Source organism: Microcystis wesenbergii FACHB-1317 (assembly GCF_014696875.1).
GTDB classification, from domain to species: Bacteria; Cyanobacteriota; Cyanobacteriia; order Cyanobacteriales; family Microcystaceae; genus Microcystis; species Microcystis wesenbergii_A.
In genome coordinates this window covers 57,672-115,342 of the sequence record NZ_JACJQV010000111.1, presented here as the reverse complement: position 1 = coordinate 115,342, position 57,671 = coordinate 57,672, and the positions used below count along the sequence as shown (strand labels likewise).

General features: G+C 43.0%; 50 protein-coding genes, 1 tRNA gene and 4 pseudogenes (2 of these 55 cut by a window edge). 27 read left to right on the top strand and 28 right to left on the bottom strand.

The genetic code is table 11. The annotated features are described in order from the left end of the window. Together H6F92_RS08515 and H6F92_RS08510 are read right to left on the bottom strand one after the other, a co-directional pair. Positions 1-671: the 5' portion of an S-layer homology domain-containing protein gene (locus tag H6F92_RS08515; RefSeq protein ID WP_190357521.1), read on the bottom strand. 532 nt of this gene lie to the left of the window's left edge; 671 of the gene's 1,203 nt are visible here — the first part of the coding sequence; the start codon lies at positions 669-671; its stop codon lies beyond the left edge, outside the window. Between the two features lie 30 nt (positions 672-701). Continuing rightward, positions 702-1,925: an NAD(P)/FAD-dependent oxidoreductase gene (locus H6F92_RS08510; protein WP_190357520.1), complete on the bottom strand. Its 1,224-nt coding sequence runs from the start codon at positions 1,923-1,925 to the stop codon at positions 702-704. Between the two features lie 269 nt (positions 1,926-2,194). Between H6F92_RS08510 and H6F92_RS08505 the strand changes: the two genes are divergently transcribed. Both H6F92_RS08505 and H6F92_RS08500 read left to right on the top strand, forming a co-directional pair. Further along, positions 2,195-3,382: a glycosyltransferase gene (locus H6F92_RS08505; RefSeq protein WP_190357519.1), complete on the top strand. Its 1,188-nt coding sequence runs from the start codon at positions 2,195-2,197 to the stop codon at positions 3,380-3,382. Between the two features lie 353 nt (positions 3,383-3,735). Beyond that, positions 3,736-4,002, top strand: coding sequence for a hypothetical protein (locus H6F92_RS08500; RefSeq protein ID WP_190357518.1), 267 nt, complete (start codon positions 3,736-3,738; stop codon positions 4,000-4,002). A gap of 4 nt (positions 4,003-4,006) precedes the next feature. On the opposite strand, the gene H6F92_RS08495 is transcribed toward H6F92_RS08500, so the two are convergent. Continuing rightward, positions 4,007-4,435 carry a type II toxin-antitoxin system VapC family toxin gene (locus H6F92_RS08495; RefSeq protein ID WP_002788601.1) on the bottom strand — a complete coding sequence of 143 codons (429 nt, stop codon included), beginning with the start codon at positions 4,433-4,435 and terminating at the stop codon, positions 4,007-4,009. Between the two features lie 9 nt (positions 4,436-4,444). Beyond that, the gene (locus H6F92_RS08490; protein ID WP_002779916.1) at positions 4,445-4,684 is read right to left on the bottom strand and encodes an antitoxin; all 240 of its coding nucleotides are present in this window, start codon (positions 4,682-4,684) and stop codon (positions 4,445-4,447) included. A 180-nt stretch (positions 4,685-4,864) separates the two neighbouring features. On the opposite strand from H6F92_RS08490, the gene H6F92_RS08485 reads away from it, so the two are divergent. Continuing rightward, positions 4,865-5,029, top strand: a complete 165-nt coding sequence (locus tag H6F92_RS08485; RefSeq protein ID WP_190357517.1) for a hypothetical protein — start codon at positions 4,865-4,867, stop codon at positions 5,027-5,029. Positions 5,030-5,055: 26 nt separating this feature from the next. Here the strand turns inward: H6F92_RS08485 and H6F92_RS27030 are convergent. The 3 genes and pseudogenes from H6F92_RS27030 to H6F92_RS08475 form a co-directional block, all read right to left on the bottom strand. Beyond that, positions 5,056-5,160 (bottom strand): annotated as a pseudogene (locus tag H6F92_RS27030) (AbrB/MazE/SpoVT family DNA-binding domain-containing protein); the annotation flags it as partial. 288 nt (positions 5,161-5,448) lie between these two features. After that, positions 5,449-6,330: a tetratricopeptide repeat protein gene (locus H6F92_RS08480; protein ID WP_190357516.1), complete on the bottom strand. Its 882-nt coding sequence runs from the start codon at positions 6,328-6,330 to the stop codon at positions 5,449-5,451. A gap of 34 nt (positions 6,331-6,364) precedes the next feature. Next, a complete protein-coding gene (locus tag H6F92_RS08475) occupies positions 6,365-6,511 on the bottom strand; it encodes a hypothetical protein (protein WP_002740204.1) in 147 nt (48 codons plus the stop codon). On the opposite strand from H6F92_RS08475, the gene H6F92_RS08470 reads away from it, so the two are divergent. After that, complete coding sequence (locus tag H6F92_RS08470; RefSeq protein WP_190357515.1) at positions 6,453-7,937, top strand: efflux RND transporter periplasmic adaptor subunit; 1,485 nt, start codon at positions 6,453-6,455, stop codon at positions 7,935-7,937. The genes H6F92_RS08475 and H6F92_RS08470 overlap by 59 nt on opposite strands. 258 nt (positions 7,938-8,195) lie before the next feature. After that, on the top strand, positions 8,196-9,413 hold the full coding sequence (locus H6F92_RS08465) for an ABC transporter permease (protein WP_190357514.1): 1,218 nt from the start codon (positions 8,196-8,198) through the stop codon (positions 9,411-9,413). Between the two features lie 336 nt (positions 9,414-9,749). Here H6F92_RS08465 and H6F92_RS08460 read toward each other — a convergent pair whose 3' ends face one another. The 3 genes and pseudogenes from H6F92_RS08460 to H6F92_RS08455 form a co-directional block, all read right to left on the bottom strand. Continuing rightward, complete coding sequence (locus H6F92_RS08460) at positions 9,750-10,181, bottom strand: NUDIX domain-containing protein (RefSeq protein WP_190357513.1); 432 nt, start codon at positions 10,179-10,181, stop codon at positions 9,750-9,752. A 135-nt stretch (positions 10,182-10,316) separates the two neighbouring features. Beyond that, positions 10,317-10,475 (bottom strand): annotated as a pseudogene (locus H6F92_RS26750) (RNA-guided endonuclease TnpB family protein); the annotation flags it as partial. Positions 10,476-10,530: 55 nt separating this feature from the next. Next, positions 10,531-11,634 carry a glycosyltransferase family 4 protein gene (locus tag H6F92_RS08455; protein WP_190357539.1) on the bottom strand — a complete coding sequence of 368 codons (1,104 nt, stop codon included), beginning with the start codon at positions 11,632-11,634 and terminating at the stop codon, positions 10,531-10,533. Between the two features lie 471 nt (positions 11,635-12,105). Here H6F92_RS08455 and H6F92_RS08450 point away from each other — a divergent pair, with 471 nt between their 5' ends. Next, positions 12,106-13,713: an MFS transporter gene (locus H6F92_RS08450; RefSeq protein WP_190357512.1), complete on the top strand. Its 1,608-nt coding sequence runs from the start codon at positions 12,106-12,108 to the stop codon at positions 13,711-13,713. A gap of 94 nt (positions 13,714-13,807) precedes the next feature. On the opposite strand, the gene H6F92_RS08445 is transcribed toward H6F92_RS08450, so the two are convergent. After that, positions 13,808-14,194: a DUF4359 domain-containing protein gene (locus tag H6F92_RS08445; RefSeq protein WP_190357511.1), complete on the bottom strand. Its 387-nt coding sequence runs from the start codon at positions 14,192-14,194 to the stop codon at positions 13,808-13,810. Positions 14,195-14,297: 103 nt separating this feature from the next. Here H6F92_RS08445 and H6F92_RS08440 point away from each other — a divergent pair. Next, positions 14,298-14,370: transfer RNA gene (locus H6F92_RS08440), tRNA-His, on the top strand. Between the two features lie 158 nt (positions 14,371-14,528). After that, positions 14,529-14,795: a hypothetical protein gene (locus H6F92_RS08435; protein ID WP_190357510.1), complete on the top strand. Its 267-nt coding sequence runs from the start codon at positions 14,529-14,531 to the stop codon at positions 14,793-14,795. On the opposite strand, the gene H6F92_RS08430 is transcribed toward H6F92_RS08435, so the two are convergent. Next, a complete protein-coding gene (locus tag H6F92_RS08430; RefSeq protein ID WP_190357509.1) occupies positions 14,792-16,456 on the bottom strand; it encodes a transglutaminase domain-containing protein in 1,665 nt (554 codons plus the stop codon). The genes H6F92_RS08435 and H6F92_RS08430 overlap by 4 nt on opposite strands. A 112-nt stretch (positions 16,457-16,568) precedes the next feature. Between H6F92_RS08430 and cofG the strand changes: the two genes are divergently transcribed. After that, on the top strand, positions 16,569-17,456 hold the full coding sequence (gene cofG, locus H6F92_RS08425; RefSeq protein WP_190357508.1) for a 7,8-didemethyl-8-hydroxy-5-deazariboflavin synthase subunit CofG: 888 nt from the start codon (positions 16,569-16,571) through the stop codon (positions 17,454-17,456). A 252-nt stretch (positions 17,457-17,708) separates the two neighbouring features. Further along, positions 17,709-18,740: a UDP-3-O-(3-hydroxymyristoyl)glucosamine N-acyltransferase gene (gene lpxD / locus H6F92_RS08420; protein ID WP_190357507.1), complete on the top strand. Its 1,032-nt coding sequence runs from the start codon at positions 17,709-17,711 to the stop codon at positions 18,738-18,740. A gap of 566 nt (positions 18,741-19,306) precedes the next feature. Here lpxD and H6F92_RS08415 read toward each other — a convergent pair. Beyond that, positions 19,307-19,531 (bottom strand): addiction module antidote protein, encoded by a 225-nt coding sequence (locus H6F92_RS08415; protein WP_242030059.1) that lies wholly within the window; start codon positions 19,529-19,531, stop codon positions 19,307-19,309. A 201-nt stretch (positions 19,532-19,732) separates the two neighbouring features. On the opposite strand from H6F92_RS08415, the gene H6F92_RS08410 reads away from it, so the two are divergent. Next, on the top strand, positions 19,733-21,268 hold the full coding sequence (locus H6F92_RS08410) for a TolC family protein (protein WP_190357506.1): 1,536 nt from the start codon (positions 19,733-19,735) through the stop codon (positions 21,266-21,268). Between the two features lie 203 nt (positions 21,269-21,471). On the opposite strand, the gene H6F92_RS08405 is transcribed toward H6F92_RS08410, so the two are convergent. Continuing rightward, a complete protein-coding gene (locus tag H6F92_RS08405) occupies positions 21,472-22,224 on the bottom strand; it encodes an SAM-dependent methyltransferase (RefSeq protein ID WP_242030058.1) in 753 nt (250 codons plus the stop codon). Between the two features lie 54 nt (positions 22,225-22,278). Further along, positions 22,279-24,255: a glycine oxidase ThiO gene (gene thiO, locus H6F92_RS26535; RefSeq protein WP_190357504.1), complete on the bottom strand. Its 1,977-nt coding sequence runs from the start codon at positions 24,253-24,255 to the stop codon at positions 22,279-22,281. 147 nt (positions 24,256-24,402) lie between these two features. On the opposite strand from thiO, the gene H6F92_RS08395 reads away from it, so the two are divergent. The 3 genes and pseudogenes from H6F92_RS08395 to H6F92_RS08385 all read left to right on the top strand — a co-directional run bounded on the left by H6F92_RS08395 (position 24,403) and on the right by H6F92_RS08385 (position 25,509). Beyond that, on the top strand, positions 24,403-25,029 hold the full coding sequence (locus H6F92_RS08395; protein ID WP_002768525.1) for a DUF2301 domain-containing membrane protein: 627 nt from the start codon (positions 24,403-24,405) through the stop codon (positions 25,027-25,029). A 42-nt stretch (positions 25,030-25,071) separates the two neighbouring features. Beyond that, a pseudogene (locus H6F92_RS08390) lies at positions 25,072-25,269 on the top strand (DUF2301 domain-containing membrane protein); the annotation flags it as partial. A gap of 39 nt (positions 25,270-25,308) precedes the next feature. Further along, a complete protein-coding gene (locus H6F92_RS08385) occupies positions 25,309-25,509 on the top strand; it encodes a DUF2301 domain-containing membrane protein (protein ID WP_422392758.1) in 201 nt (66 codons plus the stop codon). Positions 25,510-25,611: 102 nt separating this feature from the next. Here H6F92_RS08385 and H6F92_RS08380 read toward each other — a convergent pair whose 3' ends face one another. From H6F92_RS08380 to H6F92_RS08365, 4 genes are all read right to left on the bottom strand, one after another. Then, a complete protein-coding gene (locus H6F92_RS08380; protein ID WP_190357503.1) occupies positions 25,612-26,610 on the bottom strand; it encodes a nitrate ABC transporter ATP-binding protein in 999 nt (332 codons plus the stop codon). 47 nt (positions 26,611-26,657) lie between these two features. Then, positions 26,658-28,664 (bottom strand): ABC transporter ATP-binding/substrate-binding protein, encoded by a 2,007-nt coding sequence (locus H6F92_RS08375; RefSeq protein ID WP_190357502.1) that lies wholly within the window; start codon positions 28,662-28,664, stop codon positions 26,658-26,660. A gap of 138 nt (positions 28,665-28,802) precedes the next feature. Beyond that, complete coding sequence (gene ntrB, locus H6F92_RS08370) at positions 28,803-29,630, bottom strand: nitrate ABC transporter permease (protein ID WP_190357501.1); 828 nt, start codon at positions 29,628-29,630, stop codon at positions 28,803-28,805. Positions 29,631-29,772: 142 nt separating this feature from the next. After that, positions 29,773-31,095: a CmpA/NrtA family ABC transporter substrate-binding protein gene (locus H6F92_RS08365; RefSeq protein ID WP_190357500.1), complete on the bottom strand. Its 1,323-nt coding sequence runs from the start codon at positions 31,093-31,095 to the stop codon at positions 29,773-29,775. Between the two features lie 688 nt (positions 31,096-31,783). Here H6F92_RS08365 and H6F92_RS26530 point away from each other — a divergent pair. From H6F92_RS26530 to H6F92_RS08345, 5 genes are all read left to right on the top strand, one after another. Then, complete coding sequence (locus tag H6F92_RS26530; protein ID WP_265795677.1) at positions 31,784-31,918, top strand: hypothetical protein; 135 nt, start codon at positions 31,784-31,786, stop codon at positions 31,916-31,918. A gap of 449 nt (positions 31,919-32,367) precedes the next feature. Further along, positions 32,368-34,110, top strand: a complete 1,743-nt coding sequence (locus H6F92_RS08360; protein ID WP_190357499.1) for an ABC transporter ATP-binding protein — start codon at positions 32,368-32,370, stop codon at positions 34,108-34,110. 214 nt (positions 34,111-34,324) lie between these two features. Next, on the top strand, positions 34,325-34,807 hold the full coding sequence (locus H6F92_RS08355) for a hypothetical protein (RefSeq protein ID WP_190357498.1): 483 nt from the start codon (positions 34,325-34,327) through the stop codon (positions 34,805-34,807). Positions 34,808-34,924: 117 nt separating this feature from the next. Next, positions 34,925-36,556 (top strand): purple acid phosphatase family protein, encoded by a 1,632-nt coding sequence (locus tag H6F92_RS08350; RefSeq protein ID WP_190357497.1) that lies wholly within the window; start codon positions 34,925-34,927, stop codon positions 36,554-36,556. 47 nt (positions 36,557-36,603) lie between these two features. Further along, entirely contained in the window at positions 36,604-37,164 is a 561-nt protein-coding gene (locus H6F92_RS08345; protein WP_242030057.1) for a hypothetical protein, read from the top strand. Here H6F92_RS08345 and H6F92_RS25855 read toward each other — a convergent pair. Next, positions 37,161-37,268: pseudogene (locus tag H6F92_RS25855) on the bottom strand (winged helix-turn-helix transcriptional regulator); the annotation flags it as partial. The gene H6F92_RS08345 and the pseudogene H6F92_RS25855 overlap by 4 nt on opposite strands. A gap of 305 nt (positions 37,269-37,573) precedes the next feature. On the opposite strand from H6F92_RS25855, the gene H6F92_RS08335 reads away from it, so the two are divergent. From H6F92_RS08335 to lpxC, 3 genes are all read left to right on the top strand, one after another. Beyond that, entirely contained in the window at positions 37,574-38,425 is an 852-nt protein-coding gene (locus H6F92_RS08335; protein ID WP_190357496.1) for an Hpt domain-containing protein, read from the top strand. 431 nt (positions 38,426-38,856) lie between these two features. Continuing rightward, entirely contained in the window at positions 38,857-40,812 is a 1,956-nt protein-coding gene (locus H6F92_RS08330; RefSeq protein ID WP_199308165.1) for a BamA/TamA family outer membrane protein, read from the top strand. Positions 40,813-40,904: 92 nt separating this feature from the next. Next, a complete protein-coding gene (gene lpxC, locus H6F92_RS08325; protein WP_190357494.1) occupies positions 40,905-41,717 on the top strand; it encodes a UDP-3-O-acyl-N-acetylglucosamine deacetylase in 813 nt (270 codons plus the stop codon). Here lpxC and H6F92_RS08320 read toward each other — a convergent pair. The 4 genes from H6F92_RS08320 to H6F92_RS08305 all read right to left on the bottom strand — a co-directional run bounded on the left by H6F92_RS08320 (position 41,714) and on the right by H6F92_RS08305 (position 46,056). Then, positions 41,714-42,589 carry an N-acetylmuramoyl-L-alanine amidase-like domain-containing protein gene (locus H6F92_RS08320; protein WP_190357493.1) on the bottom strand — a complete coding sequence of 292 codons (876 nt, stop codon included), beginning with the start codon at positions 42,587-42,589 and terminating at the stop codon, positions 41,714-41,716. The genes lpxC and H6F92_RS08320 overlap by 4 nt on opposite strands. Positions 42,590-42,746: 157 nt before the next feature. Further along, a complete protein-coding gene (locus tag H6F92_RS08315) occupies positions 42,747-44,243 on the bottom strand; it encodes a P-loop ATPase, Sll1717 family (protein ID WP_190357492.1) in 1,497 nt (498 codons plus the stop codon). Between the two features lie 6 nt (positions 44,244-44,249). Further along, the gene (locus H6F92_RS08310; RefSeq protein ID WP_190357491.1) at positions 44,250-45,617 is read right to left on the bottom strand and encodes a KGGVGR-motif variant AAA ATPase; all 1,368 of its coding nucleotides are present in this window, start codon (positions 45,615-45,617) and stop codon (positions 44,250-44,252) included. Between the two features lie 7 nt (positions 45,618-45,624). Beyond that, positions 45,625-46,056 (bottom strand): HEPN domain-containing protein, encoded by a 432-nt coding sequence (locus tag H6F92_RS08305; protein WP_190357490.1) that lies wholly within the window; start codon positions 46,054-46,056, stop codon positions 45,625-45,627. Positions 46,057-46,770: 714 nt separating this feature from the next. Here H6F92_RS08305 and H6F92_RS08300 point away from each other — a divergent pair. From H6F92_RS08300 to H6F92_RS08280, 5 genes are all read left to right on the top strand, one after another. After that, positions 46,771-50,757: a magnesium chelatase subunit H gene (locus H6F92_RS08300; RefSeq protein WP_190357489.1), complete on the top strand. Its 3,987-nt coding sequence runs from the start codon at positions 46,771-46,773 to the stop codon at positions 50,755-50,757. A gap of 60 nt (positions 50,758-50,817) precedes the next feature. Continuing rightward, entirely contained in the window at positions 50,818-51,414 is a 597-nt protein-coding gene (locus H6F92_RS08295) for a bZIP transcription factor (protein WP_190357488.1), read from the top strand. A gap of 8 nt (positions 51,415-51,422) precedes the next feature. Continuing rightward, positions 51,423-51,926 (top strand): hypothetical protein, encoded by a 504-nt coding sequence (locus H6F92_RS08290; RefSeq protein ID WP_190357487.1) that lies wholly within the window; start codon positions 51,423-51,425, stop codon positions 51,924-51,926. A gap of 8 nt (positions 51,927-51,934) precedes the next feature. After that, positions 51,935-52,123, top strand: coding sequence for a type II toxin-antitoxin system HicB family antitoxin (locus H6F92_RS08285; RefSeq protein WP_190357486.1), 189 nt, complete (start codon positions 51,935-51,937; stop codon positions 52,121-52,123). 173 nt (positions 52,124-52,296) lie between these two features. Next, a complete protein-coding gene (locus H6F92_RS08280) occupies positions 52,297-53,163 on the top strand; it encodes a 6-pyruvoyl trahydropterin synthase family protein (RefSeq protein ID WP_190357537.1) in 867 nt (288 codons plus the stop codon). A gap of 61 nt (positions 53,164-53,224) precedes the next feature. Here H6F92_RS08280 and H6F92_RS08275 read toward each other — a convergent pair whose 3' ends face one another. The 4 genes from H6F92_RS08275 to H6F92_RS08260 all read right to left on the bottom strand — a co-directional run. Beyond that, the gene (locus H6F92_RS08275; RefSeq protein ID WP_190357485.1) at positions 53,225-54,034 is read right to left on the bottom strand and encodes an SDR family NAD(P)-dependent oxidoreductase; all 810 of its coding nucleotides are present in this window, start codon (positions 54,032-54,034) and stop codon (positions 53,225-53,227) included. A 381-nt stretch (positions 54,035-54,415) separates the two neighbouring features. After that, on the bottom strand, positions 54,416-55,591 hold the full coding sequence (locus tag H6F92_RS08270; RefSeq protein ID WP_190357484.1) for a hybrid sensor histidine kinase/response regulator: 1,176 nt from the start codon (positions 55,589-55,591) through the stop codon (positions 54,416-54,418). Between the two features lie 227 nt (positions 55,592-55,818). Continuing rightward, complete coding sequence (locus H6F92_RS08265) at positions 55,819-56,265, bottom strand: response regulator (RefSeq protein ID WP_002758488.1); 447 nt, start codon at positions 56,263-56,265, stop codon at positions 55,819-55,821. Further along, on the bottom strand, positions 56,210-57,671 hold the 3' portion of the coding sequence (locus H6F92_RS08260; RefSeq protein ID WP_190357483.1) for a sensor histidine kinase. It continues 839 nt past the right edge of the window; only the last 1,462 of its 2,301 coding nucleotides appear in the window; the start codon falls outside the window, past its right edge; it ends in the stop codon at positions 56,210-56,212. The genes H6F92_RS08265 and H6F92_RS08260 overlap by 56 nt, the downstream gene beginning before the upstream one ends.

Here is a 57,671-nt window from a genome sequence, read left to right as displayed (position 1 = left end):
TGTAACAACCAGCGCGCAAATTCTCGGCGCGTTATTGTATCATTAGGGTTAAACTGATTGTTATTACCTGTTAATACCCCTAATCTAGCTAAGTCTTGAATGTGGCTCTTTAAGGGATTAGGTAAGGATTCGAGATCGTTAAAACTGGTGGGATTGAGATTGGGTAACGGGGAGGGACTAGGGGAGGGACTAGGGGAAGCAATCGGCGTTCCTGTTGGACGATAATCGAGGCTATATTCGGTATTGGGAGAAGTGGCAGTTATGGTGATAGTTAATTCTAAATTATCTCGACGGGCTGTCAAGGTGCTATTAACTCCTTCCCCAGAAAAGGGAGTGATAATTTCCCAATTATTATTAACTAATTCCTGTTGATAAAAAGCCTCGATCGCATTGCTGGGATCGTTGGATTGCCAACGGGTTTGCCCACCAGTATTATCAGGATTTGTCTGCACGGATAATAATTCTGATTGACTATATCGAGGAATTTCTGCGGGAAAATTTGCGGGTAATTGCTGGTTATTAGGAGAGTTTTCTGGTATGGGATTTGTTTGTAGATTAGGATCGGCAGCCAGACGATTTTCTAGGGCAGGATTGCCACTACAGGCTGCTAAAATGCCCAGCAGAGTGATAATTGTACTGTAGCGAATAAACTTACTCACGGTCTTTACCAATATTGTTTCCTTAGCTTTATCCTAGCCTATTTACTTAGGTTTTTGACTAGGAAAAATTTTGCGCCACCATTGACGTAATTTCCCCAGCAGAAATCCTCCTAACCCTTTTGTGTATTTTTCAAATTTGTAGTAAAATAAAATGTCGATTATATCCTGGGTGGCAAGATACTTGAGATAGGATACTCCTTGATCAATACGCGCATCACTATATTCTAAATAAACTTTGCGACTGAGGCGATCGGATAAATTCCATTTTGGTTGAAAATATTCCTGCATCCTCTGTTGATAAGGGGCAAAACTACTCGATTTTCCCTGTAAATATTCCTCCATGTATTGACAAGCAATTTCGGCTCCTTTCATAGCATAGCGAATACCTTCCCCTCCTAAAAAGTTAACCGTAGAAACAGCATCACCAATCGCTATAATATTCGGTTCTTGATAATAAATATCTTGCAGATTGAGCGAATATTCTAAAATAGAACCATGGCTGTCAATTATATCATATTTCGAGAGATTCATGTAGGTTTGCATAATTTGTGTAATATAACTTTTTAAAGGCTTAACTTCAGAAATATAAGGATGTTCTCCCTCTAACCAAGCGGCTCCTATTTTTAATTGCTGATTATCCATAGGAAAAATCCAGCCATAACCTTTAGGACTCCATTTATGACCTAGAAAAAACACTAAATTATCTTGATATTTTTGATAATCTAGTTCTGGCACAGCAATTAAATATTCAATACCGACTGCTTTTAAAAAATTAGGTTTTTCTCGTCTATGTTTATACATAACTGCTCTAGCGTATCCCGTGGCATCAACCAATAAACGAGTAGTAACTGTCTCGATTTCCTCGCCTTTTGATTTCAAGAAAACAGTTAGCTGATCCTCCATCTGTTGATATTTCAGATAACGACAACCTAAACGAACTTCTCCCCCCCAACGCAGCACTTCTGCGGCTAAAAACTCTCGCAATTTGGCAAAATCAAAAACTACCCCTAAAGGTTGCGGTGATGACCAAAAATGATGTATGCTGGTGGAGATGATTTCGATATTTTTCCAAAACCTAGCCACTACGGTTTCGGGGAGATTGAATTGTTCTAAAATTTCTAGGGGAGAAGCGGCACTAGAAAAATTATTATCTTGCCAACTAGAATGTTGTTCCACCAAAAGAACACGATAACCTTTTTCACTTAATAATCTGCCACAGTGACCTCCCGCCGGTCCCCCCCCAATAATTACGACATCATAATCCATGATTTACTGCCTCGTCTAATCTTGCTAACTTGCTTCTATTTTACCCTAAATTGCCCCCTGTTAAACCCCAAACTTATGAAGCTGTTGTCCATCTAAATTTGATAAGTAGCTGATTATAATTAAATTAAAAATGGATTTTAGGTTCGATCCCCCTTGCCCCCCTTAATAAGGGGGGTGCCGATAGGCGGGGGGATCTGAAAGTTTTCAACACCTACCTACTTACTCTTTTTAACCTGTTCCCTATTCTCTCATCGAAAGGCCACCAGCTTATGACATTTTTCTTATTATTAGTTACTTCCCTATCGCTGATAATTTGGTTATATTTAATCTTAGCCAGGGGACAATTTTGGCTATCTAACCAAAAAATTAATCCTGTCACTTCTCCTTTAACAAATTATCCAAAAGTCTCGGCAATTATCCCAGCGAGAAACGAAGCCGACGTTTTACCTATCAGTTTAACCTCCCTCTTTAACCAAGATTATCAAGGCGAATTTTCGATTATTTTAATTGACGATCAAAGCAGTGATGGTACGGAAAAAATTGCTCAAGAAATTGCAGAACAATCTCATAAATCTGACCAGATAACTATTATTTCTGGACAAGCTTTAGAGATAGGATGGACGGGTAAATTATGGGCAATGAAACAGGGAATAACAGAGGCTACCGAGAAATTCGCCCCCGATTATTTTCTGTTTACCGATGCCGATATTGCCCACGCACCAGATAATTTAACGCAATTAGTTACTAAAGCAGTACAAGAAAAACAAGCTTTAGTTTCCCTGATGGTGTTGCTACGCTGTGACAGTTTTTGGGAAAAATTTCTCATTCCTGCCTTTGTTTTTTTCTTCGAGAAACTCTATCCTTTCCCCCTAGTTAATAACCCTAATTCCCCGATAGCTGCCGCCGCTGGGGGCTGCATTTTAATTCGCCGAGATATTCTAGAAAAAATTGGCAGTATTGATATTCTTAAACAAGCTTTAATTGATGATTGTTCTTTGGCGATTGCGGTTAAAAAATATCTGCAAAATCACCCCGAAAATACCGAAAAATCTATCTGGTTAGGATTAACAGAAACCACCTATAGTCTCCGTCCCTATCCCGATTTAGCCAGCATTTGGAATATGGTAGCCCGGACCGCCTTTACGCAACTAAATTACTCAACACTTTGGTTAATCGGGACAATTTTCGGGATGTTTTTAACCTATTTAGCCGCCCCCTTGGGCTTAATCTGGGGATTGGTATTAAAACAAACATCAATTATTATAATTAGTACCGTCACCTTATTACTAATGGCCCTCTCCTATAGCCCGACTTTAAGACTATATAAATTATCCCCCCTGCGGGCTTCAACTTTACCCCTAATTGCCCTCTTTTATAGTTTAATGACTGTGGATTCTGCCCTGGGTTATTGGCGCGGCCAAGGGGGAAGTTGGAAAGGGCGAGTTTATCCTAATTAGGATCTGCTGAATAATGGTAAAACCCTTTTAAAATAAGGCTTTTGACCTGTTAAAATCTGATGTTAGTGAAAGAAAATAGTAACTGAAAAAGTCCAGTAGGGTGCGCCCTTCGATAGCGTAACGCACCAAATAAATTAATGATAGGTGTGGTGCGTTAAGACGGATTGTTAGATGATTAAGTAGGAGCGAAGCATTCGGACAATAACCTATTACTGAAACCCTCGATTTCCTATCCGAATGCTTCGCCCGTACCCCGAATTTTTCTCTAGCAAACTCAATTGGGGATGGGGGGTGAGTGCGATCATGGATTTTAAGCTATAATCAAAGATGTTGATTTATCCCCTGAAATTATAATGTTATCGATTAATCTAGATCGAGAAACCGAGAACTATCTAGCAGACATCATTTCCGAAGAGAATATTAGCTCAGAAGAACTTCTGAAAAAACTCATTTACGAACATTGGCAAAGCTTAAAACCGCGTAAAACTTTATTACAACGCCGGGGAGGTCATCCTCAGCATCTTTTAGAAAATGCTCCACCTGATTTGTCATTGCGAGAAAACCGCAAAAAAGTAGTTGCAGAATATATCCAAAACCATTATCAGCAACATCATTTATGACAAATTATCCCCCAAAAATTATTACAGAATCAATCAACCAATTCTCTAACTTCAAAGCAGGCACACGCTCAAATTCACGAGTATTTGCGGTAACAAGAGTCAGATCAAGCGCTAGAGAATGAGCAGCAATCAGTAAATCATTTGGACCGATTGGGGTTCCTGCTTGCTCCAAATGTTTACGAATTAGGGCATAGTGCTTATCTACAGTTGATTCTAATGGCAAAACTGTCAAGAACTCCAGGATGCGTTCTAGTTGCTGCACCAGACGGGAGGAACCACTTTTAACCACTCCAAATCTTAATTCACACGCCACAATGATGCTCGTACAAACGCTTTCTTCGCCGACATCCACAATATGCTGGAAAACCTGACCTTGGGGATACCTGATCAAATGTGATAGGATGTTAGTATCAAGCAGATATTGATAGGTCATTGGGTGGTACTAAAATGTAATGTCATCAAGGGGAAGCAACCCTTCATCTATATCAGGAAAATTGTCTGTAATGTCTGGCAAAGTAGTCAGCAAAGAAAGTAGAGAACCAGAAGAAATCGGCTCAATGATTAAGCGATGACCTTCTTTGCGTAACAAAACCTCTGTACTTGATAGGGCCAGTTCAGGAGGAATAGTTAATACTTGCTCTTGTCCACTTGTTAGTAAAGAAACCTGACGTAAATTTTGCATCTGTTGACCCCTTTGTTAATGATCGCCTTACTATTTTAACTTATTTATCTAGTTATCTCGTTCCCAGGTAGAACCTGGGAACCCTTGATTCAGGTTCTACCTGATAACTGTTGACTGATAACTGTTTACTGAAATTCCAGTTCTTCCTAAATACTACTTTAAGGCAGAGCCTTAGATATTATGTTCCAAGGCAGAGCCTTGGAACAAGGGATAGGTGTGGTGCGTTACGACGGATTGTTAGATTTAAGTTTAAGCAGAGATTGTCGCCGTCTAACGCACCCTACGTTTTACTTTGATGTTTATCGCCGTTATCGAAAAGAACCTTTTGAACGAATCTATTTATAACAATAAAATTTCAGGGCTATTTCATTCTAAAATGTGATGTCATCAAGGGGAAGCAACCCTTCATCTATATCAGGAAAATTGTCTGTAATGTCTGGCAAAGTAGTCAGCAAAGAAAGTAGAGAAATGGAAGACAGAGTCTTAGATATGCAGACATTCAGGACACTTATTATCATGTTCTGTCACCGCGATCGCCCTTGATTGCTTTGCCATCATCCTAGGCCTTTCAAACCCTTAACTGTAATAATTGTACTGTATTTGGGGTTTGCGGCAAAAAGTTTGTTGTTTTGCTAATAAAGTCCCAAAACCATTTTTTAGCAAAGCTGCTACCGATATTCAGCCAGTCCTAATTAGTTAGAGCAAGCCTCAAGAATTCCTAGCAAATTAACTAAGGGGTTATCCTAATGCTTGCTGCTATCAGCTTAATTTTCTTCGTCCGCTTCTGGGGTTGGTTGTGGTAAACGAGCGATAAAATCTTTCATTTGGGGATGATTAAACATTTTCTCCGTGTCTTGCAGAAGACTTTTACCCCAGAGATTTTCCCCTAAAAATTTCAGACTGGCATAACGACTATCGCTAGTGAGAGCGGCCTGAGCTAATTTGATCCCCTCCTCAGTTTTTCCTTGACTATAAATAGCCACCGCAATAGCTAACTGAGGTTCCGGCTGTTTAGGATCGATTTTCAAAGCGGCCCGCCAATCTTTAAGAGCGGCTTCCTTATCACCCTGTTCGTATTTAACTAAACCAATATTATTAATAGCCGGCCAAAAATCTTTATCTTGACTAACAGCTTTTTCGTAAGCTGCAATCGCATCAGGATATTGTGCTAACTTGAGATAGGAATTACCGAGATCAAAAAGAGCGGGGGAGATATCGGGTTTAATTTGCAAACCCGCTTCAATCTGGGCAATAGCAGACTGGTAATCCTGATTCTGAAAATAGGCACTACCGAGGGAAAATTTAATATTAGCTTGGGCCTCGGCGGGAGCAAGGGACAAAGATTGATTTAATGCCTCGATACCGGGTTGTACCTGATCGTCTTGCAGATATAAACTACCGAGAATAAACCAAGTTTGATAGAGATGGGGGGCTAACTGCACCGCTAACCTAGCTCGGGAAAGGGCGGCATCGGTACGGCGAAAACGAGCTAATTGGATGGCATCTTCGGCCATTTCAATTCCCGCTTGTTCCATCTGTTCTAACCCTGGTTCGATGGCGTAGGGGAGTAGTGCTTGGGAAAAAGCTGGCGGGCTGCCAGCGACGAAAAAAATGAGCAAAGAAATGATTAATCGAAGTTTTGGCACAGTTTACCCCCGCGATAGGCCTTTTTTAATCAGTCTATCTCGCTTGGGAGTTGTTGGCTAAAGAAACAACAAAGGCAACTCTAGAGACGTTAGTATATAACCAATTAACTTTTGGCTGATCGATGGCAATAACCGTGTTGGGAAAATCAAATCGCCCCCTATTTTGGATATTCGGACTCATGGCTAGTGGTTTTCTGGCGGTGGGAGTGGTTTCTTATCGCTTACTGCAAACACCTCCTCCTGCCCTAGAATTGGCGAAAATGACCGTTCCTGCTCAACGGGAAACCCTCGCTGTGGAAATTAAAGCTAGTGGTAGGGTGGAACCAATCCAAAGTGTCAACATTAGCCCGAAAAACCCTGGCCGATTAGTGCGATTATTGGTGGATCAGGGCATGATTGTTAAAAGGGGACAAACCCTCGCTGTCATGGATAATTTAGAGGTGTATGCCCGGGGAATGCAGTCAGAAGCGCATCTACGGGAAGCTCTAGCCAATCTGGAACAGGCTAAACGCAGTATTCCCGAAGATATCCGGCAATTACAAGCCCGATTTTATCAGGCCCAGGCCAGTTATAAGCAATTAGAAGCCCGTTTAGCTCAGGCCAAAGAAAGAATTCCCAAAGATTTAGACCAGCTGCAAGCTCAGGTACAAGCAGCCCAATCCCGTTTTCGACTAGCAGAAAATCGGGTTAAACGCAATGAAAATTTAGTCCGGGAAGGAGCGATCGCCCAAGACCAATTTGATGCCGTCCTCAATGAATATCTCAACGCTAAAGCCAATTTAGACGAATCGATCCGCCGTTTGGAACAAGCAGATAAAACTGCTTCCCCAGAAGTGGCCGGAATTGAGCAGGAAATGATCCGAGCGGCAGCAGCGATCGCAGAAGCGAAATTTGCCCTCGAACAACGCCAAAAAACCCAAGAAACCGAGCTGGCTCGACTAGAATCAGCAGTAGCGGCCGCCAGGGCCGATTTAGAGCAAATCAAGATTCAATACCGCGATACGGTCATTACTGCTCCCTTTGATGGCATCGTCACCCAAAAATACGCCACCGAGGGTTCTTTTGTCACTCCCACCACTTCGGCCTCTAGTACCGCTTCCGCCACTTCCACCTCGATTATCGCCCTGGCATCGGGATTGGAAGTGATTGCGAAAGTGCCGGAAGTAGATGTGGGTTTATTGCAGCGCGGCCAACCCGTGCGCATTGTCGCCGATGCTTTTCCTGAAGAAGTCTTTGAAGGTCGAGTTATTCTCGTGGCTCCTGAAGCAATTATCGAGGATAATGTTACTTCTTTTGAAGTGAGAATCGGTTTGGTGACGGGACGCGACAAACTCAAATCAAAAATGAATGTGGATGTAACTTTTGTCGGCCAGCAGTTAGATAATGCCCTCGTCGTGCCGACTGTAGCCATTGTCACCCGGGAAGGCAAGTCAGGGGTTTTAGTTCCCGATGCCGAAAATAAACCCAGTTTTAAACCCGTTTCGATCGGTTTGGTCTTAGACGATAAAACTCAAATTTTATCAGGTTTGGAAGCCGGAGAAAAGGTCTTTATCGATCTCCCCCAAGGGGCTGAAGATACCTCGAAAACTAAAATCAGTAATCAGTAATCAGTAATCAGTGACCAGTGAAAGATACTAAATTTATTGAAAATTGAAAACTTAAACCTAATAACTTAAAAATTAAACCTGATGACTGATAACTGATAACTGATAACTGATAACTGATAACTGATAACTTAAAAATTAAACCTGATAACTGATAACTGATAACTGATAACTGATAACTGATGACTGATAACTGATAACTGATAACTGATAACTGATAACTGATAACTGATAACTGATAACTGATAACTGATAACTGATATGTTTATCATCGAAAGTTTAAAAATGGCCGTCGCCACCCTAGGGGCCAATAAAGTGCGTAGCGGCCTGACCATGTTAGGAATTATCATCGGTAACGCTTCGGTGGTGGCCATGATCGGTATTGGCCAAGGGGCGCAAACCTTAGCCAATGACCAGTTTGCTAACTTGGGACCCAATACCCTTTTTGTGGTGCCGGGGTCGCGACAAGCACGCAATACCACCGTTAATTTACCGAAAACCCTAGTTTTAGCTGATGCTCAGGCGATCGCCGAACAGGTTCCCACCGTCGCCGAAGTCGCCCCAGAAATAAACGCTCGTTTCTTGATTTCCTATCGTAATCGCAACATGACGGCTCTAGTGACGGGAAGCACCCCAGAATACGCTTCTGTTCGCAATTTTACCCTAGAAAAAGGTCGTTTTATCAATAATATCGATCTAGCCCGCAACAAACGAGTAACGGTAATCGGCCGTGAAGTGGTAGCGCAACTTTTCCCCACCCAAAATCCCCTCGGTCAACAGCTGCGGATCAAAAATCTCAGTTTTGAGGTGATCGGGATTTTAGAGGCGAAAGGCTCCTTTTTTGGCAATAATCAGGATGAAATGCTGATTATTCCCCTTAGCACCATGAACTCGCAACTGGTGGGCAAAACCTCTGCCTACGGTGTCGAGTTGAGTTGGATTAGTCTCACCGCGCGATCGGGGGAGGAAATCCGCGCCGCTAAGTTCCAAATCCAGAATCTCCTGCGTTTACGCCATAAAATCGTCGCTGAGGATGATTTTCGCGTCGAAACTGCTAAACAGATGATCGAAATCTTCGGCACGATTACCCAGGGTCTCACCCTACTTTTGGCTCTAATCGCCGGTATTTCCCTAATTGTCGGTGGTATCGGGGTGATGAATATTATGCTCGTTTCGGTTTCGGAAAGAACTGGGGAAATCGGACTAAGAAAAGCGATCGGAGCCAGAGAACAGGATATTCTCTTACAATTCCTGATTGAATCAACTCTCGTTTCCATCGCCGGCGGTGCGTTTGGTATTCTCTTCGGTGCAGGAGCGATCGTTCTCGTCTCCAGTTTCTCTCCCCTGGCTGCCACTGTTTCCGCCAGCGCCGTCGCCCTGTCTTTGAGCGTTTCCACGGGTATTGGTCTCTTTTTTGGCGTTTTTCCCGCCTATCGTGCCTCTAAATTAGAACCGATTGTCGCCCTCAGAAGTGTCTAAGCTGCCCGCGCATTAGTAAAGGGATTGGGGGAGATTCAGCTAATCTCAGGATAGGCGGTTAAAATGCGCCTTAGCTTAATTTTTTAACGTTTCCTTAAATCTGTAAATAGACCATTTAATTGATGATTATTTATTCTTAATTCTCCTGACTACTGATACCATTTTTCATAAGTAATGGCAGAGATGGTTAATCGCCCTAACCCCCCACCCCCCCAACCCCCCCGACGTCGGGGGGGCAAGGGGGGGTAAGATACCTGCCAAGAATAAAGAAAAATGGTATGACTACTGGCTACTGACTCCTAACCCTAACAACAATTTTTGATTTTTACAAGAGATCTAATGTGTGGGACGGATTTGATAATCCCGATAACGACGATAATCATTGAGAATGCGATCGTGATCAAAGCATAAAGGTTGGGGGAATTCCCAGAGATGAAAAATCCCCACTTTTTTGGCATCATCGGCAGCGATCGGTTTGCCTTTTGCCGTGGCGATAAAAACGATACTAATGGTGTGTTGACGCGGATCGCGGTTAGGATCGGAATAGACGTGAAATTGCTCGATTAACTGCACCTGCAAACTGATTTCCTCGTAAGCTTCCCGAATGGCCGCCGTTTCCACCGATTCACCGTAGTCCACGAATCCCCCCGGAATTGCCCAACCAAAGGGCGGATTTTTTCTCTCAATCAGTACGATCGGACGGTGGGGCGAGTCGATCAGTTCGATGATAATATCAACAGTGGGAGCAGGATTGCGATAGGTTGTCATCTTTGGCGTTGCTGATTTGATCTCTGAATCTTCTTCTGTGGGATTTTTAAACCCTAAACCCAAACTGACTTTTGGATACGATGTACAGTGGGCATTCATACCTTCTATTTAAACTTAAGTATTTATACTCAGGAAGAAAGTGGGATGCCCCCACTTTCTTTTATCTGTTTTAGGGGTTTCTAGAAGTTGATTAGTCATACCCTTATTCAACTCAGTTAGTCGCTCAAATTCTTGTGCTTGGCACTGGTTTAACCGATAAAAAGGAAGTTTAAGTGTGAGAGTTAAAGTTGCCACGCCGTTTATCTTAACAGACATCTTGCCCGGTTGTGTAAAATTAGGATACGCTTGCTTACAACCAATCGAGTAATTTTGCCCGTAAAGTCTTTTTGCCGAATTTAGTTACAGTTTGTTGACGCAACCATTGCGGGTGACAACGTTGATCCTGACCGGGCAAAATTTCTAGACAAGCTTTAGCCACCTTTTCGGCATCTCGATAGGGAACACGCCACCCCACTAAACCATCCTGCAGCGGCTCTGCTGAACCGTCCTCATCTCCAGAAATCACGGGAATACCACAGGCCATCGCTTCTAGGTAAACAATCCCGAATCCTTCCCGGGAGGGCATAACGTAAGCATTGGCTAAACGATAATGGTCGGCTAATTCCTCCGTGGGGACAAAACCGGCGAAAATTACCTGTTTATCCACTCCTAACTGCTTGGTTAAAGCTTCTAACCTGGGGCGATCATCCCCCCGTCCAATGACTAGATATTTTACTTCGGGATAAGTCTCTAGAATTGTCGGCAGGGCCCGAATGGTCACATCTACCCCTTTATAGATATCCCCCGACCACAACCGGGCCACTGTTAATAAAACTTTGGCATTTTCTAGATCATATTTCTTGATTAATGTCAAGGACTTTTCACCTAAATTAAACTTTTCCTCATCCACCACACAGGGGAGAATTGCTACTTTTTTGGGATCAATAGCGTTAGCCTCACACATAAGATCGCGACTGTAACGGCTAATTGTCCAGATCGATTCGGCCGCTTGCAGGGCCTGTTTTTGGGAATTTGCTAAAGGTTCCCAGACTTCTTTGCCGTAGGTGAGGACGGTGTAGGGTATGCCTAAAGCTTGACAGTAAAGACGGGTGAGGGGGGCTAAATTTATATGACCACAAAAAACCCGTTGGGGACGTTTCCGGAGGAGAGAAACCAGAAATTTAAGGGCTAATTGGATGCGTCCGAGAGTTGCTGAGTTATTTTTCAGGTAATGAAAGGTAATACCTTGATTTTTGAAAGGATTAGGACAATCAGGGGCATCCCGCAGCAAAAAAACCTCGGCCGCCTCGGAACCGGGCAAAGTGAGATAAGCTTGTAGAACATCCTTGATATACGATTGAATACCGCCTTCTTGGGCAAAAATCTCTAAAAATAGGAAGATATGAGACATGATAGAACGTCAGCGTCAAAAAGGTTTAGGTTGGGCGAAAAAATTTTCCCTGATCTCTTATCTGTACTATCGCACTTTCTTGATCTATCTCGATCGTCCCCCAAGTAATACATCCTCACCGCTAACAGTCCGAAAAAGAACAATCTGGTCGCTGTTCTTGAGTTTAACTGCCAGAATCAGGATAATTCCGATGCTGATAGCTAAAATAACTGATATTACTCAGTTTAGCTGATAATGCTGGCCAAGGAGATAGATAAAAAGTGAAGGACGGGGAAATAGTCAGAATTTTCTGGGATGCCACAGATAAAGCTATTTCTTTGTCCCCAGTGTCATCGAGGAATCTTCCCTTTTTAACGCTGGATATTTTCAGGAATTACTGGAGACAAAAAAAATTAAACTTCCTCAACTGCTCTGGCAAAGGTTACAAATGCCCCGAGAACGGTTAAGCTTATTTTAATCTCTGTAATTGCTTTTATGGCTCATTTAACTTCTGAAAGACTCAATTTAACCACAAAGATCGCCTATGGTGCGGGGGATTTTGGACCGGCTATAACTGCTAATATCTCGGTATTTTACCTGCTATTTTTCCTCACTGATGTGGCAGGATTATCGGCAGGATTAGCTGGTAGTGTGCTGATGGTGGTGAGAATTTTCGACGCTATTAACGATCCGATTATTGGCATGTGGAGCGATCGAACTCGTACTATTTGGGGTCGTCGCTTACCCTGGATGTTATTGGGGTCAATTCCCTTCGGAATTAGCTATTTTTTACTGTGGTTAATCCCGACTAATAACCAATTATGGTTATTTTTATATTATATTTTTATCGGCATTATCTTTAATTTAACCTATACAGTAGTCAATCTTCCCTACCAGGCACTCACCCCTGAATTAACCCATGATTATAATGAGAGAACCCGCTTAAATAGTTTTCGTTTTGCCTTTTCTATCGGGGGCAGCATTCTCTCATTAATTCTCTATATTCTCGTCTCATCGTCCTATCGCAACGATCTCCATCAAGCTTTTTTATTGTTAGGTGTAGTTTGTGCTTTAATATCGATTATAGCAGTTATTTGGTGCGCTTTAGTTTTGCAAGAACGAGGAGCAAAAGCGATTCTCAATTCTCCCCAGAAAAAAGTTTTGGCAATTGCTTTTATAGTTATCGGTGGGCTTTCCTCGGTCTATGGACTAGGAAAAATTGGGGTAAATCCCAGAGACTTTATCGCTATTTCCACAATTTTATTAGGAATAGAAGGGATAGTTTCGGGGTTAACCCTTTACTATGGCAAAACTGAAAATCATCTCAGGGATAGCGCAGCAATTAAACAGAGGGAAGCTGCTAATAATACCGAAACTATTCCCCTGAAAGAACAATTAAAAATAGTTTTTGGTAATCGTCCCTTTTTATACGTTATTGGCATCTATCTTTGTGCCTGGTTAGGAGTACAATTAACCGCCTCGATTTTGGTTTACTACGTCGTCAGCTACATGAGACTATCGGAAGCACAATCGGGTTTAGTCGCTTTAGCAGTACAGGGAACAGCTTTAGTGATGTTATTTTTCTGGCAAGCAGTTAGTCAGAAATTGGACAAAAAGATAGTCTATTTTTTAGGGATGACAGTCTGGATTATTGCCCAAATCGGTTTATTTTTGCTCCAACCAGGAGAAATAACTTTAATGTATACTTTGGCAGTTTTAGCGGGATTTGGCGTATCTGTGGCCTATTTAATTCCTTGGTCAATGGTTCCTGATGTGATTGAATTAGACGAATTAGAAACAGGAAAACGTCGAGAAGGTATTTTTTATGCTTTCATGGTACTTTTGCAAAAAATTGGTTTAGCTTTGGGGTTATTTCTTGTCGGTATTGCCCTGGAAACATCGGGTTTTAAACCGAGAATCCCAGGAGAAGCAATTCCCGTGCAGCCAGATAGTGCTTTAATAGCAATTCGCCTAGCAATTGCCCCTTTACCAGCATTTTTCCTGATCATTAGCTTAATTCTTGCCTATTTTTATCCAATTACTCGCCAAGTTCACGCCGAAATTTTAGACCGATTAGCAGCAAGAAGACAAGAAGAAAAGTAGTCCTTGCTGAATCAAGCTATGAATGCCAATTGTGCATCGTATCCAAAAGTTAGTTTGGGTCTAGGTTTTAAAAATCCCCATACCCATGGCCTGATTACAGTTCTAAAGCTTCGTAGATGTATAATTTGTTCAAAAAACCGACGCTGCTGAAGTGATAACTAGGTAAAGGGGGAGGGAACCATAATTCCGTTTGATAAACGCTGAAAATGAGAAAATTCTTTCTAGTGGTCTTACTGGCGATCGCTTCTTGTAAAAAAGGTTGACCCGTATCCACCAACATTTTACAGTAACCCCGCAAGAGAGCTTGCACATCGAGGGAAGCTTGCGCCCGAGCGCAGACATTATCCCTAAGATAGCTAGTTAACCTCTGGGAAGCGTATTGTTCGTAATCTTGACGATTGGGGTTAGTTGTCAGCAATATCCCCGCAATTCCCCCTAAAACCACTCCTACCACCACTCCCCCTAACCGTGCCAATTTCATAAGCTCTCAAATCATCACTCACTTACCCTAACCATAGCCCGAATTGAGGATAAAAAACCTGTTGCCAACCATTCGTTTTGTGCTATACTAGGGAAGGTGTGCGGCGAGCGTAGCCAAGTGGTTAAGGCAGTGGATTGTGGTTCCACCATTCGGGGGTTCAAGTCCCCTCGTTCGCCCTCTTATGAACTACTCCCATCCCCTAGGTAGTCTCCTGTCTCCGATCTCAAAAATGGAAATTAATTTGGCACGACTACTTAACAAATTATTGCGATCGCTTGCCATTAACTGATTTTCAGCGATAATCTAAAGTCAGAGTCCATCGGGAGATAAGATCATGAACTTTCGTCTAGTTCTATTTTCAGGCCTAGTAACGGCTTTAGTTGGTGCTGGTATCGGTTATGGCATTAGCCGCATTGAACGCAATCCCAGCCAAGTCAACTATAAAAATCCCTATCACTATCAAATCATCTATGGACGTTATTTTGCTGGTGCCGGGGCAGCCCTGGGCTTCTGTGTGGGTGCGGGTTTACAAATGGTCAAAGAACTCAAAGAAGAAAGAGATAGAGAAATGGGCATCCTAGATGATGGCTCAGAATTCTAGTCTTGTGGGGCTAATTCCTCAAGAATGATGAATTGAACGTGATTAATCGCTAAATCGCCGATGGGAACTTGGGTTTTTAACACCGGTTGTCCTTCACTGAGCATTCGTTCAAAGGGGATATCTTTGGCAATTTCCGTGTGATACCAAGCTAAACCCATAAAGAAACGATTGGGATAGGGACCACCTTCAAAAATATCATCGGGATTGGACTCCATGGGAACCCAACCGATAGAGGGCAGATAAAATTCCATCCAGACGTGATTGTAATCCGGTTCAAGGGGTAAATTACGTTCGAGGGGATGGGGTGGGCATTTATAGCGTCCTACCGTGCGACAGGCAATACCATTGAGACGACACAAAGCCAATAATAAACCCACATATTCCCCACAGGAACCGACTCCGCGCCGCAGGGCAATATCAGGGGTGTCGATGTTGGGTTTGATCCCGTAGGAAAGCTGATCATAGACGTAATTACGAATACTATAAACTTTTCGGAGGAGATTGGTTTCCCGACCGATCGCTTCTTCGGCAGCATTGAGGATAATTTCTGTATTCATAGCCAGATCATCATTATCGATCAAATAGCGATCGGGAAAATCGGCGGGTAAGGGGGGTAAATCTTCGCAGTCTTGGGGAGTAATTTGGTATTTAATACCCCATACTTCTAATACTACTTTCCACCCAAAAATATGACGTTGTTTGCTGGTTATTTGCTCGAACTTAAATACTGCCACCCGCTGCCCGTCCTGAATTTCTTCAATAAAAGGCAATCCCACCGCTTCGACGCTGCGAATTTTTTGCCGCGGTGTTTCTAAGGGTAAAGCGATGCGCCATTCCACATCTTTTAGTTCGATATTATAGAGAGGTTCCAATTCCTCGACGTAGGATAATTCAATCAGATAACCGTTAGAAAGGGCGTATTTTTTAGCGGGATCGTAGTGAAAATATAGAGGATGGACAAAAGTACGCGGACGATAACTAAGTTCGTGAACCTGTTCGGAATTGGGATTATCGCGGATACAGGGTTCCTGGAAAGCATAGGCCACATATAATATATCCTTGCCACTGTTAGCATCGCAATAAAATGCCAATCCCGTCGGTGATTCAAAAGGAGTTATCATGCTAAAAAGCTGTTCTCCCGTGGCGCGATCGAGACAGTAAACCGTTTGTTCTAGGGTATCCGTTAGCCAAAGTTCTTCCCCGCGAATGGTGATATTTTCGATGCCGATACCCGGCGCGTACAAACGAGTAATTTCCTGTCCCGATTGGCGCTCAAATATAAAGATTTGTCCAGAACGTTGACAAGTGACATAAATTGTGTTACCAGTTACGGCGACTCCGTTAGCGGTGTAGGGAAGACGGGTAAAAAATTTCGGGGTAAAATCTTCGAGAGTGCAGCAGTAGAGATTTTCGCGAGTAGTAAACCAGAGGTTATTTTGATCATCGATTGCCAATCCCGTCGTCCCGACGAATTCTTGCCAGCGATGGGAATTAAGTACGCTTGTATGACCAGTATCGAGGGCAATTTGGTATAAATAGCCGTTTTTTGCGTCGATAGCGATTAATTTGTTATCTTGAAATACAATTCCGTGCAGAGCCGTGGCGCTAATCGGACGAATCGTTTGACGATGGGAGGGAAGACTGGCAGGATCGAAAATCATAGGAGGAAACGAAAAGGGAGAGCGTTTTTAGGTGAATAAAACAGCAATTCTCCCCACGATAGCAAATTTTCTCGCCCTTGAATGCTCGTAATGAACTGCAATCCCGAAAAAAATGTCAAGAATTGTCACCTATAGTCCCTCTCATACCCTTGTACCTACCTACGAGTGTTTCAATCGTTGCAGTTATTGTAATTTTCGCAGGGATTTAGGCACTGATGGCTGGTTAAGTCTAGAAAAAGCCAAAGAGATTTTAACTGTTTTGCAGGGTTCAGAAATTACGGAAATTTTAATTCTTAGCGGCGAAGTTCATCCTTTAGCAGCCAATCGAGAGTTATGGTTTCGGCATATTTATAATTTGGGAGAATTGGCTTTAAATATGGGTTTTTATCCCCATACCAATGCGGGGATTTTAACTTTTGCTGAGATGGAAAACCTGAAAAATGTCAATCTATCTATGGGCATAATGTTAGAACAAATGACGGTGACTTTATTAAATACTGTCCATCGTCAGGCTCCCAGTAAAGTGCCATCCCTGCGCTTAGAACAGTTACAATGGGCGGGAGAATTAGCAATTCCTTTTACCACGGGGTTATTATTAGGAATTGGTGAAACGGAATGCGATCGCTTAGTGACCTTAGAAACTATTGCCGCTCTTCATCAACGTTGGGGACATATTCAAGAAGTGATCCTACAACCCTACAATCCGGGCAAAAGAGAACAGTGGCAAAATAATCCTTTTGATCTGCAAAAATTACCCGATCTGGTTAGGCAAGCCAGGGAAATTTTGCCCCCAGATATTGTCATTCAAATTCCCCCGAATCTAGTACCTGATCCTCTTTTTCTCTTGGATTGTTTGGCGGCAGGAGCGCGGGATTTAGGCGGTATTGGCCTTATCGATGAAGTTAATCCCGATTACCTCCATTTACACCCTGATAAATTAAAGGAATTTTTAGCAATTTATGGCTGGAAATTAAAGCCGCGCTTACCAGTTTATAAGTAAGAGGAATTGTGAAAGTATCGCTATAATCTAGTTTAAAATCATCATCGTTAGCAAAAACAGCTTGATATTAAATATAAATTTCAAGACAAAACTTGCTCAAAAACCTTATTTATCCCAGCATAATATCCCGATCAAACTCAAGAATAATTTCCGAAAAAACCAGCAACTTTTTTGACTATAATAACGACAAGATTATCAGTATAGCCTTAGACTATCCTATGATCAGCCCTATCTTGATCGCCATATATATTTATGAAATTTAGTGAAATTGCCCAAAAATTAAGCCCTTTAGTGCAATCCCAGAGTTTGACCGCCTATCCCGACAGAAATCCCCAAATTAAAGCCATAACTCCCATCGAAACCGCCCTAGTCGATACCATTAGCTATATCGAAGGGGGAAAATTTGCTGCCTTTGTCGCCAAAACTGAGGCTACTGCCCTAATTCTGCCCCTGGATAGCAATTTACAACAACAGGCCGACGAACGCGGCATCGCTTGGTTAGCTAGTGCCAATCCCCGACTTTTATTCGCCCACGCCATCAAATTATTCTATCAACCCTTTCAGCCCCAACCCTACATTCACGCCACCGCCGTGGTCCATCCATCGGCTAAAATCGGCCATAAAGTCGCCATCGGGGCCCATGCCGTGGTAGAAGCCAATGTTACCCTCGGTGATGGGGTGTGCATTCATCCTAACGCCGTTGTTTACCCCGGGGTGCATATTGGTGATCGCACAATTCTCCACGCTAACTGTACCATCCATGAACGGGTACAAATCGGCAATGATTGCGTTATCCACAGTGGTGCTGTTATTGGTGCCGAGGGCTTCGGTTTTGTGCCGGTTCCCGAAGGCTGGTTTAAGATGGAACAATCGGGTATCGTGGTCTTAGAAGATGGCGTAGAAATTGGCTGTAATAGTGCCGTGGATCGTCCGGCAGTGGGAGAAACCCGCATCGGTAGCCAGACTAAGATCGATAATCTCGTCCATATTGCCCATAATTGCCAAATTGGCCAAGCTTGCGCCCTAGCAGGACAGGTGGGCATGGCAGGAGGCGTAAAATTGGGCAATCGCGTTATTTTAGCAGGACAGGTGGGCATTGCCAATCAAGCAGTGATCGGGGACGGTGCGATCGCAACAGCCCAAACTGGCATTCACAACGATATTGGGGCAGGAGAAGTGGTTTCCGGCGCTCCCGCTATGCCGCATAAACTATTTCTCAAGGTAGCAGCCGCTTACAAGCGTTTACCCGAAATCTATCAAGCGGTTAAACAGTTGAAAAAATAGCCCTATTCAGGAGGCGGTCGGCAGGGGGTAGGAGGCAGTCGGCAGGAGGCAGTATTCAGGAGATAGGAGATAGGAGATGGCTTTTATTTATTCTCCCCACACCCTACACCCTACACCCTACACCCTACACCCCACACCCTACACCCCACACCCCACACCCTCTTTCCAGTCAGTAGGATTAGTGATATTAAATCCGTTGAGTAACGCACAGAAAACGGGTTTCTCCGAGAAACCCGTTTTCTGCTCATGCAAGAGGCAAAAGGGGTCATAAATAATCAGTTTTTAATAATGGGACTTAGGCGTTTTCGGTCAGCAAAAAAGGCTCAAACCATTACGGGACAAAGGGTTAACCTCGATTTATGATTTTCCTTGATATATCTGGGTTTCAGCGATTGTGGGCTTCTCGAAGTAAATCCCAAGCGGGGATTGGAGTTGAGGCTTTTATCGATTTGTTTTTTGTCTAAGTCCCAATAACTGGATTTAGTATGATGGGGGATTTTTAGATAATGGGTACAACTTGCAGGCGTAACCCAAGTGCTTGCAAAACCTTAAGAACTGTAGCAAACTCACCGATTCCCCTGATTCGACAAAGATTTATAAAGACTCTCCCGTCCCAAACCCGTCTCGCGAGCAATATGAGTCATCCCTTGAGAACGGGCAATATCGCCTAATGCTGCCACTACTAAGCTAGGATCGCCCTCTTCGAGGGCAGCTTCCAGATAAGCAGCGATATCTTCTTTTGTTTTCAAATGATCTGCTGCATCCCAAGGATAAGTCTGAATTGTAGCCATAGAGAACCTCCTATCAGTATTGGGCTAAATCTAATGCTGTTTTGATGTCTCGTTCCCAATCAATCGAATCTCATTTTAGCTGGTGCTTAAAAGACGGTGGCTTTCATGCTCCCGTGTTACTATCGGTAATTAGTAATCGGCCAACATAGTGGTGTGAGCTTATTTACTTTTTATCGTTTACTGTTTACTTTCGAGATACTCATGTTGCTCTTGCGTTATGGTATTACCGTGAGTGCGGTGCTTGGGTTGATTTTCTTGGCTGAATCCTCGGTTAAGGCACAAACTCAGTCCGCTGCCGATTTATTGAAAAAACCCCAACCTACTGCCAATGCAGTTTCTCAATTATCCAGTCCCTCGGCGGCACCGGCAACCACGGAAGCGGATCCCAAAGCCCCCAATTATCTTAATCCTAGTGGCAATCCCCTAATTTTTCCCACCAAACCGGATGAGGTGAATATTAGGGTAGTACAACCGCTCACCTTAAATCAAGCGATCGAATTAGCTTTAAAAAATAATCAGACCTTACAGACAGCCCGGGTCGATTTAGAAATCGCTCGCGCCCAATTAAAGGAACAACAGGCGGCTTTATTACCCTCAGCCCAAGCGGAAACCAGTCTCACTCAAGATCAATCGGCAGCCGCCCAAAGACAGAATAATTTGGCCCGTCAACAGGGAATCCCAGCAGTGACACCCGAAGATAGTACCAACTTTCAGGGTAGTGTTCGCATCGTCTATGGGGTTTATACAGGGGGTGAACGGGCAGCCCAGATCAAAAGAGCCGAAAAAGTGATCCGGCAACGGGAATTAGAGGTGGAACGAGTCTCGGAACAAACTCGTTTTGATGCCACCGATGCCTATTATGAATTACAGAGGGGTGATGCCCAAGTAGCGATCTCCCAAGCTGCGATCGAAGATGCTAGTCAAAGTTTACGGGATGCACAATTATTGGAGCAAGCGGGACTAGGAACCCGATTTGCTGTCCTACAGGCGGAAGTTGACCTCGCTAACGCTAACCAAGACTTAACCCGGGCGATTTCTACCCAGCGTATTTCCCGACGGCGACTGGCACAGATATTGAGTGTCGGTCAGCACATCGAGTTAACCGCTGCCGATGAGATTCGCGAGGCGGGAACTTGGGGCTTAAGTCTTGATGATAGTATCGTTTTGGCCTATAAAAATCGCGCGGAATTAGAACAACAACTCTTACAACGGGAAATTAGCGCAGAAGACCGCTCGATCGCCATTTCGGCGGTGATTCCCCAAGTGGACCTTTTGGGCGAGTATAATGTTCTTAACGATCTCAGTGATGATGCCGGTTTTGGCGATGGTTTTAGCGTCGGCGGCCGGATTCGTTGGACTTTCTTTGATGGTGGTCGTGCTTTTGCTCGCGCCCGTCAAGCGGAAAGAAACATCGATCGCGCCGATACGGAATTCTCCCTCCGTCGCAATGAAATTCGCCTTCAGGTGGAGGAATCCTACTATAATTTGATTTCTAACCAAGAAAACATTAAAACTTCGCAAAAAAGCATTGAATCCGCCACGGAAAGTCTGCGATTAGCCCGTTTACGCTTTCAGGCCGGTGTGGGAACCCAAACGGACGTGATCAACTCCCAACGGGATTTAACCGATGCCAGAAGTCGTTATCTACAGGCGATCGTTGATTACAATAAATCCTTAAATAGTCTCCAGCGAGCGATTAGTAATTTACCAGACAATCGTTTGTTTGAAGTGCGTTAATTGTGGGATTTATCGAGGTGTGGTGTGGGGGGAGATGGCCAAATCTCCCCTATTTTAACGAGTTTCGATGATTCTAATCTGTTGTTCCCGCAATTGCTGCAGGGTGGGAGTTTCCTGTAGTTTTTGCACCTGCGGACGCAGATGATTAAAACAATAGGAATTACTGCGAAACAAAGCTGATCATAAATTGGACGGCTTTTTTTCTAGGCCGCTTGCAGAACATAGAAGGTATAACCATAGAAGTTGCTGAATTTCTCAAAAAGTTTCATCTCTTCTTCAGTTTCACGAATAACCGATGGGCTACTGGGGCTGATTTCCAGCTGCCCGATTCGCTCACGGAGAGGTTGATAATAATTGAGCCACCAAACCTGACTGGGCAGCCTCTGGGTAGAAAGTACCTTAAAACCAGACCTATTAGCCCGAACGATATTCTCAAACTCATTACCCATTGTATGATAGGCGTTTTGCCAATAGGCCACAGCCGGCTCTGGTAGCTCATCAGTAAACCAACTCATCTCCGAGATGACGGCGATCCCGTTGTTAGAAACAAGCGGTCGCCAGATTTTAAGAGCTTGCTCAAACCCAAGATTATAAGCAGCCCCCTCAGACCAAAGTAGATCAACTGAACCCACTGACCAATCAAGTTTAGCCATGTCACCATGAATTGGAATGATTAAATGCTCAAGACCAAGCTGTTTTGCTCGGGTTTTGAGTTCGTCGATAAAAACCGACGAGGAATCCACTGCCATGACAGGGCTTTGGTAGTATTGTGCCAGCAGTAAAGCACTGGCACCACTTCCACATCCTAGATCGGCAATTCGTGGCTTGAGGGGCAAAATAGAGAGATTACTCAAAATTTTTAGGGAGAAGTCAGAGTCGCCAGGCCCTTTATGGTCAAGTCCACGGTGTAAATCAGTTAAAGCGGCAACATACTCAGTTTGATTGTCTGTAGTCATAGAGATTTTTGCTGGCTCTAATAGCTGAAAACAGCCCATTCCTAGCTTAATCGGTTAGGCGATCGTTCCCGTCAGGGGGGAACTAGGACTAGCATAGGACTTAATCGGCATTCTTCCCGCTAAATAGGCTAAACGTCCCGCTTTTGCCGCCATTGCCATGGCCTGGGCCATCATAGCCGGATTGGCCGCCATAGCGATCGCACTGTTAATTAATAAAGCATCGGCCCCCATTTCCATGGCCCGGGCTGCTTCTGAGGGTGTACCGATCCCGGCATCTACCACCACGGGAATTTGGGACGATTCGATGATAATCGCGATATTTGCCTCATTTTTCAGCCCCTGTCCCGACCCAATCGGCGATCCTAGGGGCATAACCGTGGCGCAGCCGGCCTCCTCTAAACGTTTGGCTAAGAGAGGATCGGCGTTAATATAGGGCAGTACGGCAAAACCTTCTTTAACTAATTGTTCCGCCGCTTGCAAAGTTCCGATCGGATCGGGTAATAAATATTTAGGATCGGGAATAACTTCGAGTTTAATAAAGTTATTGTCTTCCTGTCCCAATAATTTGGCCATTTCTCGCCCTAAACGGGCCACCCGAACCGCTTCTTCGGCCGTTTGACAACCGGCAGTGTTGGGTAACATCCAAATTTTAGACCAATCGATCGCCTCTGCTAATCCCTCATGACCGGGTGCGTTCGTTTGTACTCGTCTAACGGCAACGGTGACAATCTGACATTCACTGGCACTAATACTTTCCTGCATAGTCGTCAGATTGGCATATTTGCCAGTCCCAGTCATCAAGCGGGAGTGAAAGGTTTTCCCAGCAATGGTGAGGCGATCATTTTGGGGCGATAAAAGCGCTTGGGGTTTATTCTCAATAATAGTTAAGGACATAGGTGGAATAGTAACGGGTGATGGTTGATTAAAGCGATCGCAGCTAAAATGGGTCAAAATGGGATTAACTTTGTCATTAATCACCAGGTCAGCAATCAAGGAAGCAGTAACAGGAGCGAGTAAAATGCCATTACGATAGTGACCGGTGGCTAAAATCAGGTTATCACAGCTACTGCGGCCTAAAATAGGTAATTCATCCGCTGTACCCGGACGGAATCCCCACCACATCTCCTCGATTTCCCAGTCAGCTAAAGGGGGATAGAGACGGGTAGCACGCGCAAAAAGGGTTTGTAGTCCTTGGGGTGTATTGCCCGTTTGCCAGGCGACTTTTTCGGAAGTGGCCCCGATAATTAAACGACCATTGCGACGGGGAACCAGATAGGTTTGCGGACCGAATAAAACCCTCGCTAAGGTCTGGTTAGGGGGCATTTTTACCGCTGCCATTTGGCCTTTGACGGGATGGATAGGGAGGGGTAAAAGTTGACTGGCCCAGGATCCCGCCGCTAAAATATAAATTTTTGCTTCTAATTCCCCAATTGAGGTATAAATACTCTTGACTTTTCCCTGCTTTTGTTGTAAGGCATGGACTTCGATGCCTTGGCGAATTTCTACCCCTAAATTTTCGGCCGCTTGTTGCAGCGCAGTCACTAGCTGCCGATTGTCCACTTGTCCATCGTCGGGATACCACCAACCACCGATCACATCTTTACCTAGTCCGGGTTGGTAGAGGTGAACTGCATTGCTGTCTAACCAAATTTTATTAGCTGTATTGGCAGCAATAGGCTGATCTAGCTCGTAAATGGGAGCAAGAATACCACAGGGATAGTAACCGCTGTTTATCCCCGTTAAATCCTCGATTTTGCGGCTCCATTCTGGATATAGCCAGCGCGATTGTAAACAAAGATCGAGAAAGGGACCCGGGGGAATCCCCTCCGCATGGGGGGCCAACATTCCCGCAGCCGCACGACTAGCGGCCTGAGCTATATCTCGAACTAGGAGGGTAACTTTTGCCCCGCGCAATTGCAAATCGACGGCGATCGCTAATCCGATGATACCACCGCCCACGATCAAAATTTCGCTAGTTGAGTTCTTGACCCTCCCATGGCTAAAAGCGAGGGATTCTTGGTTCAACGACATGGCTTAAAAATCTAAAGGAAATGTAACCTTGATCCTAACTCGCAATTAGTCAGCCGAGAGGAGGGAGAAGTGAGGCTACTGGCATAATTTAAGATTAAGATGATTTTTAGTCAATCTTTTCTAAGCTTCCCTTTTTCTTTAGAGCTTATGACTTCCCCTGCTGTCGATCGAGTTTATCAAGGTCAATTCGGAGAGTTTACGATTACGGATAGCGATCGCCTAGGCGTGCGTCTCTACCGTTTGGGGTTAAATTTAGCGGCTTTTAGTTTCGCTGTCGCTACAATTATAGTCCTCACCCGACCGCAATTACTGCCCCTGACCAACCTTTTATACATTGGTTTTTGTCTGGGGTTAGGCATCAGTTTATTGACTATCCATATATATTTAATTCCCCTCCATCGTCTCCTGCAAGTTTTTTGGCTAATCGGGGCGATTACTTCCCTAATTTTCAGCCTTTATTATCAACTTTCTCCCCTAGAATTTGTCTATAACCACCCGGTGAGTTTATTCGGTGTCGGCTTTATTTTTGCTAGTCTCACGGGGATTTATTTCAAAGAAGCTTTTTGTTTTAATCGTCTAGAAACCAAGTTTTTAACCCCTCTAGTTCCCACCCTTTTACTCGGTCATCTTTTGGGGATATTGCCCTTAAATTGGGAAAAGGGGCTATTAATTCTCTGGGCGACTTTATTCGTTATCTTTGCTCTGAGAAAATTAAGCCAACCTCTCCCCAACGATATCGGTGATAAATCGGTCTTTGAACATCTTAATCATTGACGAACTGATAACTGATAACTGATAACTGATAACTGATAACTGATAGAAACCAAGTTTTTAACCCCTCTAGTTCCCACCCTTTTACTCGGTCATCTTTTGGGGATATTGCCCTTAAATTGGGAGAAGGGGCTATTAATTCTCTGGGCGACTTTATTCGTTATCTTTGCTCTGAGAAAATTAAGCCAACCTCTCCCCAACGATATCGGTGATAAATCGGTCTTTGAACATCTTAATCATTGACGAACTGATAACTGATAACTGATAACTGATAACTGATAACTGATAGAAACCAAGTTTTTAACCCCTCTAGTTCCCACCCTTTTACTCGGTCATCTTTTGGGGATATTGCCCTTAAATTGGGAGAAGGGGCTATTAATTCTCTGGGCGACTTTATTCGTTATCTTTGCTCTGAGAAAATTAAGCCAACCTCTCCCCAACGATATCGGTGATAAATCGGTCTTTGAACATCTTAATCATTGATAAACTGGTCAGTAATCAGTGATAACTGATAACTGATAACTGATAACTGATAACTGATAACTGATAACTGATAACTGATAACTGATAACTGATAACTGTTACTTATCTGGAGTCCTCGATGGTAGCCGGATTAGCAGTATTGGCAGTCTTGCTAGTGAACATTTGTATCAGACTAAAACCGACAAAAGCGAGTAAAGCTATGCCACCAATAGCAGTAACAATTTTACCCACGAGATTTTCTGTGCGGGGTTCTTCGGAGGCATCCTCGTTGGGATCCTCCGAATGGGCAAAACGATTGTAGAGGAAATCGAGGGCTTCATTGCGGAGTTCGTAGTAACGGGGATCCTCGGTGATTTGGGAACGAACCCGGGGACGAGCAAAAGGCATCTTTAACACCTCACCGATTTTAGCGCTCGGGCCGTTGGTCATCATCACCAAGCGATCGCACAAGAACAAAGCCTCATCAATATCGTGGGTAATCATCAACACGGTTAACTGGTGTTCTTGCCAGATTTTCAGCAATTCTTCCTGTAATTCTTCTTTAGTAATCGCATCCAGGGCCCCAAACGGTTCATCGAGGATGAGGACTTGGGGACGAATGGCCAGGGCGCGGGCGATCGCTACCCGTTGTTTCATACCTCCCGATAATTGGGGGGGTTTTTTCTGGGCTGCTTCTGTCAATCCCACTAAGGATAGATTTTCTTCCACGATCTTCACCTTCTCAGCCTGAGATTTTTCGGGATAAACGGAATTAACCCCGATATAAACGTTCTCAAAGGCAGTTTTCCAGGGCAAAAGCGAATAATTTTGGAATACCATCATCCGGTCCGGTCCCGGTTCCTTAACCTCTTTATCCTGTAGCAGCACTTGCCCACGACTAGGAGAAGAAAACCCCGCCACCATATTTAAAAGGGTCGATTTACCGCAGCCGGAGTGACCGATAATGCAGACAAATTCCCCCTCATTGACTTGCAGCTCCACACCGTCTAAAACGGTGTAAACCCCTTCGGGGGAGGGGTATTCTTTGGCAACATTACTAACTAATAAAAAAGGCTGGGTGGTGGTGCTGGAATTCACGGTCTTATCGGTAAAAGTTTGCATAATTCTTCCTAGATTTATTTTAAGGTGGGCAAAGCCCACCACAACCATTAATTAGCGACGGGATCATCGAGGAGAACTTCCGAGACGCGATAATCGCGACGGATCGAGAAACGTTCCAGATAGCCGATCGGATCGTCGGGATTGAAAATAAGACGGTCAAAGAGGGCAAAACTGTGGCGATTGGGTTCCAAATCGGGAAGGCCCAGGGACCGGCAAGCTTCACCAAACAGATCGGGACGACGGACGCGTTCAATCACTTCCACCCAGTTGCGGGGGAAAGGCGCGTAACCCCAACGAGCAAGCTGAGTTAGGGTCCATAGGGCCTCACTGCGGCCCGGACAGTTAGCTTGATCGACGTAAAACTGATTAAATCGGAATAGGGGTTCGGGGGCAGTTCCTAAACCGCGATCGTAACCATCGAGGAACCCGGGCCGAATAATCGCGCTATCCACGCCCACATACTGGGGCTGACTGAGAATATTAACGATTTCTTCTCGATTACGCCGATCATCGCAGTATTCACAGGCTTTAATTAAAGCTTTCACCATGGCGATATGGGTTTCGGGATGTTTCGCCGCCCAAGTTTCCCTGACCCCGAGAACTTTTTCCTGGTGTCCGGGCCAAATATCAAGATCGGTGGCGATAACGTAGCCTAATTTTTCGTGAACGGCGTAGGAGTTCCAGGGTTCCCCCACACAATAACCGTCGATATTACCCGCTTTTAGCAGGGAAACCATCTGAGGCGGCGGAATTACGGCTAAATTCACATCACTATCGGGATCGATGCCGCCACTAGCTAACCAGTAGCGTAACAGTAGATTGTGCATGGAGGCGGGGTGAACCATGCCGAAAGTGGCGATTTTATCGGGACTTTGCAGGAGGGCATCCTTCAAGTCCTCCAGTTTTTCTACCCCCAATTCCCTGTATTTATTGCTGAGGGTGATGGCGTTACCGTTGCGACTGAGTACCAAAGCGCTAATCACGGGGACAGAGGGCTTATTGCCGGCCCCAATGGTCATGCTGAGGGGCATTCCCGCCACCATCTGGGCCGCATCGAGACGACCGGTAGCTACCCCTTGGGCGATCGCTTTCCAGTTGGGTTCCCTTTGCAGGACAACATCCTCTAATCCTTCCTCGGCGAAGAAACCTTTCTCTTGGGCGATAATAATCGGGGCGCAATCGGTGAGGGGGATAAAACCGATGGTAGGATTGGTTTTCAATCTGGTAGCTTGACCGATCACTGTTACTGGTTCGGTGGGTTGGCCGACTTTCTTCGATCGCTTCTGTTGGTTGAGGAAATAAACGATCTCGTTACGGAGGGCGTAGTAACTAGGGTGGTTAACTACTTCTAAACGATGCCGGGGCCGGGGAATGGGAACATCGAGAATCTGACCGATATGGGCCTCCGGACCGGTGGTTAACATCACCACTCGATCGGATAGTAATAGGGCCTCATCCACATCGTGCGTGACCATGATACAGGTAACGTGGCTTTCTTCGACGATTTCCATCAAACGTTCCTGTAAATTGCCTCTGGTTAACGCATCCAGCGCCCCAAAGGGTTCATCGAGTAGCAGGACTTTTGGCCGTAGGGCTAAGGCGCGGGCGATCGCTACCCGTTGTTTCATGCCTCCCGATAATTCTCCCGGTCGTTTGTTGGCGGCATGGCGCAGGTGTACCATATCGATACTATGTTCGATGACACTTTTGCGTTCAGCAGCCGGTAGATGACGCAGCACGCGGTTGACTCCTAGGGCGATATTTTCCCGGACGGTTAACCAGGGCAGCAGCGAATAATTCTGGAACACCACCATGCGATCGGGACCGGGACCTTTAATTTCTCTTCCCTCTAAAATTACCCCTCCCACCGTCGGGCGATCGAGTCCGGCGACCATATTTAAGAGGGTGGATTTCCCGCAACCGGAGTGACCGATTAAAGAGATAAATTCCCCTTGAGTGACGCTGAGATCGATATTTTTCAGGGCGATATATTGACGGCCATCGGGGAGAGGGAAAACCTTATCAATGTGATCGACTTCAATAAATGCAGACATTTTCAGTTATCAGTTATCAGTTATCAGTTATCAGTAATCGGTTATCAGTTATCAGATGTGAGTTTTTAGTTTACTGTTTACTTAAAAAGCTCCCCACACCCCGCACCCTGCCACCAGGAAAAACTTTTTTAACAAACCCTATTTATTTTCTTCGGGTACAACTAATTTAGCGATGTAGGCCATGAGGCGATCGAGTAGGAAACCAACAATACCCACATAAATCAGAGCGAGGATAATTTCACTGATCATGGAACTATTCCAAGCATCCCAGATAAAGAAGCCAATTCCCACGCCACCGATCAGCATTTCTGCCGCTACAATCGCCAACCAAGATAAACCGATACCGATTCTTAATCCGGTGAAAACGTAGGGAACAGTAGCGGGAAAAAGAATGTTGAAAAAATATTCAACTTTGGATAATTTTAGCACTCTAGAGACGTTTTTATAGTCTTGGGGAACCTGTTGCACTCCCACGGCTGTGTTAATAATAATTGGCCAAATTGCTGTAATAAAAATTACAAATATGGCACTAGGTTCGTTATTACGAAAAGCCGCTAGGGAGATGGGTAGCCAAGCTAGGGGGGGAACGGTACGCAGGATTTGGAAAATCGGATCGATCGCATCATAAATTAGGGCGTTACTACCGATTAAAATACCCGCAGCGATGCCAACAATAGCGGCAAGGGTAAAACCGACGGCCACCCGTTGTAAACTAGCAAAAATTTGCCAGAATAACCCCACATCTGTGCCACCATTATTGAAGAAGGGATTAATAATTAATTCCCAGGTCTCGCTAACAACTTTGGTGGGACTAGGAAGGGGGGCATCGGGACTAAAACAGAGTATTTGCCAGATGGCAAGGAAAATTAATAAAGCAATCGCCGAAGTTGCTAGTTTGGGTAATTTTTTTTGCAGGTCTTTTACCCATTTCGGACTTTGAGAACGACGAGAAATAGAAACAGCCATAATCAGTTATCAGTTATCAGTTATCAGTGGTTCAGTGGTTGAGTTATCAGTGATTCAGTGGTTGAGTGGTTCAGTTATCAGTTATTAATTACCAGTTATCAGAAAATCATCTTTAACTGGTTACTGATTACTGATCACTGATTTAAACCTTTTTAATCTTGAGAGATTTCAGGTAAGCGGTGGGATTTTCGGGATCAAATTTCACGCCATCAAAGAAAGTTTCCACACCGCGAGAAGGGGTAGCGGGAATTTGATCAGCCGGAACATTGAGGGCTGTGGCGGCTTCTCTCCAGATATCTTCCCGGTTAACTTTATCAACTAAAGCTTTGATGTCCGTATCGGCGGGAATATAGCCCCAACGGATGTCTTCAGTCACAAACCAAGTATCATGACTCTTGTAGGGATAGGAAGCGTTATCAGCCCAGAATTTCATGGCTACGGGGCTATTTTCGATTTTGCGACCATCACCGAAATCGATATTACCCTGCATTCTGCCCAAGATATCGGCGGGGTCAATTTTCAGCCATTCCCGTCCTGAAATAATCTCGCACATTTCCTTAACATTAGCGGGATCATTGCACCATTGTTGCGCTTCCAGAACAGCCATGGTTAAAGCTTTTGCCGCTTTGGGATTTTTATCTACCCAATCGGCGCGTAAAGCGAAGGCTTTTTCGGGGTGATCCTTCCACAGTTCCCCAGTAATCAAGGCCGAATAACCGAGTTTTTTGTTAACTAATTGGGCGTTCCAAGGTTCCCCCACACAGAAAGCTTGCATAGTGCCGACTTTCATGTTAGCCACCATTTGTGGTGGAGGAACAACAATTAGGGATAGATCTTTATTCGGATCGATGCCGCCGGCGGCTAACCAGTAGCGCATCCAGAGATCGTGAGTACCACCGGGGAAAGTGACGGCGGCTTTAACTTCTTTGCCCGCAGATTTAGCTTTAGCGAAGGATTCTTTCAGTACACCGCTATCGAGGGCAACTTTTAGATCCATGTATTCGTTAGATATGGAAATCGCTTGACCGTTGGTATTCAAACGCGCCAGAATATACATTGGTACGGGCTGTTTGGTGATTTTGCCCAAGGTCATTAGGTAGGGTATGGGGGATAAAATATGCGCTCCATCGATACCGTTACCCGCCGAACCTAATTCGAGGTTATCCCGGGTTGCAGCCCAAGAGGCTTGTTTCATCACTTGCACATCGGGCATCCCGTGTTTAGCGAATAAACCTTTTTCTTTGGCGATAATTAAGGGGGCAGCGTCGGTGAGGGCAATAAAACCTAGTTTAGCGGTGGTGACTTCGGGGGTTTCTCCACTGGCAACGGGGGAAGCGGCAGGACTGCCGGCCGGGGAGGGACTGGTCGCGGTATTATTGGGAGTGGCGCAACCGTGGAGAATTGCTGTTCCTACGGCAGTTGCCCCGGCAGTGAAGATAAATCTACGTCTGGAAAGTTTACTCATGGACTAAAAAATCGTGATTAGAAACTAAACAAAGGTGATGAAACGGTGAAAAATTCTCATTACTTCCCCTAACTGACTGCGGTGATAACCGAGAAAATTTGTTCAAAGTAACTGTTGATTCAGTAAGGAGGCTTTAACTATTTTTATCTCTTGGTCGCTTTTGCTTCTCCATCTAGACAGATTTAGCAATAGTTTTTGTTTAAGAGATTTTTCCCAGAAGCATAACAGTTTTGAGGAGTCGATAGATAGGGGCGGTTTTTAGTCATCTGAGCTAGAAAGATCACTTTATTTCAGGGTTATTACCGAAGCAATTAACTTAAATTTACAGTCTTCAACGGGAAAGATAGTATAGATTGTTACAAAATATTGCCAGTCATGTAATAAAAGCATAAAAATTTGTCGGAAACGCATGGTAGGGGGATGGGGATTTTTAGCTATCTTGAATCAGTTATCAGATTTGAGTTTGCAGTTCACTGATTACTGGTGGGTGCATCTCATATTTGTAAATCTCTCCTACTTAACAGCAGCAGAAGTTATTACGTCGCGGGCGTTGGGTTTCATGCTTCAACCCAACCTACGTTCTTGCAACAGTAAAGGGATTGGGGGAGATTCGGCTAATCTAAGAATAAGCGGTTTAAATACGTCTTAGCTGATTGAATTTTGGCAGCATCAAACAGAGGTAACTTAAATGTCCGAAAAACAAGAACGACGGGTTCAGAAAAACGACGGCTATCAAGCTAAAATTGATAAACCCCCCGGTAAACCGCCCCAGGGTGGTTCTAATGTTAAACCGCCACCAAATCAGGACAAGGAGAAAAAATAAAAGTTCTTGGGTGGCTATTCCCCCTGTTCCCTGTTCTAACTGATAACTGATAACTGATAAGTAGATAGGTGTTAAAAGTTTTCAGATCCCCCCGCCTATCGGCACCCCCCTTATTAAGGGGGGCAGGGGGATCGAACCTAAAATCCATTTTTAGTTTAATTATAACCAGCTACTTAACTGATAACTGATAACTGATAACTGATAACTGATAACTGATAACTGCTCACTGATAACTGCTCACTGATAACTGATAACTGATAACTGATAACTGATAACTGATAACTGATAACTGATAACTGATAACTGATAACTGCTCACTGCTCACTGCTCACTGATAACTGCTCACTGATAACTGATAACTGCTCACTGATAACTGATAACTGCTCACTGATAACTGATAACTGCTCACTGATAACTGATAACTGATAACTGATAACTGATAACTGAATATGGCTTATTCTCGCATTAAAAAACTAGCAAATTATCTACGACCCTATTGGCAAATAGTCACTGGGGGGGTAGTTACTCTGCTGATTGTTAATCTTTTGGGTGTTTATATACCGCTTTTAATCCGGGATAGCATCGATGATTTGAGTAAATCCTTTGACTTCCAAAAAATCCTTGATTATCTGATTTTAATTGTCGCTTTAGCCTCGATTATGTGGTTTATCCGCATGATTTCCAGAGTGTTATTATTCGGGATCGGTCGTCAGGTAGAGTTCGATCTTAAACAAAAAATCTTTGAGCATTTATTAACCCTTGAACCTGCCTATTTTTCTCGGCAAACTTCAGGAGATTTAATCAACCGTGCCACTAGCGATGTAGATAATGTGCGTCGTCTGGTGGGTTTTGCTTTGCTCAGTTTGGCCAATACTTTTTTTGCATATGGGTTAACTTTGCCCGTGATGTTAGCGATTCATATTCCCCTTTCAATCGCCGCTATTTCTGTCTATCCTTTGATGTTAATTGCTGTGCAGTTATTTAGTGGTCGTCTGCAGCGGCAACAGAAAACAGTACAAGAAAAACTCTCGCATCTGAGCGATTTAATTCAAGAGGATATGAGTGGTATTACTCTGATTAAAATCTATGCCCAAGAAGCTAACGAGCGCCTAGCATTTAAACAAAGAAATCGCAAATTATTACAGGCTAATTTAGATTTAGTCCAGACTCGTAATTTTCTTTTTCCCCTGATTGAAGCTTTATCCTATGTGAGTTTATTGGCGTTGCTTGCCCTCAGTACTAGACAAATTATATCGGGTAATATCACCATTGGGGACTTTATTGCTCTGTTAATTTTGGCGGAAAGATTAGTTTTTCCCACTGCTTTATTAGGTTTCACTATTACGGCCTACCAACAGGGAGAAGTGAGTATTGATCGCCTAGAAACTATCCTATTAGCTGAGGCTAAAATTAAAGATAATGCCGATTGTATTCACTTAAAAAATATTCAAGGAAAAATTACCGCCAAAGCCTTGACTTTTTTCTATCCTGATGCTAAGGAACCAGCCTTAAAATCTCTTTCTTTTACCATTAATCCGGGGGAAACGGTAGCGGTCGTCGGTGCGATCGGATCAGGAAAATCTACCCTTGCTAACGCTATTCCCCGTCTTTTGGATATTGCCGAGGGACAGTTATTTATTGATGATCAAGATGTCACTCAAATTGCCCTTGAAGACCTGCGAAAAGCGATCGCTTATGTTCCCCAAGAAAGTTTTTTATTTAGTACCAGCATCGAAGATAATATTCGTTACGGCGATCCGCTGCTGAGTTTTCCGGCAGTGGCATCGGCGGCCAAACAAGCGAGAATTGAGGAGGAAATCGAGAATTTCCCGCAAAAATACGGAACTTTAGTGGGAGAACGTGGGATTACTCTTTCCGGGGGTCAACGTCAACGGGCTTCTTTAGCGCGCGCTTTAGCCATCCAAGCACCGATTTTAATCCTCGATGATGCCCTATCTAGCGTCGATAATCAAACAGCCACAGCTATTTTGGAAAACCTCGCCCAAGAGAGCCAAAAAACCGTGATTTTTATTTCTCATCAATTATCGGCCGCTGCCACTGCTGATCGCATTTTTGTCATGGATCGCGGAGAAATTGTCCAGATAGGAACCCACGAGGAGTTAATTGCAGTCCCCGGAGTCTATCAAAATCTCTGGCAACAGCAGCAGTTAGAGTCTAAGGTTTTACATTAGCCGATCAAATAGCGAATCTGCTAGTTATTGCCAGTTAGTAGGAGAATTTAAGAAGAATTTTCTGGCTATTTTGTCGATTTAATGGCAGTAAAAGCCAAGAATCTCACTCAACACTTTATAAAAATTTCTAGCCAATTTTTGTGTTATCTTGATTTCTCGTGGCACAGGTAATGTGCTAAAAACCTAATAGAAGTCCACTTGTACCGAGAAATTCATGCTTAAAAATCTGACTAAAACCGCTCTTTTAGCCACCGTTACCCTGATCGGTATCCCCAGCGTCTTAATTCAGCCGACAATTGCCCAAATGTCTAGTCTAGGAGATGGTATCATCTGTACAGCAACTGGCAAAACCGCCCAAGGGGTAAAACTCTATGTTTATACTTCTGAAATTGATGACGACTCGATCGACAAAAAAGAACCGGTGACACTGACAATGGTTTCCCCAGTTAGTGATGTGGTGGAAGGGCAAATTTTGGTAGTTAACAAAGACGATAACACCGTAACGATTGATAATTTTGCTGCCGCAACTCCCCCGGAAATGCAGCCGGTAGGATTAGCTGTCACTACCTACCAAGGTAGAAATACTTTTAGCGGAAAAAGTCAAGCAGGAACACCGGTTAGTTTTACCTTAGAAAACAATCTTCGCACCATTAAAGTTAAGCATGGTGGTGATTCTTTCACGGGAGTCTGTCACTAAAATTACCCTAATATGGGTTAACAGTTTTGTTAGTCCTCTTTGACTTGAGCATCTCAAAAGCTGGCTGTTATATTAACCCAGCTTTTTTTAATTATAATTAGTTATCTTTTAGCGACAATGAACAAGAATCAACTTTTAAGCGAACCTTTTTTACAATTACCCACCGAAACATCAGTACAAGTGGTTTGGTTTACGGAATTTTTTGGCACTCGTCATCAGGTGCGCTACGGGGAAAAACTAGAGAAAATTGCCTGCGCTCGCACTAGCAAATTAACTAGAGTTAGAGAAGATGCTCAATCGAGAACTATTGAAGCTTATCCATCTTTAACCGAGCGAGAAATCTGGCGACATCAGGCCGAAATTACTGATTTAAAGCCAGGGGAAAGGATTCCCTATCAAGTCACCAGTTTTCAGGAAAATACAGCGATTAGAAGTGATATTTATACCCTTAGCCCAAGACCAAAAAAAGGAACTAATCTCAAAATTCTGCTCACTTCCGATCATCAATTAATGCCGATGACTGCCGCTAATTTGCAAAAAGTTAGCGAAACTATTGGACAGGTAGATGCAGTTTTTTTAGCGGGAGATTTAGTTAATATACCCGATCGAGCTTCCGAATGGTTTGATGATAGTCGCGGTGGGGCATTCTTTCCCTGTTTACAAGGAAAAGCTAATTATACTCTTACAAAGAATGGTATTCAGACTATTTATAAAGGGGGAGAAATTATTCAAAATGCGCCCTTATTTCCTGCTATTGGTAATCATGAAGTTATGGGCAGATTTTCTAATTCCAGAGGTTTAAATGAACAGTTTGAAGATGCTATCCCTCAGTTTATTGCTAAAAAACTAGCAGAGGATACAGCAGCAATTAATGAAAACTGGTTAAAAAATAATACTTTCAACACAGAAACCTACGAAGAAATTTTTTCTTTGCCTCAAAATAAATATTATTCTCTGACCTTTGGCGATATTCGTTTAGTAGTTTTATATGTTACTAATATCTGGAGAAATCCCAATTTAGACCCCAGTGCAAGGGGAAGATATTACGAAAATCAAAGAGACTTAGAGAGACCAGATCGCTGGGGTTATGGTCAGCATATTTTTGAGCCAATTGCTCAGGGTAGTCCTCAATATCAATGGTTAGAAAAAGAGTTAAATAGTCGAGAATTTCAAGAAGCTAAATATAAAGTAGTTATGTTTCATCATCCTCCCCATACCCTAGGGGTCAATATCGTTCCACCCTACACCGATCCCGTGCCGACAATTCAACGGGATGCCACGGGAAAAGTTAGATCAGTACGTTATGATTATCCCCAAGAAAATGATTATATTATTCGTGATCTAATTCCTTTATTAGAATCAGCCAAGGTTAATTTGGTTTTTTATGGTCATTCTCATTTATGGAATCGTTTTCTTAGTCCTAACGGTATGAATTTTCTCGAATCTTCTAATGTTGGTAATAGTTATGGTGCTTATTTAGGTGATAAAAAACGTCCTGTCCCTCTCGATAGAAATTATGCGGCGATCAGTAATCCCAATGGATTAGAAGCAATTATCCCGAATATTGCTCCTCTAGTAGATTGGGTTAATCAACCTTTACCCTATATTGCCAGTAATGATGTAACGGTTTTTAGCATTTTAGATACAGAAAAAGGAACCGTGAGCAGTTATCGTTTTGATACTCGTTATCCTGACTCCGAGGTAATTAAATTTGATGAATTTGACCTTTTTAGCATAGGTGAAGTATAATAAAATTAAAGAGTGCCGGTTAAATAGATTCTCTTGGGGTTAATTGTATGACTACTGTTACTAGCAATGATATTCAAGAATTGAAAGACTTACTCTCGGCAATGCGAGAAGAAACCCGCGAGCAAATGATTTCTCTGCGAGAAGACACCCGCGAGCAGATAAGTTCCCTGCGAGAAGACACCTGCGAGCAAATGATTTCTCTGCGAGAAGAAACCCGCGAGCAGATAAGTTCCCTGCGAGAAGAAACCCGCGAGCAAATAAGTTCCCTGCGAGAAGAAACCCGCGAGCAAATAAGTTCCCTGCGAGAAGAAACCCGCGAGCAAATTGATGCGCTAAAGGAAGATAATCGCCAACAACTAGAAACCCTGAGAGAAGAAAATAACCAGCAATTTATTAACCTACAGAAAGAAATCACGGAAGTCAAAATTATCACGGCTAAAATTGAAGGAACAATTCAATCCCAAGCAGTATTAACCCAAAAAATTCCCGATTTAATCGAGAAAGTTGGGGAATTAAAAAACTGGAACCAAATAGCTATTGTCGCTATCACTGCTTTTACCAGTGCCACAATTACTTGGTTTATTCGAGGAGGAAATTTAAAACCTTAAAGTCCGGTATTTTTCTCAATTCCTAATTGGTGCATTGGCAGAATAATCGGTTTCAGGGTTTCTGCGAAAGCGGTTGAAGAGTATTCAACTTTGGGAGGAATTTCTGAATAAACTTCTCAGTGAATCAGTCCATCTAACTCTAATTCCCTCAGTTGTTGACTAGCTGCCACGGAGCAATAATAATTTCTAGTCAGCTGGCTCCCATCCCCGATTCTTTCCTTAGCTTTTTGCCTGCCGTTGCTAGAGCTATTTTGAGCAAGAGAAGCTGAGAACTTTTGTGGGCAGGCTTTTGAACTTAGCTTGTGTCCGTCTGGGCTAGTTTTCCTAGCCATTGCCTAATAACTGATATATTTCCTGAAAAACTGGGCAATCTAGGATTGGACAGCATCTTGATAAGGGGGATAAGACCTTGGACTACGCTAACGCTCGGAAAATTCTCGGTATATTCATCGAAGAAGCAAAAGAACACCTCCAAACTTTGGAGCAGGGGATTTTAGACTTAGGCAATCTCGTGAACGACACTGAAAAGATTAACGAGATGTTTCGTGCCGCCCATTCCATCAAGGGGGGGGCGGCCATGTTAGGTTATAGCAGTATCCAAAAAACTGCTCACCGTCTTGAGGATGCTTTCAAAATACTGAAAGAAAATCCCCTACAAGTCGATCAAAAATTAGAATCTTTGTTCCTCAAGGGTTATGATCTGCTTCAGATATTGATCAATAAGCTGCAGAGTCCCTTAGGTTTGCAAGCCGAGGAAGGTAACGCTATCGTTAAAAAAGGTGAGCCGACTTTTGCCGAATTACAGGCCCATCTTAAGGAGCTTCTCGGCCAAGGAAAATCTACTATCTCCATCCGCGTCAGAGATATACTCAAACAGATGTTACAACTGTTCAAACAGGAAGAAACCAGTGCTTCCCGTCAGCAATTACAAAAATTAACTTTATCTCTTCAATTGGCTTCAGAACAGCAAAAATGGCAATATTTAGTTAAAAATGCCCAATCAGCCTTGGCTAACCCCAAACATTCCTATCGTACTCTCGCCCCGGTTATTATTAAAGAATTAAAACAAGCTAATGATTTATTAGAATGGGGTCGCGGGGAAGAAATCACCGTCAGTCAAGAATTGCAGTTATTAGCCACCGCTAAATTACCACAAATCCTGATTACCCTGGAACCGGAATTGGTAGCTAGTACCCTGCTGGAAATGTTCAATCGCCAACAGATCTCGCAGCTGGTACAGTTATTACAAAAGAGACTTTAACGTCGGCGCTGGCGTAAAAAGGTGAGGGATTCCCACGAGGATAAACTTAAATTGTTTTTAATTTTGATGAGTTAGGAAGATATGTAATTAATTGTGCAAAACCGAGGCGGCAATAATCCTAGAGGGTGAATTGAGATAGAGCCAAACCAGAAAAAGCTAAGATATGGCAAGATAAAAACTTAAGGCATCAGGGTTGGCCAATGTCAGACCTGATGCAGAGTCTCTTTAGTCACCGGTCAAGCTGGGATTTACTGAGAGTAAGCGATCTGCTAGAGTTTTAACGTTCGTTAAATTTCTCGGGCAGAGAAAACAAACAAAACCATAATGGTGTTACTGGGTGTGTGGAAGTGCTTAAAAATCTCAATTTTTCGAGGCGATATTCCTCGCTGGCCTTGCTGCTGGCTATTTTCGGATTATTTCACGGGACGGTAATGGCCGAAGAAGAACCCCCAGAGACGGTTTTTTCCCGGGTCGAGCAGCTAGTACAGTCTCCTCCCGCGACGGGAGAAACTACTCCACCCGTGCTACCGCCGCCGGAAACCCCGACCACACCCCCACCAGCGCAGGCCGAGGAGTCGCGGGTCTTGGTGGCTGAAGTGGTAGTACAGGGGGCTGATCGAGAATTAGAAAATCTAGTTTACAATACCATTCGTACCCGACCCGGACGAAGCGCGACTCGATCGCAACTACAAGAAGATATTAACGCCGTTTTTGCCACGGGCTTTTTTGCCGATGTGCGGGCAGTTCCCCAAGATACGCCCCTAGGGGTGCGAGTCACCTTCGAGGTGCAACCTAACCCCGTTTTTCAGGGCGTACAGATTCAAATTGCCCCAGAAACCGTGGACAAATCGATTTTACCTGCCGGGGTGGTCGAGGAAATTTTCGCCAGTCAATACGGCAAAACCCTGAATTTGCGGGAATTACAGGCGGGGGTAAAAAAAATCAATGACTGGTACAGCAAAAACGGCTATGATCTAGCCCAGGTGATCGGTGCGCCGCAAGTCACTCCCGATGGTCGGGTGATTCTGGTCATTTCCGAAGGTTTAATCGAAAAAATTCAAGTACGTTATTTTAACGTCGAACAGGAACCAGTCAAGGCTAAAACCAGAGAATTTATCATTACTAGGGAAATGCGCCTAAAAGCGGGGGATATTTTTAACCGCAATACGGCCCAACAGGATTTACAGCGTGTTTTCGGTCTCGGTTTATTCGAGGATGTGCGTCTGTCTTTTTCCCCCGGCAGCGACCCAAGGGAGGTGATCGTTAACGTCGATGTGGTGGAAGGTAATACCGGTTCCCTGGCCGCTGGGGGTGGTATTAGCTCGAATGCGGGCCTATTCGGGACTGTTAGCTATCAACAGCGCAATTTTGGCGGCAATAACCAAACTTTAGGGGCGGAAGTCCAGTTAGGGGAACGGGAATTGTTATTTGATCTGAGTTTTTCCGATCCTTGGATTGCCAAGGATAATTTCCGCACTTCCTACACGGTCAACGTTTTCCGGCGACAGTCGATTTCTCTAGTTTATGATGGGGAAAATTCCTCAATTCGGACGCTTAACAATAATGATAGTCCCCGTATCGTCCGGACGGGTGGCGGTATTACTTTTGTCCGTCCTTTGGCCCCTGATGTGTTTACAAAACCAAAATGGGTGGTTTCCCTAGGCTTTAACTATCAACAGGTACAGGTGCAAAATGCCAGTGGTGACATCTCCCCCCTGTCTGCACCTCTCAACGGTTTTGGCAGTCAACAACTGGCTTTTAGTTCCTCTGGGATCGATGATCTACTTTCCCTAAATATTGGCGCTATTCAAGATTTTCGCGACAATCCCCTGCAACCCACCAGTGGTTCTTTCCTGCGTCTAGGTTTAGAACAAACTATTCCAGTCGGTTCTGGCAGTATTTTCGGCACTCGTGTTCGGGGTAGTTACAGTTACTTTATCCCCGTTCGCTTTATTAATTCCTTTAATCTCTTTGAAACCGATATTTTTAAAGGTCAGCAATCCCTCGCTTTTAATGTGCAAGCAGGGACAGTATTAGGCGATTTACCCCCCTACGATGCTTTTATTGTGGGGGGTAGTAACTCTGTACGGGGTTACGCCGAGGGAGAAGTGGGTAGCGGTCGCAGTTATTTCCAAGCGACGGCCGAATATCGTTTTCCCATTGTCGCTATTATCGGGGGGGCGTTATTTGTCGATTTCGGCACTACTATTGGTTCCCAAGGCGATGTCCCCGGTCAACCCGGGATTGTCCGGGATTTACCCGGTACCGGTCTCGGTTACGGTTTAGGTGTTCGGGTACAATCTCCCGTCGGCCAAATTCGGGTTGACTACGGTTTTAATGTCGATGGTGGTTCTCGTCTCCATTTCGGTATCGGGGAACGATTCTAATCAGTTATCAGTTATCAGTTATCAGTTACCAGTTATCGATGAATTTAGTTATTTTTGCTGTTCACTGATAAAAGCTTTATTACTTAATAATTATGGTTTCTACTATCGCTAAACAATTTGAATTATCGGGAATTGGACTGCATTCGGGGGAGATAACACGGGTGCGCGTCTGTGGGGCAAATCCAGGAGAAGGACGTTATTTTGTCCGCAGAGATCTAGCCAATCAACCGATTATTCCCGCTCTAGTTTCTTCGGTTTACCAAACGACTTTATCAACGGAATTGGTCCAAGGAGAAGCCAAGGTTAGAACCGTTGAGCATTTATTAGCGGCCTTAACCGCTTTGGGGGTAGAGGATGCTCGCATTGAGGTGGATGGTGCGGAAATTCCCCTCCTTGATGGTTCGGCCAAAATCTGGGTAGAAGCGATCGAAAATGCTGGTTTAGATAACTCTTTTTCTCCATCAGATTTAACTATTTCTCAACCGATTTGGTTGTACGAAGGAGATGCTTTTGTGGCGGCGATTCCTTCTCCTGAATTACGTTTTACCTACGGCATCGATTTTACTTATAAACCGATCGGTAATCAATGGTATAGTTGGAGTCCTGATCAGGAAAGTTTTCGAGATGCGATCGCAGCTGCCCGAACTTTCGGTTTTGCCGATCAAATTGAATATTTACAAAAGGCTGGTTTAATTAAAGGAGGCAGTTTAGAAAATGCTTTAGTCTGCGATCAAAATCAATGGTTAAATCCTCCTTTACGCTTTGATAATGAGCCAGCAAGACATAAATTATTGGATTTAATTGGTGATTTGAGTTTACTGGGAACTATTCCCACCGCTCATTACATGGCTTTTAAAGCTAGTCATAAACTGCACGTTCAACTAGCTAAAGCAATTCAGGGTTAATTATTTCTTGGATCAAGGGGACGAACTACAAAAATACCGATGGCTTTGTCCACTTTACTGATATATTTTTGTAGGTCTTTAGCAATGGTAACTTGACCAGCAGGAGAGGCATGAATTAAGCCAATTTTGCCATCAGGAAAGCGATAAACTAGACCGGTATGGGTGGTATCTAAACCAAGGATATTAGTCACGACACCGATAATATCGCCAGCTTGTAGTTGTGGATAAATATCTTTAATCTTAGCGGTGGGAATATAGGTTAAGGATAAGCTTTCTAATTGCCGTTCTACCTGTTGAATACAATCGTAATTACTTTGAGGTTTTAACTGGGGATATAGAGGGTGATTTTTGCTCATAAAATTGAGCTTTTTGTCAAGAGTAATTCCACCTAATTTGTGAGTAATATTTTCTAGATTGCCTCGTTTTTGGTTGTCATTAATCCAATCGGAAAAGTAATGCAGGCGACTACAATAACCGTCGAGAATACCGTGGCGATAACGCTGATTTAAAACCTGCTGACTAAAAGCAGAATACTGATAATTTTTTAAAGCAAAATTGTGACTCAAAGCGAGAACTGTTTCCACAAAGAGGACACAATCAAACTCTTTTAAAGAGATAAATAATTTTTCTGTAGGAGAGCGATCGAGTAATCCTGCTTGATATTTTGCTCCCAAAAACTGAGTGGCGATATTCTGAATTATATCAGCCATGGGGAAGCGATCGAGTTGTGTATTTTGGGCGTACTGCACCAGTTTTTGATAATTAGGATCGCTGACTTCTTGAACAAGAATAGTTTCCGATCGAGCTATACTCAAGGGAATTAAAACAGGATTAATTAATAAATAGGGTAAAGTTATCCAATTAAAAAACATTATCGATCGATTACTGAAAATAATAGGGTTTATCACCGACTAATACAAATTAACTATCGGAGCATTTATCAACTGTTAAAATCTGCTAGTGTTAGTTATTATTGTTTCATGTATTTTACTATTTATTCTACATAAAATTATTGTCGATATCCTCAAGTTATTGAGGACGTTTAACCCCACCGCGACGTTTAACTTTAAACCCATATAAATAAATTTCAGGTATATTAATTCGACCATCTAGCCGACTTTCCACCACACCCAATTGTATTAGATATTGCATAATTCCTTCAGGTTCCGTAACGGGAGGTAGTTTTTCAGGACTCCAGTGAGTTGAGCGCACAGCCTCTAAAAAAGTTTCTTTTAATATAGGAGCTTCTAACCCTTCTAAGTTAGTTTTTAGAGATTCTAACCAAGAATATTCTTCCTGTGCTAATTCTTTAATTCTATCCTCTGAAGTATCCATTAAAGCACTCTGGAGATCAGAGGGTTGTAGAAGTTGTCGCTCAGTCAGTTGTTCAAAACTTTCAAAATGTTCTAATCTTTTGGCTGCCGCTTTGTCGAATAATTTTAGAAAAGAGCGAGGAGCAATTCTACCCCCAGTATCCTGAAGATGATTAGGTATCCATCGGTAGGTAATGCCTTTTTTAGGACTAGCTCCCATATATTTACCGATCATTATTTCGATTAATTCTTGAAATAATTGTTCATCACTTCTAACATTCCATCCTAGTTGGGTTGAGCTTTCATAAATTAAATTAGGGATAATCTGTAAATAGTCTCTCATTTCTTGAGCCGAATTAGCTAACCGTTTAATCCAGAGTTGATAGAGCCAAGAAGGTCGCCATTCTAGCCGATGGGATTGTAATTTAGAAGCATCAGGAAATCCCAAAAATTCCTCTCTAAATAGGTCGGTACGAAGAAATATTTTTGGTAGAATTCTCTGCCAACGACGAGAGCGATCGAGCCAAAAAGCTAATAATTCTCTAATCGGATTAGCTAGAGCATTATAAGTAGTCAATAACCGATCTAATTCATCATAAGTAATAAATAGCCATTGGTCAGAACTAATTAATCGTTCGTCTAATTTGTCAAGAACATAATTTAGATGTTCAAAATTATCTTTAACTAAAATTCTCCATTCTGATAAAAGCGATAACCTATTTTGAAGAATAGTAGTAATATTTGAATCTAATTGTTGACCTATAATGCTGGGAATATCAGATTCTTTTTCCTGTAAAATGACACCTAAAATCAATCCTAACCAGAAACTACGCCATTCAAGATTAGTAGCGCTTTGCATTTCTTTTTCTATAATTTCTGGTGTCGGAAATCGTTTTTCAGTTTTGCGAGTGCGACCAAATCCTGCAATCCATATGGTCTGCTTTAAAGGAGCAAGACCTCGAATATTTAAACTATTAACTAAAGCTTCTCGTCCAGAAGGAATGGCTAGTAAACGAAATAATTCTGTTTTACCCACACCCCGACCACCTTGAATTAATAAAATGCTTGGTTCCAATGCCCGTTTATAATCAACCACGGGTAAGAAATTTTTGAGAAATACTTCTTCATCATCACTTTCCTGTTCAGCTGTTGCTTTTCCAGGAGCAATTTCTCTCATTAATTCCAGTAACTTTTTTTTATCGAATTCAGCCATAATTTTTTACCGATCGTTTATAATCACATCACGTCCAAATAATTGACAAAGCTTTTCAGCAATAGTTTGATAAGGAGAATCGGTCATAACTTTTACGAGATTTGCTAATCTCTCTTTTTCTTCTGGAGTTGAGTCACGAGTTAAGAGGGCAATATCTCCCCGCAGACTATTATCGTAGGGGACAACTATCGGGAAAAATGGTGCATCAGTATCATTAGAGTTAGGGACATCTTCAGATTCAGTATAATAGTTTTTTTGGAAAATTTCATAGGCTGTTTCTCGAAACTTTCGTAACTCTATTTCTCGGCCAACTGTTCCTAAAGATGGAGCGAGAGCATGAACTAAAATTAATGGTAAAGGATTCTCAGGGTTAGATAGGGCTAAATGTTGGATAACTTGGGTTAATCCTGGCCAACTTTGTCGAGATTCCGTACCAAAAATAACCACTGCATGGGAAAAATAAGTAATAGCTAAACCACCAATATCATGAAAACCTGCTCTTGCATCCATGAGAATAAAATCCAGTGATTTGCTTAACCTTTCTATTTCTTCTAGCATTTGTTTTAAAATGCCTTGTAGTTGACCATTGACAAGATTTTGAAAATCTAAACGAGCCAATTTTTCTAAATAATCTTGATCCACATTTCCTGCTGGTAGCAATTTTAAGATTTCACCTTTATCTCCTAACAAATTTGTATCATTAATATCTTTTAAACTCAGTTTCCATTTGTCTTTTTGAACTTTCTTTTCTAGCAAATAGTCCATGACACCAGAATTATCGGCAAAATCCTCAGAAAAAATTGTGGCCAGACCGGGAGCTTCTAAATCAAGGTCAACTATAGCGACTCGATGACCATTCCGCGCTAAAGTTAAGGCAGTAGCGGCCATAGTAGTGGTGCGACCAACTCCTCCTTTGAAGGAAAAAAAGGAGACAATAGCTGGTTTATATCCTTTTTCAACTTTTTCAAAATCCCAGGGCAATTGCTGCCCAATTTTATTCTCTGTCCATGCTTGTTTAGCCAGATGACGTTCTAGAATATACCATTTCAAGCTTGCCGATTCATCGAACCAAGGTGCCTTAACTTTTTCCTTCATGATAAGATCAATCAGGGCTTTATAAGCATCTCCTTCTCCTTTTTGCCACCAAATATCATGGCCATAGTAATACTCAAGTTTTTCAGACAGGAGTGTAGATAGATGGTTTTCTTCGTTTGATTCTATCTTGTTTGTCCCTGTTAACCCTAGAAATAAGCGAATTTTTCCCTCAACATCACGAATAATAATCACGGATTCTAGTTTGGCTACAAGAGAACCAAGACTGGAATCCTGAAAGCAGTCCCTTACCCTAGCAAAAGTTTCACTAAAACTAATCATCAGAATCTTAAATATCCTTACTAGAAATATAACCGTTTAGCACTAATCTGAGAATAATATCTCGATAAATTTCTTCAGCACATTCAACGGCCGAGTTAGCCTGATCTTCAGTCCAATATCCAGATTGATAATATCTTCTTTCTGGGTGATTTTGCCCTAGAACAGTTCCCCGGATGCGAGAAACTGGTAACTGTTGCTCTAAAATAGGATAGAGAATTCCTAATCTTTCCCTCGCTTTACCTTCTAATTCCTTGAGATCATGTCCGAATTTTTTAGCGGCTTTTTGATCATCTTTAAAATACTGTTCTACTAAAAGCTTAAAAGCGCATTCTACCACATAACCAGCTAGGTAAATGGCATTGTCCCAACGTTGTTTAGACAGCAAAATTTTGGCATCTTGCAAATGTCGTCCCGCTGCACTAGCAAATAACTCGGTCATAGACGTATCGAATCAAATAAAAACTTTTTAGCCATAAACCAATTCTACCACCATAACGAAACTTTAAGAACTTTACTTCCTTGTTGTTGATTTTTCAACCTAAACTTGCCAAATTTTCTGAAACTATTGCCTGATTTCCTCACTATAATTAAGCTGTTGACTGTCTAAATTACTCCTTAAGACTGCACTGGAGTGCCAGAGTTGCCAGTTCGAGCATTTGTACTAAAAATTACTCTACTCAGTTTAAATCCAGTACAGCTTACCTGCTACTGACTCCTAACCCTAACAACAATTTTTGATTTTTACCAGAGGTCTAGGACAAGGACAAAAAGCTGATCTTGATCGAGTTATAGCACTTGCAGCTCTCTATGAGATGATCTCGAATCCTCACCCTGATCATCTTTGAACAGGGACATCTCGTCTGAGGTGCTCAGGAATAACATTTTTGTAATTAAAAGTCAATAGATTAAATATTAATTTTTGTAAAGAAAAGCCTGAGCAGTTACTCCGAAAGCTCTTTACCATCTGTTACAAAATATGGCAATATATTTATCGAATTGTGTCAAAACCCAGAGTAAATGCTCATTAGGGTGACATTTTCTGATACAAAACAGAAACATATATATCTAAATACCTTAAACAAAGGGCGATCGTCATCTGATGACGAAAATCACTTCATACCAGACTCAGCAATCCTAAGGAGAACCATCATATATGTTCACTCACGTCAAGTCCACCATTCGTCATATAGTTCCTGACGCGTTGAATGGTCGATCGCTGGTCAAGGTGGTCTATGTCGTGCTAGAACCTCAGTACCAAAGTGCGCTGAGTAGTGCGGTCAGGGAAATCAACGCTAACAACCGGAAACTAGCGATCGAAATTAGTGGTTATTTAATCGAAGAACTGCGCGATGGGGAAAATTATCGCAATTTTCAGGAGGATGTAGCCAAAGCTAATATTTTCATTGCTTCTCTCATCTTTATCGAAGATTTAGCCGATAAAGTGGTGGCCGCTGTCAGTCCCCATCGGGATCAATTAGACGCGGCGATCGTCTTTCCCTCTATGCCCCAGGTAATGCGCTTAAATAAATTAGGCAGCTTTTCCATGGCCCAATTGGGACAGTCTAAGAGTGTCATCGCTAACTTTATGAAAAAGCGCAGGGAAAACTCCGGCGCTGGTTTCCAAGATGCGATGTTAAAGTTATTGCGAACTTTACCGCAAGTCCTGAAGTACCTCCCCATGGAAAAAGCTCAGGACGCACGCAACTTTATGTTAAGTTTCCAGTATTGGCTGGGAGGTTCGGCAGAAAATTTAGAGAACTTCCTGTTAATGTTGGCCGATAAGTACGTCTTCGATAACAAGGATGACAGTGTAGTTTATAAGGAACCGGTAGTTTATCCGGATATGGGTATCTGGCATCCTTTATCGATGAAAATGTGGTCGGATGTCAAGGAATACTTCGCTTGGTACAATAACCGCAGTGATATTGCTGATGACCTAAAAGACCCCTTAGCTCCCTGTGTTGGCTTAATTTTACAGAGAACTCACCTCGTTACTGGGGATGACGCTCATTATGTCGCTCTCGTGCAGGAATTCGAGTCTATGGGTGCGCGAGTCCTTCCTGTTTTTGCTGGGGGATTAGACTTTTCCAAACCAGTAGAGGAATACTTCTGGGATAAAAGCTTAAAAGGAGTGGAAGCGGTTGCTATCGTTGACACGGTAATTTCCCTGACGGGATTTGCTTTAGTGGGGGGTCCAGCGCGACAAGATCATCCGAAAGCGATAGAATCCTTAAAACGTCTCAATCGTCCCTATATGTGCGCGTTACCGCTAGTTTTCCAAACTACCCAGGAATGGGAAGAAAGCGATTTGGGGTTACACCCGATTCAAGTGGCGCTACAGATTGCTATTCCGGAATTAGACGGTGCGATCGAACCTATTATATTATCAGGCCGGGATGGGGCCACGGGTAAAGCGATCGCTTTACAGGACCGGGTAGAAGCGATCGCTCAACGGGCGCTAAAATGGGCTAACCTAAGAAAGAAACCGAAACTAAACAAAAAAGTCGCCATCACCGTCTTTAGTTTCCCCCCCGATAAAGGGAATGTGGGAACCGCAGCCTATCTAGATGTGTTCGGTTCTATCTACGAGGTGATGCAAGCGTTACAAAATAATGGTTATGACTTGCAAGATCTCCCCGCATCTCCCCGAGAACTGATGGAAGCGGTAATCCATGATGCTCAAGCACAATACCATAGTCCGGAGCTAAATATCGCCTATCGGATGTCCGTACCCGAATACGAACGCTTAACCCCCTATTCCGTCCGTTTAGAGGAAAATTGGGGACCACCACCTGGACACCTCAACAGTGATGGACAAAATCTGTTAATCTACGGCAAAGAATTCGGTAACGTCTTTATTGGGGTTCAACCCACCTTCGGTTATGAAGGGGATCCCATGCGTCTGCTATTTTCTCGTTCTGCTAGTCCCCACCACGGTTTTGCAGCCTACTACACCTATCTCAATCAAGTCTGGAAAGCAGACGCGGTTCTTCATTTTGGCACCCACGGTTCCCTAGAATTTATGCCGGGGAAACAGATGGGAATGTCTGGGGAATGCTACCCCGATAACCTCATCGGGATGATTCCCAACCTCTACTATTATGCCGCTAATAACCCGAGCGAAGCTACGATCGCTAAACGTCGTAGTTATGCGGAAACCATCTCCTATCTCACTCCCCCCGCAGAAAATGCCGGACTCTACAAAGGGTTAAAAGAACTAAGCGAGTTGATCGGTTCCTACCAAACCCTGAAAGATAGTGGGCGTGGGGTGCAAATTGTCAATACCATTGTCGATAAATGTTTATTGGTCAATCTCGACAAAGATATAAGTTTACCTGATGTTGATACCGCCCATCTCAGTCAAGAGGAACGGGATAATATCGTCGGTTCCGTCTATCGTAAACTGATGGAAATTGAATCGCGCTTACTTCCCTGCGGACTTCATGTTATTGGGAAACCCCCCTCGGCGCTGGAAGCGGTGGCAACTTTGGTCAATATTGCCAGTTTAGACCGGGAAGAGGACGATTTACTTTCCTTACCCCGTATTATTGCTAACAGCATCGGCCGGGATCTAGAGGAAGTTTATCGCAATAGCGATCGAGGTGTGTTAGAGGATGTGGAATTACTGCAAAACATCACCCTAGCGACTCGCGCTGCCGTTGCCGCTTTAGTCAAGTCCCAAACCGACGCAGAAGGTCGAGTATCGATGCTTTCTAAGCTGAATTTCTTGAATATAGGCAAGAAATCGCCTTGGCTCGAAACTTTACGGTCGATGGGTTATCCACAAGTTGATCCGGTGGCGTTAAAACCCCTGTTTGAATACCTAGAATTCTGTTTAGAACAGGTCTGTGCCGATAATGAATTAGGGTCCCTATTAAAAGCATTAGAAGGAGAATATGTTCTTCCCGGTCCCGGTGGCGACCCCATCCGTAACCCCGGAGTTTTACCGACGGGTAAAAATATCCACGCTTTAGACCCCCAGTCTATCCCGACCCTAGCGGCGGTAAAATCGGCTAAAATCGTCGTGGATCGCCTGTTAGAACGGCAAAAACTGGATAATGGCGGTAAATATCCTGAAACCATCGCTTGTGTTCTCTGGGGAACTGATAATATCAAAACTTATGGGGAATCCCTAGCACAAATTCTCTGGATGGTGGGGGTTCGTCCTGTTCCCGATGCTTTGGGACGGGTGAATAAATTGGAATTGATTCCCCTAGAGGAATTAGGAAGACCGCGCATTGATGTGGTGGTCAACTGTTCTGGTGTCTTCCGGGATTTATTTATCAATCAGATGAACTTGCTTGACCAAGGGGTAAAAATGGCCGCGGAAGCAAATGAACCGATGGAGATGAATTATGTCCGTAAACACGCTAGGTCACAAGCAAAAGAAATGGGTTTAACGGTTCGACAGGCAGCCACCCGCATCTTTTCTAATGCTTCCGGTTCCTATTCTTCTAACATCAATCTCGCGGTGGAAAATAGCAGTTGGGAAGATGAAAAAGAGTTACAGAATATGTATCTCAACCGCAAGGGTTTTGCTTTCGACTCGGATAATCCTGGGATGATGGCCGATAATCGTCAGTTGTTTGAAGCATCTTTAAAAACTGCGGAAGCGACTTTCCAAAACTTGGATTCTAGCGAGATTAGTTTAACCGATGTTTCCCACTATTTCGACTCGGATCCCACTAAAGTTGTCGCTAGTTTACGCGATGATGGCAAAAAACCGGCGGCCTATATTGCCGATACTACCACCGCTAACGCTCAAGTGCGTACTTTATCGGAAACCGTGCGCTTGGATACCCGCACCAAGTTACTCAATCCCAAATGGTACGAGGGAATGTTAAGTCATGGTTACGAAGGAGTCCGAGAATTATCGAAGCGTTTGGTTAATACCATGGGATGGTCGGCAACTGCTGATGCGGTGGATAATTGGGTGTATGAAGATGTCAACACCACCTTTATTCAAGATGAGGAAATGTGTCAGCGTCTGATGAATCTCAATCCTAATTCTTTCCGCAAAATGGTGGGAACACTGCTAGAAGTTAATGGTCGCGGTTATTGGGAAACTTCTCAAGAGAATTTAGACCGCTTACAGGAACTTTATCAGGAAGTGGAGGACCGCATCGAAGGAATCGAGTAGAATAGATAGATAAGACTTGAGAGACTGGCTAATCACCAGTCTCTTGGGTTTTCAAAAAAGATGAAAAATAACTTTTGGGGGTTAATCTGGTCTAGTTTTAACGAAATTCAAGGGGTTTTACTCGGCCTTCTTGGATTTTTAGGAGGTATTGCTTTAATTCGTTATTCCTTCAATACTTCTATTCCTTTAGACCTAGTAATTATTGTCAGTTTCTTCACCTTGCTGTTAATCGCTACTTTGTTAAGCGCTGTTAACACGCTTCTTAGACAGAAACAAAAATTAGAGGCAGAAGTTAAGCAACTTCAGGAGGTAAACCAAAATTTAGAAAATATTATTAAACAGGGAATTACTCCCAGGATTTTGAGGTCTCAAAAGCAAGGAAATAATAATATTTTATGCCTTCTTGATTCCTCTAGTCTGTTTACGATCGAGTTACTTGTCTCTTTTTATTATACCGATGAAGATGGGTTTGAAAGATTAATAGGAGAGGGTTTTGTTGAATATATTAATCCAAAGGATGGCAAGATACACGCAATCATTGATAAACCTCAAACAATCTATCAGGCAATTCTAGATCGATTGGCGAGTAACGATTTAAAAATTATTCAAGAAACCAGAGTCAGACCTGGCGTTCTTAGAAAACATAGTTCACCATAGAGGAAAATATGGAAAATGTAGCCGAAAAACCCATTTTATCTCCTAAAGGAACCTTTCCCGCCAAAGTTGTCAAAGTTATTGACGACTATAAATTAGTGATCAATAGAGGTGAAATTAGTGGAATTCGAGAAGGTCAAAGAATGTTAGTTTACAATACAAGTGAAGAGGAAATAAAAGATCCGCAGACTGGTGAGTCTTTAGGCTATCTTGACTTAGTGAGAGGGACGGGGACAATTACTTTTGTTCAAGAAAAAATAGCGATTTTACAATCGGATAGAACCAATAATAAAGAATCTAGATTGCTGCAGTTATTGCTTAAAGAACAAGAAACCCCGTCCGATTTGATAGGAAAATTCTTAAAAAGAGCCGTAGGAGCGAATTCTAAGAACGATAAAAAGCCAATATCCGAACTAATAGATACTGAATTGTTAAATAAACTGCTAATACGGGAATTATCCGAAACGTTACCTTTTGAAAACCCTCAAATTGGCGACTCGGTTAGACCTATTTAGACCTATCGATGGAACAACCAATATTAGAATACTTTTTATCTCTTAAATATCCGATTTCAATTTATCCCGAAGAAGAAGGCGGATACACCGCGTTAATTCCAGATTTAGATGGTTGTATTACTCAGGGGGAAACTTTAGAGGAAGTGATGATTAATATTGAAGAAGCTAGAAAGTTTATTTTAGTGGTAAAAAAGTAATTCCTTCACCTTCTCAAAGATAAATTTTCTCACTCTCGACTCACAGCGATCGCATTCTGCTGGAATTGAGGGATAACTTTCTCCGGTTCGCAAGCCGGAGGAGACAAAACTGGTTTATGCTAGAAAAAGTTACTCTTAACGTAACTTTACAAAGTCATCGATCGCCCACATTTATGGATTGCATCATCAATCGTCGAGCGCGGTTTTCAGCCAGCCATCGCTATTATCTACCAGAATGGGACGAAGCCGAAAATCAAAGACGTTTTGGTCTTGGTAGCCGTTTTCCCGGTCATGGTCACAATTACGAATTATACGTCTCCCTATACAAAGAACTCAATCTTTATGGCATGGTGGAGAATCTCTCCACCGTAAAACAGGTAATTAAACGAGAGATAACCAGTCAATTAGACTACTCCTATCTCAATCAAGTCTGGCCGGAATTTCAGCAAACCCTACCCACCACAGAAAATATCGCCAGAGTTATCTGGCAAAGATTAGCACCCTATTTACCATTAGTCAAAATTCAACTATTTGAACACCCCGAATTGTGGGCAGAATATCAAGGAAAAGATATGGAAGCAACTTTAACCGTCAAAACCCATTTTAGCGCCGCCCATCGTTTGGCTTTACCGCAATTAACCCTGGAACAAAACTCGGAAATCTACGGCAAATGCGCCAGGGTAAACGGTCATGGCCATAATTATCACCTAGAAGTATCCGTGGCGGGAGAAATCGATCCCCGCACCGGTATGATTGTAGATCTAGGAGATTTACAAAAAGCGATCGATGAATTGGTAGTGGAACCCTTCGATCATGCTTTTTTAAATAAGGATATTCCCCACTTTGCCGAAGTGGTTCCCACCGCGGAAAATATTGCCCTACATATCGCTCAACTATTAGAGGAACGGATCCGCCAATTAGGAGCCGAATTGGATAAAGTTAAACTGATTGAAAGTCCCAATAATTCTGCGGAAATCCACTGTCGTGGTTCGGTTCAAACTCCCCGACAACTTCTAGAAAAAACCCTGACAGCCGTTTAATTGCTTGTTAGTTAAGGTGATTAGGGTGAGCCATGCTCACCCTGAGGGATTTAATTAAACCCTAGTTAAACACTTCTCGCCATCCTCGCTTTCCTTTGCCTTGACGTAAGGGAGAAGCTAAATCGACAATTTTCTCGAGCAGTTTCGGGGCGAATTTTTGACACCAAAGAGCTAGATGACTTTGCCAACCGACGACAATTTCCGTTTTTTCCCTATTTAACCCGGTAATTAGGGTTTGGGCGACTTCTTCGGTGCTCATCGGTTTTAACCATCGAAATAACTGCAATTCTCGCACCATATCCGTATCGGTTAAAGAGGGTAAGAGGGTGACAACTTTGATGTTGTGTTCCCGTAATTCCGACCTGAGAGCTTGACTAAAACCCAAAATGGCAAATTTGGTGGCCGAGTAGGTAGAGAAGCTAGGAGCGGCAATTTTACCCATCATGCTGGAAACATTGACGATGGTTCCCTGTCCCCGAATTGCCATCCGGCGGGCAATTAAGCGAGTAACCGTGTACATGGCCATCAGATTTAAAGATATTTCTGCTTGCACTTGCGAAAATTGCGAGCGTAGAAAGGGGGTTTGATGGGCAATACCGGCACAGTTAACGAGGATATCAATGCCAAGGCATTCTTGCCAAACGCGGATAATTGAAGTGCTAACAAGGTCATTTTCGGTTAAATCTAGGGCTAAAGGTGTGGCAATGACCCCTAGAGACTCAATTTCTTTGGCTAGTTTTTCTAATCGCTCTTGATCTCTGGCGACAATCACAATTCTGCTTAAACCTTGTCGGGCCAATTCTAAGGCGATCGCTCGTCCAATGCCTCGGGATGCCCCCGTGACTAGGGCTGTTTTTCCCTGTAATTTCATGATCAAACTCCTGTTTTAAGCAACAGTACGGGAATTTATTGGTTTTGCTTCTGAAATCTTTGATTTGTGCATCTATGCCCTACATAAGTAGCGAAGCAATCGAGGGATAGATGGATAGGTTAGGGTGCATGGGATTTTTCCTCCTTCAAAGCGCACTCTTGAACCTACGGTAACAGTTGTCTTTACAAACAGCAATCTTTTTTAACACTTTTCCCGAAAATCACTCGATCGGATGAACGCTCAGGGTGATCCTCGATCCTATGGAAGGGGAGAGGGGAGAGGGGAGAGGTAGGGTTGATTCATGAATCAACCCTACTATGAATCAACCCTAGGGCAGAGGGGCAGCGGGAAAAAAATTGTGGTGCCACCCTATTGTTCATCTCAATTTAGGTGTTCAATGTCGGTAATAATCGGTAGAATCACCGTCATCTTTGTGCCTTTTCCTTCCTCACTTTCCAAGTGAATTTCTCCTTTGTGCGCTTCCACACAGCGTCCGACAATGGCTAATCCTAATCCCGTTCCTTGAATATTATCGACATTGCTACCGCGATAAAAAGGTTTAAATAAATGTTCTTGATCTTTGCTGGGAATACCAATCCCTCGATCGACAATTTTAAAGACTACCTGCTCGGATTCGACAATAATCTTAAATTCTATGGGGTTTCCCTGTGGTGAATATTTGAGAGCATTTCCTAGTAAATTTGTCAAGATATGTTTAATTAAATTTATATCCCAAAGTCCTCTTTCTAAGCTGCCCTCAATTTGGAAAATAATTGCTGATTGTTTTTCTGGCTTAACAATAAAAGATTCTACCAATTTCTGACAATAATCGAGCAAATCCACCGGATCAAATTGACAGTATAATCTCCCAGAATCAGCCCTACCAATTAATAACACTTCTGTGAGCAATTGATCCATGTCTTTAATGGCCGATCGAATCATGCGAAAATAGCTAACTTGCTGATCTTTTGTCAACCGATCGCGACTTTCTTCTAATAATCCAGCCGAGAGTAAAATTTTATTTAAAGGATTGCGAAAATCGTGGGATAACATGGAAACAAATTCAGTTTTTAACTGATTTAATTCCTGAGCTTTTTCCAGTTGATTAGTGCGTTCAATCACGCTCATTTTTAAAGCTTTGTTCGATTCTCGTAAAGCTTCCTCCATCTGTTTTCGCTCGATCGCATAACATAGCGATCGAGTTAAAATTTCTAAACTTACTTCTCTTTTAATTAAATAATCCTGCGCTCCCTGACGTAGTGCTGCCAAAGCTAAATTATCATCATTAGTATTAGTTAAAACCACGATTGGTAATTTCGGAGCCGTAATCAAAAGGGGAGCTAAGGATTCCAAACCTTGACTATCTGGTAAAGTTAGATCTAATAAAATTACATCAAAATTTGTTTGTTGTAACAGAGAAATCGCCTCGGATAATCTTGACACATTAACCAGATGAAATTCTTTTTTTTCATTACCCTTAAGAATTTCCTTTAATAATCGAGCTTCGGCTAAATTATCCTCGATTAAAAGAACTTTTATATCCTGCGAGAGTCCCATTTTTTAATCAAGAGTTAAAGAGATTTGGGAAGTTAGGAAGTGGGAAGATTTTTCAGTGTTGCCAAAGGCACGGCGTAGCCGTCCAGTAAACAGTAATCAGTGAAAAGAAAGCTCCGAACTTGCCACTTGATACTATTAACTGATAACTGATAACTGATAACTGATAACTGATAACTGATCACTGATCACTGATCACTGATAACTGATAACTGATAACTGATAATGATTCACTCCCCAGGTAAAGTAGCGGTTTCTAACCAAAAAGCCTCGATATTTTTGACAATTTTGAACAAATCGTTGAGATTGCGCGACTTGGTTATATAACAATTAACGTGCAGTTCATAGCTATAAAAAATATCCTCCTCGTTGCGAGAAGTGGTTAAAACCACCACGGGAATTCTTTTTAAACTGGGATCGTTTTTGATTTCCGCTAATACCTCCCGTCCGTCTTTTCTTGGTAAATTCAGATCGAGAAGAATCAGATTAGGACGAGGAGAATCGAGATACTCCCCTTCTCGACGCAGATAATCCATGGCGTTGACACCATCCCTAACGATAACTAATTCATGCGGGACGGTGCTAGTTTTTAATGCCTCTTGGATGAGGCGAATATCAGCTTTACTGTCCTCCACTAATAAGATAATTTTGTGTGGCACGTCCTCGCCAGCGCTCACGCTCGTTACCTCCTAGGGGAATTGTAAAATAGAAAACCGCTCCTTTGCCTAATTGGGATTCTACCCAAATTCGTCCGCGATGACACTCGATAATTTTCTTACAAATCGCCAAACCCATGCCTGTGCCAGGGTACTCGTCGCGGGTGTGCAGTCGTTGGAAAATCACGAAAATGCGTTCGGAAAATCGGGGATCGATACCAATTCCATTATCGGTGATAGAGAACAGCCATTCCTCCTCTTGACGTTGCGCGGAAATATGAATAGTGGGAGTTGCTTTTCCCCGGAATTTAATGGCATTACCGATGAGATTTTGGAACAATTGCATTAACTGGGTTTTATCTGCCATGACAATTGGCAAAGGATCAACGGTGATTATAGCTTGACTTTCCTGAATTCTCCCTTTCAGGTTAGCGAGAGCTTTTTCCAGTGCCAGATTAGCATCAATGGTATTAAACTCTACCGCCTGCATATCCACTTTTGAGTAAGCCAGCACATCATCTATTAATGTTTGCATCAAGCTGACACCTTCGACGGCAAAAGTAATAAATTCTTTAGCATCTTCGTCCAGTTCTTCGGTGTAGCGCATTTCTAGCAACTGCACATAGTTGGCGACTTGATTGAGGGGTTCCTGTAAATCGTGGGAAGCGACGTAGGCGAATTTTTTTAATTCGGCGTTTGATAGTTCCAAATCCCGCGCTAAACGTGCCAATTCATCGGCTTGTTTTAAGATGATATTGACGATCGCTTTTCGTAATTCTAGTGCGGCGTTAATTTCTACCGCTTTCCAGGGTAAAGATTTGAGGCGAACGGTTTCTTTCCAGAGGGAGAAAGATTTACGCGGACAGAGACGAATATTACCATCTATGGCAGTCGTTTCGATCGCTTTACCTGGATCACCACCCCAGTTGACGGTTTGAATTACTTCCGGACGAAACCAGAGGAGATAATTACGTTTAGAAATAGGAATTGCTAGTAAACCACTGGCAATGTCTTTAAACTTACCCCCATCGGCATAAATTCGCGGTAAGGAATTGGTATAGTAAACATCTTCATGGACGTTTTTTTCTAGCCAAGTAATCAGATAATTTAGTTCTTCTTCGCTCGGTGTTACTCCAATTAAGGTATAATTGCCGCCTAAACAAATAGCGGCTCCCGTGGCTTTAGTTAGATCGAGCAGATTCGGTTTATGGGCAATTAATCCATCGATAAAGTTATTAGCTTCAGCCATATAATCGATTAATTGCGATTGCACAAAATTTAATTTTACTCGATAGTCATAATCTTCGTTTTCTTCCCGTGCTGATATTTCCGAAAAAATCACTCTTCCTAAAAACTCACAAGCTTTACGGAGTTCGTAGGGTACATATTTAGGGGTGCGATGATGACAGGCAATAATGCCCCAGAGA

Excerpts from the sequence above, each read along its gene's own strand:
- H6F92_RS08510 (WP_190357520.1), bottom strand. The coding sequence starts at position 1,925 with ATGGATTATGATGTCGTAATTATTGGGGGGGGACCGGCGGGAGGTCAC.
- H6F92_RS08505 (WP_190357519.1), top strand. The coding sequence starts at position 2,195 with ATGACATTTTTCTTATTATTAGTTACTTCCCTATCGCTGATAATTTGG.
- H6F92_RS08500 (WP_190357518.1), top strand. The coding sequence starts at position 3,736 with ATGTTATCGATTAATCTAGATCGAGAAACCGAGAACTATCTAGCAGAC.
- H6F92_RS08495 (WP_002788601.1), bottom strand. The coding sequence starts at position 4,435 with ATGACCTATCAATATCTGCTTGATACTAACATCCTATCACATTTGATC.
- H6F92_RS08490 (WP_002779916.1), bottom strand. The coding sequence starts at position 4,684 with ATGCAAAATTTACGTCAGGTTTCTTTACTAACAAGTGGACAAGAGCAA.
- H6F92_RS08485 (WP_190357517.1), top strand. The coding sequence starts at position 4,865 with ATGTTCCAAGGCAGAGCCTTGGAACAAGGGATAGGTGTGGTGCGTTAC.
- H6F92_RS08470 (WP_190357515.1), top strand. The coding sequence starts at position 6,453 with ATGGCAATAACCGTGTTGGGAAAATCAAATCGCCCCCTATTTTGGATA.
- H6F92_RS08475 (WP_002740204.1), bottom strand. The coding sequence starts at position 6,511 with ATGAGTCCGAATATCCAAAATAGGGGGCGATTTGATTTTCCCAACACG.
- H6F92_RS08465 (WP_190357514.1), top strand. The coding sequence starts at position 8,196 with ATGTTTATCATCGAAAGTTTAAAAATGGCCGTCGCCACCCTAGGGGCC.
- H6F92_RS08460 (WP_190357513.1), bottom strand. The coding sequence starts at position 10,181 with ATGACAACCTATCGCAATCCTGCTCCCACTGTTGATATTATCATCGAA.
- H6F92_RS08450 (WP_190357512.1), top strand. The coding sequence starts at position 12,106 with ATGGCTCATTTAACTTCTGAAAGACTCAATTTAACCACAAAGATCGCC.
- H6F92_RS08445 (WP_190357511.1), bottom strand. The coding sequence starts at position 14,194 with ATGAAATTGGCACGGTTAGGGGGAGTGGTGGTAGGAGTGGTTTTAGGG.
- H6F92_RS08435 (WP_190357510.1), top strand. The coding sequence starts at position 14,529 with ATGAACTTTCGTCTAGTTCTATTTTCAGGCCTAGTAACGGCTTTAGTT.
- H6F92_RS08430 (WP_190357509.1), bottom strand. The coding sequence starts at position 16,456 with ATGATTTTCGATCCTGCCAGTCTTCCCTCCCATCGTCAAACGATTCGT.
- cofG (WP_190357508.1), top strand. The coding sequence starts at position 16,569 with ATGTCAAGAATTGTCACCTATAGTCCCTCTCATACCCTTGTACCTACC.
- lpxD (WP_190357507.1), top strand. The coding sequence starts at position 17,709 with ATGAAATTTAGTGAAATTGCCCAAAAATTAAGCCCTTTAGTGCAATCC.
- H6F92_RS08415 (WP_242030059.1), bottom strand. The coding sequence starts at position 19,531 with ATGGCTACAATTCAGACTTATCCTTGGGATGCAGCAGATCATTTGAAA.
- H6F92_RS08410 (WP_190357506.1), top strand. The coding sequence starts at position 19,733 with ATGTTGCTCTTGCGTTATGGTATTACCGTGAGTGCGGTGCTTGGGTTG.
- H6F92_RS08405 (WP_242030058.1), bottom strand. The coding sequence starts at position 22,224 with ATGACTACAGACAATCAAACTGAGTATGTTGCCGCTTTAACTGATTTA.
- thiO (WP_190357504.1), bottom strand. The coding sequence starts at position 24,255 with ATGTCGTTGAACCAAGAATCCCTCGCTTTTAGCCATGGGAGGGTCAAG.
- H6F92_RS08395 (WP_002768525.1), top strand. The coding sequence starts at position 24,403 with ATGACTTCCCCTGCTGTCGATCGAGTTTATCAAGGTCAATTCGGAGAG.
- H6F92_RS08380 (WP_190357503.1), bottom strand. The coding sequence starts at position 26,610 with ATGCAAACTTTTACCGATAAGACCGTGAATTCCAGCACCACCACCCAG.
- H6F92_RS08375 (WP_190357502.1), bottom strand. The coding sequence starts at position 28,664 with ATGTCTGCATTTATTGAAGTCGATCACATTGATAAGGTTTTCCCTCTC.
- ntrB (WP_190357501.1), bottom strand. The coding sequence starts at position 29,630 with ATGGCTGTTTCTATTTCTCGTCGTTCTCAAAGTCCGAAATGGGTAAAA.
- H6F92_RS08365 (WP_190357500.1), bottom strand. The coding sequence starts at position 31,095 with ATGAGTAAACTTTCCAGACGTAGATTTATCTTCACTGCCGGGGCAACT.
- H6F92_RS26530 (WP_265795677.1), top strand. The coding sequence starts at position 31,784 with ATGTCCGAAAAACAAGAACGACGGGTTCAGAAAAACGACGGCTATCAA.
- H6F92_RS08360 (WP_190357499.1), top strand. The coding sequence starts at position 32,368 with ATGGCTTATTCTCGCATTAAAAAACTAGCAAATTATCTACGACCCTAT.
- H6F92_RS08355 (WP_190357498.1), top strand. The coding sequence starts at position 34,325 with ATGCTTAAAAATCTGACTAAAACCGCTCTTTTAGCCACCGTTACCCTG.
- H6F92_RS08350 (WP_190357497.1), top strand. The coding sequence starts at position 34,925 with ATGAACAAGAATCAACTTTTAAGCGAACCTTTTTTACAATTACCCACC.
- H6F92_RS08345 (WP_242030057.1), top strand. The coding sequence starts at position 36,604 with ATGACTACTGTTACTAGCAATGATATTCAAGAATTGAAAGACTTACTC.
- H6F92_RS08330 (WP_199308165.1), top strand. The coding sequence starts at position 38,857 with ATGGCCGAAGAAGAACCCCCAGAGACGGTTTTTTCCCGGGTCGAGCAG.
- lpxC (WP_190357494.1), top strand. The coding sequence starts at position 40,905 with ATGGTTTCTACTATCGCTAAACAATTTGAATTATCGGGAATTGGACTG.
- H6F92_RS08320 (WP_190357493.1), bottom strand. The coding sequence starts at position 42,589 with ATGTTTTTTAATTGGATAACTTTACCCTATTTATTAATTAATCCTGTT.
- H6F92_RS08315 (WP_190357492.1), bottom strand. The coding sequence starts at position 44,243 with ATGGCTGAATTCGATAAAAAAAAGTTACTGGAATTAATGAGAGAAATT.
- H6F92_RS08310 (WP_190357491.1), bottom strand. The coding sequence starts at position 45,617 with ATGATTAGTTTTAGTGAAACTTTTGCTAGGGTAAGGGACTGCTTTCAG.
- H6F92_RS08305 (WP_190357490.1), bottom strand. The coding sequence starts at position 46,056 with ATGACCGAGTTATTTGCTAGTGCAGCGGGACGACATTTGCAAGATGCC.
- H6F92_RS08300 (WP_190357489.1), top strand. The coding sequence starts at position 46,771 with ATGTTCACTCACGTCAAGTCCACCATTCGTCATATAGTTCCTGACGCG.
- H6F92_RS08295 (WP_190357488.1), top strand. The coding sequence starts at position 50,818 with ATGAAAAATAACTTTTGGGGGTTAATCTGGTCTAGTTTTAACGAAATT.
- H6F92_RS08290 (WP_190357487.1), top strand. The coding sequence starts at position 51,423 with ATGGAAAATGTAGCCGAAAAACCCATTTTATCTCCTAAAGGAACCTTT.
- H6F92_RS08285 (WP_190357486.1), top strand. The coding sequence starts at position 51,935 with ATGGAACAACCAATATTAGAATACTTTTTATCTCTTAAATATCCGATT.
- H6F92_RS08280 (WP_190357537.1), top strand. The coding sequence starts at position 52,297 with ATGGATTGCATCATCAATCGTCGAGCGCGGTTTTCAGCCAGCCATCGC.
- H6F92_RS08275 (WP_190357485.1), bottom strand. The coding sequence starts at position 54,034 with ATGAAATTACAGGGAAAAACAGCCCTAGTCACGGGGGCATCCCGAGGC.
- H6F92_RS08270 (WP_190357484.1), bottom strand. The coding sequence starts at position 55,591 with ATGGGACTCTCGCAGGATATAAAAGTTCTTTTAATCGAGGATAATTTA.